Source organism: Massilia sp. SYSU DXS3249, assembly GCF_053668055.1.
Genome location: NZ_JBSIPX010000006.1, coordinates 171,698 through 229,368 on the forward strand (window position 1 = coordinate 171,698; position 57,671 = coordinate 229,368).

Genomic DNA, 57,671 nt, shown 5'->3' on the forward strand with positions numbered 1-57,671 from the left:
ACAATCAACAAGTTGCAAAGTATTACGCCCTGCTGGGCGAGGCCCTCGAGGACAAATACCTCGAGCCGGACATGGACGAAGACATCGACGACATGAGCATCCACCTGGGCAATTTGCTGTCCGGGCATACGGTGCTGGAACTGGGCTGCGGCACCGGGTTCTGGACCGAAGTGGCGGCGGAGTCGGCGGCGTCCGTCCTGGCGGTCGACATCAACGCCGGCCTGGTCGACATCGCGCGCGAGCGTGGCATGCCCGAGGGCAAGGTGAGCTTCCGCGTGGCGGATGCGCTCGATTTGCCGGAAGACATCGGCACGGGTTCAGGAAAGTTCACGGCCGTGCTGGTGAGCTTCCTGTGGTCGCACCTGAACAAGAAGGAACAGGAGCAACTGCTGGCCACGCTCAAGAAGCGCCTGGGCAAGGACGTGCTGTTGGTGATCCTCGACGATTCCTTCGTCGAAGGCTTCAGCGAAACCATCGCGCGCACGGACGCAGACGGCACCACGTACCAGATCCTGACCACGCCGGAAGGCGAGCGCTTCGAGCTGCCGAAGAGCTACCAGTCGGACAGCGCGCTGAGGAAGCGCGTGGGGAATGTGGGCAAGGAAGTAAAAATCGAGCGGGTGGAGTTTTTCTGGATTTTGACTTGCCGGTTGAAATAAGGCCCAATCCGGGGTAGGTAGGGTGGGCGCCCCGTGCCCACGCGGAACGCCGCATCACAGTGCCGCTTACATGATGCAAGCGTTCGCGTGGGCACAGGGCGCCCACCCTACGTCCCTTCGGCAGGCGCCGCTCTCATGCCGGCGCCTGCCATCCCATCATCAAAACGCGTGACGCACACCCACGGTGAACGCGCTCGGATCCGCGCCCAGCGCGGTCGCCGGCGGCGTTACGTTGGTCGACGACGAATTCAGGCCGAACACGGCGCGCTCGTTGTTGCGGACCGTGCCGTAGCTTGTGTAGAAGCTGGTGCGCTTCGACAGCGAGTACGAATAGGCCACCGCCCAGGCGTTGCCGCGCGCGCCGCTTTCGATTTCGTTGCGCTGCAGGTTCACGAAGAACTTGTTCACGCCGGCCGTGTAGGCGGCGCCCAGGTTGATCTGCTCGAATTCGTTGTTGGCGCCGGCCTGGTCGGCGGTCAGGTAATTGGCCTTGAGGTCGACGTTGCCCAGCTTGTAGCCGGCGCCGATCGCCATTTCCTTGTCGTCGTCCAGCGCCACGCGCTCGAGCTGGTGGTAGCCGGCGCCCGCGTAGAACGGGCCGTTCACGTATTCCAGCGCCACGCCCATCAGGTTGCCCGACGGGCCGTCGGTGGCGCGCTCGCCGGCTGAGTAGGCCGCCAGCACCGAGAAGCCGGCCATCGGGGCGCTCTTGAAGTTGACCGAGTTGGCCAGGCGGCGCGTCAGGCGGTTGCTGGTGAAGGCGGACAGGTTGCTGCCGTAGAAGCCCTGGCCGAACACGTCGGTGGCGGCGGCGACCGAGGCGATCGGGCTGTATTCGCGGCCCAGGGTCAGCTGGCCGAAGCCGCCTTGCAGGCCGACCACGGCGCGGCGGCCGAAGAGGGCGGAATCGGCGGCGCCGGTGTCGAGGGCGACGCCCGCTTCGATGTTGAAGATGGCTTTGAGGCCATTGCCCAGGTCTTCAGTGCCGCGGAAGCCCAGGCGGCTGCTCGACTGGTTGCCCGAGTTGATGACGGTACGGCGCTTTTCGCCCGGCGCATCCGTGTCCTCGACGGCGACGGCTGCATCCATGATGCCGTAGATGGTGACGTTGGTCTGCGCATGCGCGAACAGCGGCAGGGTCGTGATCAGCGCAGCGGCCAGGGCTTTGTAATGCATGAAGATCTCCAATAAGGTATGACGAAGGATTTGAGTTGGCAGGATGGCAAACTCAAGGTCCAGCGCATCTTATCGAAGCAATATGTCCACTTCATGACAGGTGGAAACCGCGACCCGTCGAAACACTCAAACCGTATGCTCCGTTACCGGCAGCACGATGTCGATGCGCGTGCCGGGCGCTTCGTCGGCGCTGACGGAGATGTCGCCCTTCAGCCCCCAGACGCGCTCGCGCATGCCGATCAGGCCGAGCGATTCGGCCTTGTCCATGTCTTCTTCGCGGATGCCGCGGCCGTCGTCGCGGATCGTGATCAGGAGCTGGTGGTCGATGCGGTACAGGGTGAGGGTAACGCTGGTCGCCTGCGCATGGCGGGCGACGTTGGTCAGCGCTTCCTGGATGATGCGGAAGATGGCGGTGCTGGCCGCGTCGTCGAGGCGCAGCTCGGTTTCGTCGGCCAGCAGGGTGCAGGCAATGCCGTGGCGCTCGACGAAATCGTCGCGCAGTCCCTGCAAGGCGAAAAACAGCCCGCCTTCGTCGAGGGCGCGCGGGCGCAGGTTGGTGGCGATGCGGCGCAGCGAGGTGATGGCGGTGAGCAGGTTGCCGTCCATGCCCTTGATGAGGTGCAGCGCTTCCGGGGTGTTGCCGCAGGCCTCGTGCAGCAGGGTCAGGTCCATGCGCAGCGAGGCGAGCAGCTGGCCGAGGTCGTCGTGCAGCTCGCGCGCGATGTGGGTGCGTTCCTCCTCGCGGATGGTCTGCAGCGCGGAGGACAGCTGGCGCAGCTGGTCGTGCGAGCGCGCCAGCTTGCGCTGTACGCGCTGGCGCTCGGAGACGTCGCGCAGGATGATCGTGTAGAGCGTGTGCCCGTCCTGCATGGTGTCGGCGATCGAGCCTTCGATGGCGAAGCGCTCGCCCTTCGGGCGCAGGCCGGTGCCGGCGTAATCGGTGCCGCGGCGCCCGGCGCGCCCGTCGAGGCGGAAGTAGTCGGGCGGCGTGCCGTTGTGCTCGTGCGGGGCCTCGATGAAGCGCGCCAGCGGGCTGCCCTGCATCTCCTGCACGCTGACGCCGAACATGCTGGCGGCCGCCGGGTTGGCCAGCACGATGCGGCTTGTTTCGTCGGCCGAGATGATGGCTTCGCCCGCGTTGTGGACGATGCGCCGGCTGTGCTGCATGCGCGCATCGCCGGCGTCGTTGCGCTTGAGGCGGACGACCAGGCGCGCGGCCAGGTAACCGAGCGCGAACATCGCCAGGCCGCCCTTGCCCGGACGCGGGTTGCGCTGTCGTTTCATGTGGATATGCCTGCGGTAACGTCCGCGTGCGCGGACCAAACGCTACAATACGGCGCGCGCAGGCGTGGCCGATTGCGCAGGCACAAACGGGGAAAGTGGGCGGGGCAAATGACCGACGGGTCGTGCGGAAAGCATACCGGTAGCCCATAGGGTGGGCACTTGTGCCCACGCGGTCGTGCGTTTGCAAATCCCAAAATGCACCGGAGTCAGTCCAGGCGCGTGTCGCGAACAGCCGCGCGAATGCGCAACGGTACATACCGCGTGGGCACAAGTGCCCACCCTACAAAACCCGTTTGTCGCTTCTTACATCTGCTTGAACAGATGCAGGAAACTGCGGCTCACTTCCAGCTTTTCAGGCCGGCCCTTGACCAGCACCAGGTGGCGGCCGCGGATGTCGCGGGTCACGCCTTCGATGGCGTTGACGTTCACCAGCGTGGCGCGGTGGATCTGCCAGAACAGGGCGGGGTCGAGTTCGTCGGCCAGGTCGCGCACGGGCTTGCGGATCAGGGCCTCGAAGGTCGAGGTCTGCACGCAGGTATATTTCTCGTCCGAGCGGAAGAACAGGATGTCCTCGACCGGGATCATGCGCAGGTCCTGGCCGATGCTGGCCTGGATCCATTGCAGGTGCTTGGGTTTCGGTGCCGCGATCTTTTCGGCCAGTTGCGACAGCATGGCGGTCACGCTGTCGTTGACTACCGCGCCGGGCTTGCCGAGGCGGGTTTTCAGGCGTTCCACCGTCACCTTCAGGCGCTCCGGCTCGGACGGCTTGAGCACGTAGTCGACCGCGCCGCGCTCGAAGGCTTCGACCGCGTACTGGTCATAGGCAGTGACGAACACGATCTGGCTGCGGTCGCCGATCTCGCGCGCCGCTTCCATGCCGGTCTTGCCGGGCATGCGGATGTCGAGGAAGGTCAGGTCGGGCTTGCACTGGCCGACCAGTTCCACGGCTTCCTCGCCGTTCTTGGCCTCGCCCACGATTTCCAGTTCGGGCCACACCTGTTCCAGGCGCATGCGCAGCTGGTCGCGCATCAATCTTTCGTCGTCGGCAATAATCGCGGTAGGCATGGTCGGGTCCGGTCGGGATGAGAGAGTGACAATTATTCAATGAAATCGTGCGGCAGGCAAGCTGCCGGAGGGCTGCCCTCGGCGCCGCTTCATGCCAGGTCGCGCCTGCCCGGCCCGCCGATGGCCGGGCCGCGCGAGACCTGGTAGGGCACCTCGACCATCGCGATCACCCCGGTCGGGCTGTTGGCGGCGATGTGCAGCTGGCCGCCGTCGCCGTGCAGCAGGCGCAGGCGCTCGCGGATGGTCGGCAGGCCGAGGCCGGTGCCCTTGCTCGGCACCACGCCGAAACCGACGCCGTCGTCGGTGACGGTGACGCGCAGCTTGCCGTCGGCCAGGTCGGCCACGATCTTCAGGGTGCCGCCCTCGGGCTTGCACTCGAGGCCGTGCTTGATGGCGTTCTCGACCATCGACTGCAGCATCATCGGCGGGAAGGCGGCGCTGCGCAGGCTGTCGGGGATGCGCATGTCCACCGTCAGGCGTTCTTCCATGCGCATCTTGAGCAGGTCCAGGTAGGACGTCACCATGTCCACTTCGCGCCCGAGGTCCGTGACCAGGGTGTTGTCGCGCATCTGCGGCAGCACCGCGCGCAGGTACTGGATCAGGCTGCGCTGCATGGCCGAGGCGCGCGGCGGATTGGTCTCGATCAGGTGCTCGACCGAGGCGAGGGTGTTGAACAGGAAGTGCGGCTCGACCTGCGCCTGCATCATCTGCATCTTCGCTTCCGACAGCTGGCGCTGCATCGATTCGCGCTCGGCGGCGGCGTTCGCGGACTGGGTTTGCAGTTCGGCGCGCTTCTTGCCGCCCATCAGGGCCTTGATGCCGAACAGGGTCAGCACCAGCAACAGCACGAAGCTGGTGAACCAGCGCGAGGCCTGCTTGTGGTAGCGCGATGCGCGCGCTTCCGCCGCATCGTCGACGGCGCCCTCGATGGCGACCGACAGGTCTTCGGCGATCTGCGGCGGCAGTTCGATGTGGACCGTGCCGTCGTCCGGATGCACGCCCCTGGACAGCGCCGGGCCTTGGGCGGGTGCCCCGGGCGCCGGCGGAGCATCCGGCGCACCGGGAGCATCGGGTGCGCCGGGCGCCGCCGGCGGGTTGGACGGCGCCTCGGGCGCCTGGACGTGCGGCTTGTTGCGCGGGTTGAAGCGGATGCCGCTGTCGTCGATCACGATGCTGGTCTGGTCGCGCCGCGCGGCGCGCTCGGCCGCGGCGATCTCGGCGTCGCCGCCGGAGAACAAAATGTCTTGCAGGATCGCGCCGGCAATGAGCAGCAGCGCCGCGAACAGGAAAAACATCCACCACGACAATTGGGTCACCCAGGTCGCGACCGCGTCGAAAGCGCGGTACAGCGACGAGAGGATGCCGGCAAAGTAATGGTTGGTGGAGCTACGGGCTTGCATGGTCAGGGTCTGGTCGTCGATTCGTGGGCGGGAGCGAGTGTACCGCGTCCCCGCAACCCGGTGCCGAAAAACTGATCCGCAGGGGAAAACGGTGCGTCAGCTATTGCAGCACTTATGCGAGAAAAATATGTTGTTGGAACGATGCAACTTTACCCCTCCCGGTCCCGACGGGGCGTCGCTTTGCGACAGCCTGCAGGATGCGGGGCGTGGAATGCATGGCGGCGTGTTGCCTGCACTTGTCGAATGCTAAAAGTCCCGCTGAAAAATGACAATCGGAAACTCGGCGCGGTATGATCGAACACTTCGCTGTGCCCAAACCGTTCAATGAAAGGGTGTGCCGATGTCTGCTTGTCCGAATCAATTCCGCCTCGTTACCCGCAGCGATTTCGATGGACTGGTGTGCGCGGTCCTGCTCAAGCACCTGAACCTGATCGACGAGATCCTGTTCGTCCATCCGAAGGATATGCAGGACGGCAAAATCGCGATCAGCGCGCGCGACATCACGACCAACCTGCCGTACGTGGCCGGCGCCCACCTGGCATTCGACCATCACCTGTCCGAGACCATCCGCAACACCGGCCTGCGCCCGAACCACGTGATCGATCCCCAGGCCCCGTCGGCCGCGCGCGTGGTGTGGAACCACTACGCCGGCGAGCGCGTCTTCCCGCTCGCCTGGAACGACATGATGGCGGCCGTCGACAAGGCCGACAGCGCCCGTTTCTCGCGCGAAGAGGTACTGGAGCCGGCCGGCTGGAACTTGCTGAACTTCCTGATGGACGCGCGCACCGGCCTCGGCCGTTTTCACGATTTCCGCATCTCGAACTACCAGCTGATGATGGCCCTGATCGAGGCTTGCCGCCAGCATTCGATCGACCAGATCATGGCCATGCCCGACGTGCGCGAACGCACGACCCTGTACTTCGAGCACGCCAACCGTTGCAAGGAGCAGATCCGCCGCTGCGCCCGCGTGCACCGCAACCTGGTCGTGCTCGACCTGCGCGAAGAGCAGACCATCTTCGCCGGCAACCGCTTCATCATCTACGCCCTGTTCCCCGAGACGAACATCTCGATCCACGTGCTGTGGGGGCTGAAGAACCAGAATACCGTGTTCGCGACCGGGAAATCGATCCTGAACCGCACGTCGAAGACGAATATCGGCTCGCTGATGCTGGAATACGGCGGGGGCGGGCATGAGAATGCGGGGACTTGCCAGGTGTCGAACGAGATGGCAGAGGATGTGCTGGGGGCCTTGATTCACCGGATTACGACCGAGGGGTGAGGCTGGTTGCGCGCCGGTCAATCGGGCACGGTTGGCTGGACGCGACGGTGGCGCTGTGCAAGGGTTTCGAAACGCGTGGGGTCAGGACCCCACCCTACGAACGCGGTAGGGTGGAGTCCTGACTCTCCACGCGTTCGTACGCCGGCGGAACCCGGGACAAGAAACACGACGCAATCCCAAAAAAAAACGCCGCTCCGCAGCGCCGCATTCACGCCGGCATCCGGTCCCGCACCATGTCCCGCGCCGCCTCGGCCGCCATCGGCTCACTGAACAGCATCCCCTGCAGCGCCTCGCAGCCGTGCGAAGCCAGGAACTCCATCTGGGCGCGCGTTTCCACCGCCTCGCCGATGACGGGCATGTTGAGGTTGTGGCCGATGTCGATCAGGGTGCGCGCCATGGTGCTGCCTTCGCCTTCCGGCTCGTCGTCGGCGATTGCGTGCACCGCTTCCTTGGCCAGCTTGAGCTGCCCCACGCACAGTTCGCGCAGGAAGCCGAGGTCGGACATGCCGTGGCCGAATTCGTCCACCGACAGCGTCAGCCCCAGCTGGCGCAGCTGGCTGGCCAGGTCGCGCACCTGGCCGGGATTGCGGATCAGGGTTTCCTCGCGCAGCTCGATCTGCAGGCTGTCGGGCGCCAGCCCGTAGTGCGACAGGCGCGAGGCGATGCCGGAGACGAAATCCTGCTGGCCATATTCGCGCGCCGAGACGTTCACCGCCACCGGCACGTCGGTCACGCCGAGTTCCTTCAGGTCGCGCAGGAAGACGCAGGCCTGGTCGAGCACCCAGGCGCCGAATTGGACGATGCGGCCGTTTTCCTCGGCTTCCTGCAGGAAGGAGGAGGGCAGCAGCACCCCGTGCTGGGGGTGGCGCCAGCGCAGCAGGGCCTCGAAGCACTTGACGCGCCCGGTGCGCGCGTCGATCGAGGGCTGGTACAGCATGAACAGTTCGCCCCGCTCGATGGCATGCGACATGCCGGAGTCGAGCGCGTGGCGCGCTTCCGTGGTCGACTTCATGTCGGTCGAGAAGAAATAGATTTCGTCGCGCCCGGTCGCCTTGGCGTGGTACATCGCCACGTCGGCCGCGCGGATCAGGTCGGCCGCCGTGCTGCCGTCGTGCGGATACACGGACACCCCCAGGCTGGCGCCGACGGCGATTTCCTTGTGCATGAAGGAGACCGGCTGGGTCAGCCCCTGGCGCAGGCGCTCGATCATGCGCAGCGTGTAGCGCAGCGAGGGCTGGTTGACCAGCACCAGCACGAATTCGTCGCCGGACAGCCGCGCCACCGTGTCGCTGTCGCGCACCGAGGCCTGCAGGCGGCGCGCCACCACCTTGAGCACGACGTCGCCCGCCTCGTGGCCGAAGCTGTCGTTGATGGTCTTGAAATTGTTGAGGTCGATGAGGACGACGGCGACGAGCGACTTCTGGCGTTGCGACAGGTGCAGCGCCTGCTCGAGCCGGTCCCAGAGCAGGTTGCGGTTGGCCAGGCCGGTGAGGGCGTCGTGGTTGACCTCGTGCTCGAGGTGGGCCGTGCGCTGCTTGGTCGCGGTGACGTCCATGATGATGCCGATGAAATGGGTGGCCTCGCCATGTTCGTCGAGCACCGGCGTGATGCTCAGGTCGTTCCAGAACAGCTCGCCGTCCTTGCGCAGGTTGCGGAACACCACATTGACCGGTTCGCGCGCGGCGATCGCGTCGCGCACGCGGGCGCGTTCGTTGCTGTCCATGCCGGGCGCGGCCATGAAGCGCGAGTCGCGGCCGATGACCTCGGCGGCCGGGTAGCCGCTGATGCGCTCGAAGGCCGGGTTGACGTATTCGATCGGGCAGTCGTGGCCGTCGATGCGGGTGATGACGATGCCGTTGTTGGCGGCGTGCAGGGCGCGTTCGCGCAGGCGCAGGGCGCGTTCCTGGCGGCGCCGCTCGGAGATGTCGAGCCCCATGCCGAACAGGTACTGGCCGCCGTTGCAATTGATGCGCGAACCGCACAGCAGCATCGGCGTTTCCTGGCCGGTGCGCGAGATGACGTCGGCCTCGAGCAGGACTTCCTCGTTGTCCTCGAATACCCGGCGTATGTTCTCGGCAATCAGGGGCCGGGTGGCGAGGTCGAACAGTTCGAGGGCGTAGGTGGCGCCGGTTTCCTCGGTGGTGAGGCCCGTGACGCGCTCGTGGTTGCGGTTCCACAGGACGAAGCGGCCGTCGCGGTTGATCGCATAGAAGGTGCCGGGCAGGACGTCGACCAGGCGCGCGAGCGGGGTGCGCCCGACGAGTACCGACTCGGGCGTGGAATCGTCGTGGACGTTGTCGATGGCGGCGACCCAGAAGTGGGTGCTGCCGTCGGGCCCGGCCTGGGGCAGGAGAGCGAGGTCGGCCTTGACCATGCCGCCGTCCGCATGGCGCATGACCACCGGATTGGTATGCCCGTGGTTCTCGGCCAGGCCATGCCAGCGCTGGTTGCTGTCGGCGGGATCGGTACCGATGAGCAAGGACCAGAGCGGCTGGCCGATTGCCGCCTCCGCCGTGAACCCGAGCAGCCGTTCGCACGCGTCGTTCCAGGCCGCGATGATGCCGAACTCGTCGACCAGGAACGCGACACGGGAACTCGGAACGGGCGAGGTCATGCTGGGCGCCTTTCGATAAGTGGGCATCCTCAGTTGGACTCGCTAAGCGTACACGCGTTCCCGAAGTTTTGTCGCGTCTGTGTAAAAACAAAAGCCACCGCGTGGGCGGTGGCTTTTTCATATGATAAAGGAGGGCAGGGATCAGGCCGCTGCCGTCTCCTGGCGCTCCGGCAGGGCGATCTCGTTGCCGGTGCTGAACTGGTAGTCCTTGAACACGTGCTCGGCGCTCAGGATCTGGTAGCTGCCGTCCGCCAGTTTATGGGTCGTGTCCTTCAGGCGGTAGGTGTAGTGGCCGCAGGTCCAGCAGTTGAAGTTGCGCATGTGCGTGCACAGGCAGGTCTTGTCCATCACCGGCGGATTCTTCAGGTCCGGATTGGCCGCCACTTCGCGGTTGTACGAGTTGATGTAGGCGCAGTTGCCGGTCGCGTCCAGCAGGTAGCCGTAGGACTCGCAGCCCGGGCGGATGCCGGAACCGATGGCCGGCGTGCTTTTCAGCATGCGCATCGGGTAGCCGGTCGGCGAAATGCCGTTGACGATGATGTCTTCCTCGCTGGCGCGGAAATACTCCTGCTTGACGTTGTCGGGCAGGCCGCACTCGCGGGTCACGGTGAAGCGGGTCGCCACCTGCACGCCGCCCACGCCTTTTTCGAGGAAGCTGACCGCGTCCGAGCCGGTGAACACGCCGCCGGCCGCGATCAGCGGGATGTCGATGTTTTCCGCGCGCATGTAGGCGAGGATCTCGTCGATGATCGTGTGCAGGTCGTATTTCGCCCAGTCGAAGCCGAAGCCCAGGTGGCCGCCGGCCAACGGACCTTCGACGATGATGAAGTCGGGCAGGCGGTTCAGTTTCGAGACCTTGCGCAGGAACAGCTGCAGCGCGCGTACCGAGGACACGATGATGCCGAGTTTCGCTTCGCGGAAGCGCGGATGGTCCTTGATCAGCTCGAACGAACCGAGGTGCAGGCCGGCCGACATGGTGATGCCGTCGATGCCGGCGTCCAGGGCCGAGGACAGGCGCGTGCGCAGCGTTTCCTTCGGCGCGTTCATGGTCAGCTTTTCCATGCAGTTCACGAAAATCAGGCCATCGCCCTTTTTCGCCGCCATCGTCGCGCCCACGTGCAGGCGGGTCGCCTCGGCCAGGCGCTCGAGGTCGAACTGCACCACGGCCTTGTCCATGTTGTTGATGTTGAACTTGTAGAGCTTGGTCTTGTCCTTGACGAAGGTGGTATCGAACTTGCGGTCCGACACGTCCTGCACCATCGCGTCCGAGATATGGCCGATGCCGCCCAGGCGGGCCGCTTCCAGCGCCAGCTCGGAGGTCGAAATGTCCACGCCCATTCCGCCGATCATGATGGGCACATATTCCTTGTTGCCCAGACGCAGGCGGAAATCATCAACACGTTTCATTGCTATCCTTAGACTACCAAAGTTGCGTTCGCTCAAAGCCGCGCGGTCTGCGCGCTCTTGCAAAAAAAGCGAGTTCGTGCAGCCTTCATTCTACCCCAAGCACCTTGGGGTGGAACGAGGCGTGCGGGCGCGGCCCGGGGCACCCACGGCGCGGCCCGGATATATTCGAAATTTCGATTAATCGACTGCCGGATTAATCACGGAAATTGTTGAATGCCAGCGGCAAGTCCTGGATGTCCTTGCGCAGCAGGGCCATCGCGGCCTGCAGGTCGTCGCGCTTGGCGCCCGTGACGCGCACGGTTTCGCCCTGGATGCTGGCCTGCACCTTCATCTTGCTTTCCTTGATCGCCTTGGTGATCTTCTTGGCGTCCTCGGTCTCGATGCCGTTGCGCACCTTGATGACCTGCTTGACCTTGTCGCCGCCGATCTTCTCGATCTTTTCCTCGTCGAGGAAGCGCACGTCGACCTTGCGCTTCGTCATTTTGTTGACGAGCACGTCGCGTACCTGGCTCAGCTGGAAGTCGGAATCGGCGAACAGGGTCAGTTCGCGCTCCTTCTGCTCGACCTTGGCCGAGCTGCCCTTGAAGTCGAAGCGGGTGGTGATTTCCTTGTTCGATTGCTCGACGGCGTTCTTCACTTCGACCATGTCTGCTTCGCAGACCACGTCAAACGATGGCATGGCGGTTTCCTTTTATTTGTTGCTGCTGATTTTGGGATTGGCGGTATTTTAACGGACAAGGCCGAATAGAACGACCGTTTAGTATGAGCCGACTCCCGGCAGCGCCGGGCTTGCCTCTATAATCGAAGCGTTTTCCGCCCTGCCTTCGAGTCCATGCACCCCGACCTGCCCATCGAACACGACGTCCCTCTGCAACGCTTCAATACCTTCGGCCTGCCGGCGCGCGCACGGCGCTACCTGCGCGTGACCGACCCGGCCCAGCTCCTGCAGTTGCATGGGGACCCTGCGCTGGCCAGCCTGCCGCGCTTCGTCCTCGGCGGCGGCAGCAACGTCCTGCTCACGCGCGACGTCGACGCCCTGGTGCTGCACATGGCCATTCCCGGCCGCGCCATCGTGGGCGAGGAGGGCGCACAGGGTGACCATGTGCTGGTGCGCGCCGGTGCCGGCGAGAACTGGCACGCCTTCGTCGACTACACCATTGACCAGGGGCTGGGCGGGCTGGAAAACCTGTCGCTCATTCCCGGCACCGTGGGCGCCGCGCCGATCCAGAACATCGGGGCCTACGGTCTCGAGATCAAGGACGTCTTCCATTCGCTGACGGTGTTCGACCCGGCCAGCGGCACGACGCGCACCATGAACGGGGACGAGTGCCGTTTCGGCTACCGCGACAGCGTCTTCAAGCAGCCCGAGGGCGCCGGCCTGGTCGTGCTCGACGTGACCTTCGCCCTGCCGCGCGCCTGGCGCCCGAACCTGCGCTACGCCGAACTGGCCCAGGAATTGGCCCGTGTGCTGGAGGCGGCCGGCATCGCCGAGCCGACCCCGCGCCAGGTGGGCGACACCGTCGTCGCGATCCGCCGCCGCAAGCTGCCCGACCCGGCCGAGATCGGCAACGCCGGCAGCTTCTTCAAGAACCCGGTCGTCAGCGCCGAACAATGCGCGACCCTGCTCGCGCGCCACCCGCAGCTGGTGCACCACAGCCAGCCGGACGGCAGCGAAAAGCTGGCCGCGGGCTGGCTCATCGACCAGTGCGGCTGGAAAGGGAAGGGACTGGGCGCGGCCGGGGTCTACCCGAAGCAGGCGCTGGTGCTGGTCAACAATGGCGGGGCGACGGGCGCCGAGGTCATGGCGCTGGCGCGCGCGATCCAGGACGACGTCCAGGAGCGCTTCGGGGTGGCGCTGGAGCCGGAACCCGTCTTCGTTTGAGCCGCGGCTGCGCGGCCAGGCGACAACGCGCGCATGTGTCGAAATGTTAATAATGCTTGAGTTGCAAGGAACTCTTCATTAATATCATTTCCACCATTGTCAATACGGGCGCCTGCGATGAAAACCTCTCTTGCAGCAAGTCTGTTGTGCGTACTCGGCCTGGCGGGATGCGGGAATTTTTCGAGCGTCCATCGCACCCTCGATACCACCCAGGGACAGGGCGTCCTGATCGACATAAAACAGCGCGCCATCCTGGCGTCGACGATGCCTGTTCTGAATGCCACCGGTACGCAGTCGCATCCCGTCGTCTGCGCCGAACCGAGCCCGGATGCGCTCTCCGCCTATGCCTTCGACCTGGCGGCCCAGGGGAGTTTTCCAGGCGGGAAAGCGCTGGGCGGGAGTTTCGGCAGTGCGGAGAGCGCCGCATATGTCGGCCTGCGCACCCAGAGCATCCAGCTCTTGCGCGACCAGTTCTTCCGGGCGTGCGAAGCCTACATGAACCGGGCGATCAGCGCCGCCGAATACAACCTGCTGATCCGACGCTACCAGAAGCAGACCGCGGCACTGCTGGCGATCGAACAGCTGACCGGCGCCATGAGCGCATCGGCTGCCATCGTCAGCGCGGCCGGCTCGGCCAAAGGTTCGACCTCCGCCTTTCTGCAAAGCGTCTACGGCGAGAACAAGAATACGATCGCCGCCCTGGAAAAAGAAAAGGCGACGCCCGAACTCGAGGACGAGAAAAAGAAGGCGGTCCAGGCGGAAATCGACCGCCTGAAAAAGCAGAACGATGAGATCCTGCAGTCGCTGAAAGGCGCGGAACCGGAAAAAGTCGCGGCCACGGCCTCCGGCGAAACAAGCGAAGCGAAGCCGGCCGGCACCCAGCCGGGCGTCTCTTCAGTCGCCAGCGTCGTCCAGCACATCGTCGACAACGTGACACTCACGGACGATTTTCTCCAGCTGTGCATCGTGAACTTCGCCGGCCCGCAGGAGGCCGCGCACGCGGCTGCCGCGCAGCCGGCCGGCGCCAACGCCGACCCGCGCAACATGCGCGAAGCCTGCATGCGCCGCATGGGGATCGCCAACGAGCGGCTGCAGCTCCAGAACACCGTCGCGAAAAATTACCTGGACAATATCATTGCCGATAAAAAGCTCACGCCTGCACAGAAACGCGAAGAGCTCGACAAGATAACGGGTATCGGCAGCCCCGAGCCCAGCGTCGTCGCGCGCACCCTCGATGTCAGCACCACCGACATGAAGGCACTGCAGCTGATCCTTTCCAACCAACAGAAGGCCTTGATGGACCTGAGCGACAAGGTTGATGAAACCCTTTGCGATCCGAAAAAGGATGCGAAATGCAAGACCCGGAAATAGGCGGTGCGGCAGGGCCGGCGCCCCGCGGGAATCAGACCCGGAAGGCCGCCACGCGGTTGCGCCCGCGCGCCTTGGCCGCGCCCACCGCCTCCTCGGCACGCGCGACCACGGCCTCGAACACGTCGTCGCCGGCCGGCACCGTCGTCGCCACGCCGATCGACATGGTCACGATGCGGCGCTCGGGCAGCGGGTGCGACATGGCCAGGCGCTCCAGCGCGCCGCGGCAGGCTTCGGCCACCTGCACCGCGCCATCGAGCTTGGTATCGGGCAGCAGGATCGCGAAGCGCTTGCCGTCGTAGCGCGCGGCCAGGTCGGACGGGCGCTTGAGCTGCCCGGTCAGCACGCCGGCCAGCTTGCGCAGGCACAGGTCGCCCGCGTCGCGCCCGAGGCGTTCGTTGAAATGGCGGAACTGATCGATGTCGCAGACCAGCAGCGAGAGCGGCTGGCCGTTGCGGCGCGCACGCGCCCATTCGCCCTGCGCCGTTTCCTCGAAGCGGTTGCGGCTGGGGATGCCGGTGAGCGGATCGACGCCGGCATGGCGGTCGAGCTGGGCCTGGATGCGGCCCAGGGTGTCCTGGCTGTCGCGCAGGCGGCGCAGCGTCTCGGCGTGCTCGTCCTCGGCGCGGCTGACGGCCGCGTGGTAGCGCAGGCGCGCCAGCAGCTCGGCGCTGCCCGGCAGCGTCGACAGGTAGTCGGTGGCGCCGGCGGCAAACGCGGCGTCGCGATGGCGGCCGTCGCAGCCGGGCGCGAGCACCAGCAGCGGCAGGGCGCGCAGCGCCTCGTCGCCGCGGCAGGCGCGCACGAAATCGCTGCAGTCCTCGGCCCCCGACAGGGCGCGCACGACGACCGCCGGGCGCACGCTGGCCGCCTGGCGGGCGGCGCCGGCGGCATCGGCCAGCACCAGTTCGATGTCGCCGGCATCGGCCAGCATTTCGCGCAGGGCCGCGGCGAAAGGCGGCGCACCCACCAGCAGCACGCGGCACGGGGTGTGGGACGACTGGAATGCGAGGACTGGTGACATCGGATCGGCTGAGGTGGACTGGGCGGCACATTCTACCCCGAGGCCATGACAAATTGTTGCATTTAGCCTATCGGTTGTGCCTGCTTACAACGGTCTGCGGCCTGGCCCGGGGATCGGCTATCCTGCCCCATTCGATCACGAGGAGAACAGCATGAAAGCCATCGTCACCGGCCACAGCAAGGGCCTGGGCGCCGCCATCGCCGCCGAGCTGCTCGCGCGCGGCATTCCGGTACTGGGTCTGGCCCGCCACCGCGCACCCGGCCTGGCCGGGCGCTTCCCGGACCTGCTGCGCGAGATCGAGGTCGACCTGTCCGACGGCGCCGTGCTGGCGCAGTGGCTGGCCGGCGGCGCGCTGGCGGGCTTCGTGGCGGGCGAGGGCGCCGTGCTGCTGGTGAACAACGCCGGCGTGGTGTGGCCGGTCGGGCCGCTGGCCGAGCAGGACCCGCTGGAGGCGGTCAAGGCGGTGACCCTGAACGTGGCTGCGCCGCTGGCGCTGGCTGCCGCCGCCGTGCGCGCCAGCCCCGGCGCCCACCGGCGCATTCTGCACGTGTCGAGCGGGGCGGGCCGCGGCGCCTATCCCGGCTGGAGCGTCTACTGCGCCACCAAGGCCGCGCTCGACCGCCATGCGGAGGCGGTGGCGCTCGACGCCGACCCGGCGGTACGCGCCTGCAGCCTGGCGCCGGGCGTGATCGACACCGGCATGCAGGCCGAGATCCGGGCCACGCCGGAGGCGCGCTTTCCCATGAAGGAGCGTTTCGTGCAGCTGAAGCAGGAAGGGGCGCTGAGCTCGCCCGAGGCCTGCGCCGCGGCCCTGGTCGACTACCTGCTGGCGCCCGGATTCGGCAGCAAACCGGTCGACGACCTCCGTAACGCCTGACGGAGCGCTCTACAGCGAAGCGCCAAGCACCGGGTCGACCGCCGCGCGCGGCGTCCAGCGCCGCGGCACCAGCGAGCGCTGGCGGGCGGTGCGCTCGAACACGCGCTGCGCCAGCGTCTCGGGCACACCGGTCTCGCGCAGGAAGGCTTCGGCAACCCGCCACCCGAGGTTGTCGCGATAGGCGATGGCCACGTCGACGAGGGCGCCGAGCACCGGGTCGGCGCGCCTGTCCTGGCCGCGCTCGACGAACACGTGCTCCACCGCTGTCTCCTCGGGGCATGGCGTCGCCTGACCGCCTGGCGCCAGGCCAGGCGGTGTCGGCATGCTGCTCATACGGCTTACCTCATTGCACGTTGATCAGCTCGACCTCGAAGATCAGGGGTGCATCGGGCGGGATGGAGGTGCCGCTGCCGGCGCGCCCATAGGCCATCGACGCGGGAATAATGAGGGTGCGCTTGCCGCCGACGCGCATGCCGATCAGTCCCTGCTCCCAGCCCTGGATGACCTGGCTGGAGCCGAGCCGGAAGGTGAAGGGCGTGCGGCCGGCCGAGGTGTCGAACTGGGTGCCCTTGAAGTCGGCCTTGCTCGCGTCGTACAGCCAGCCGGTGTAATTCACGGTCAGGGTACGCCCGGAAGTCGCCAGCGCGCCCGTGCCCGTTACGGTATCGATGCGCTGGAAGGCCGGGCCCTGGCCCAGCGGCGTGCTGGCGCGGTCCTTCGTGTAGCGGGTGTCGGCCAGGTAGCCGCCGCCCACCGGCGACAGGATCACCAGCTCGCCCTTGTCGAGGTAGAGCGCACCCGGCGCGCTTGCCGCCGGCAGCTGGCCCGCGTTGGTCGTGCATACCGGCCCGTCGGAATAGGCGATGCACCAGCCGGCCACGCCGTTTTCCAACGTCGCCGTCACGGCCGGGCCGCTGCGGGTGCGGGTGTAGGCGGGTATCGCGATCGTCACCAGGTCGAGCGGGACCTGCACCTGCGCCGTGCTCGGCGCCAGCACTGCCGTCGCGGTCTTGGTGCTGGTGTAGGTCAGCGAGAAATCCGCGCTCAGGGTTTCCGAAGCGATCGGCGTGCCGCTGCATCCGATCGCGTCATGGAAATTGCGGACCAGCTTGAATTGCAGGGCGTCGCCGCCGCCGCTCGCCGTAGACAGCGTTGCCGTATCCTGCACGCGGCCCTGGCAGGGACCGTACCAGGTGCCGGCATAGTTGACGAGCACCGAGGCGGTGGCGGGAGGCGTCGCCGGTGGCGTGACAGGCGGCGTGACCGGTGGCGCGACCGGTGGCGTCGCCGCCGCCGGCGGCGGCGTCACGGCCACCGCCTGGGTGGCGTTGTCGCTCCCTCCGCCACCCCCGCCGCCGCATGCGCTCAGACTTAGGCAGGCGGCAAAGGCAACGGCCTTGCACAGCGGCGCGCCCCCATGCCCCAGCTCTCCCTCGGCTGTTTTACTTTGTTTATAGAAAAGAACAGCCCGATTATTAGCCGATGGTGCGCGCATATGCTTATCTCCCAGTTCATCCCGAATTTCTTGTAATCAACTCATTCATGCGCCGGGCGGCTTTATTTTTTGTAATTGACGGTTATTGAAACCGAGAAATACCGCTCCGGCGAACCGTCCAGAAAATTGACGGAATCGTGAATGCGAAAATATTGTGCACACCAATTCGATTGATGCGCAATGCATGGAATTGAACCGGCGGGTCAATAAGATACGGATTGACGCAACCGGGCGCGCCTACAAACTTTCCGCATGTAATTAATCAACATACGGGGCGTAGAGCGCCTCCTATGAGACGGTCACATCCGCCATCATCTGACAGCGTTGTAGGCATGGTCTTACCCCCTATGCATGAAAGCCAAGTGATAGAAATAATTCATGGAACCGCAAAATAGCTGATGTGTTGTTTTTTCCACATCAAAAAAATTATGCATTTTGCGTAAAATTTTTATGCTAGCTTAGTAAATACGCACCCATCACTACTGGTTATTCTGCCTGTCCATGACGTATTACAAATGGATAGCCGGACGTGACGGGCATTCCTTTGCCTGTCGATTTGTGAGACCTGCAGTGGCGGTTCTGAGCGGCATCTCGACACCGCGGGCCGGAGTCGAATACATGAGACGTGGACGTCCAAACTATCCTAGGGGAAAGAAACATGGCTCACAACCCGCAGTACAACTTCAACGTCAATCTCGACGACCTCCTGTTTATCCTCAACCAGATCAAGATTGCAGAAAACAGCACCAATCCCGACGGCAGCATCGACGGCGACAAGTTGCGCGACGACGTCGGCAGTCCGTTGCTGCCTTACGGCCTGCGCACGGTCGACGGCACCTGGAACAGCCTGCTGCCGGGCATGGAACGCATGGGAGCGGCCGATAACGCCATGCCGCGCCTGGTGGCCGGGCAGTGGCACGATGCGGAAGGCGTCGCCGCGAATGTCCTGGGCGGCAATCCGGCCATTGCCGGCTCCAGCTACAAGTCCATCACCCCGGGCAACATGGTCTTCGATTCGCAGCCGCGCGTCATTTCGAACCTGATCGTCGACCAGACCAACCACAACCCGGCGGCGGTCATCGCCGCCCAGGACCGCGCCGACATCGCGACCTACCCGGGCATGGACGAAGTGCAGACCGCGCCCAACGGCACCCTCCTGATCCCGAACCAGTCGCCCGACATCGGCCTGTCGCCGCCGTTCAACGGCATGATGGCGCTGTTCGGCCAGTTCTTCGACCACGGCCTCGACCTGATCGCCAAGGGCGGCGGCACCGTCTTCGTGCCGCTCAAGCCGGACGATCCGCTCTACGTCGAGGGCAGCCCGACCAACTTCATGGTGATGACGCGCGCCCAGAACGGCGTCGGCCCCGGAGCCGACGGCAAGCTCGGTACCGCCGACGACGACCTGCGCGCCCAGATCAACACCACGACCCCCTTCATCGACCAGAACCAGACCTATACCTCGCACCCTTCGCACCAGGTCTTCCTGCGCGAGTACGCGATGGTGAATGGCAAGCCGCTGGCCACCGGGCGCCTGCTCGACGGCACCCATGGCGCCGGCAACTGGGCCGAAGTGAAGGAGCAGGCCGCCAAGCTGCTGGGCATCCAGCTGAGCGACACCGACATCTTCAACGTGCCGCTGCTGGCGACCGACCGCTACGGCGAATTCATCCGCGGCGCGAACGGCTTCGTCCAGATCGTCACCGCCACCGGGCTGGTCGAAGGCAATCCGGGCGCCAACGGCGGCCTGGGCGTGGCGCTGCCGGCCAACACCATGCGCACCAACCACGCCTTCCTCGACGACATCGCGCATACCGCCGCGCCCGGCACCTACGACCACGACCACAACCCGATGACGCCGCGGGTGCAGCTGGTGGCCGACGACGACAGCGTCGCCAATGGCGGGCCGCAGCCGGTCGGCACCTATGACGACGAGCTGCTCGACCGCCACTTCATCAACGGCGACGGCCGCGGCAACGAGAACATCGGCCTGACCGCCATCCATGCCATCTTCCACGACGAGCACAACCGCCTGGTCGAGCAGTACAAGGACACCATCCTCGCCAGCGGCGACCTGGCCTTCATCAACGAATGGCTGCTGGTCGACATCGAGGCGGTGCCGTCCGACCTGTCGACCCTCGTGTGGGACGGCGAGCGCCTGTTCCAGGCCGGCCGCTTCGTCAACGAGATGCAGTACCAGCACATGGTGTTCGAGGAATTCGCGCGCGCCGTGCAGCCGAGCATCGATCCCTTCGTGTTCTCGAATTCGGCCGACATCGACCCGGCCATCATGGCGGAATTCGCCAACGTCGTGTACCGCTTCGGCCACTCGATGCTCAACGAGACCGTGGCGCGCATCGACGGCAACATGAACGAGAAGGACATCGGCCTGATCGAGGCCTTCCTCAACCCGATCGCCTTCGACCAGAACGGCACGGTCGACCCGCATGTCGCAGTGGGCGAGATCGTGCGCGGCATGACGCGCCAGGTCGGCAACGAGATCGACGAATTCGTCACCGACGCGCTGCGCAACAACCTGGTCGGCCTGCCGCTCGACCTGGCCGCGCTCAACATCGCCCGCGGCCGCGACACCGGCTCGCCCAGCTTCAACGAGGCGCGCGCCGCCTTCTACAAGATGACGGGCGACGCCCAGCTCAAGCCCTATACGAGCTGGGCCGACTTCGCGCCGCACATGAAGAACCCGGCCTCGATCATCAACTTCATCGCCGCCTACGGCCTGCACCCGACCATCACGTCGGCGACCACGCTGGAAGCCAAGCGCGCCGCCGCCACGCTGCTGGTGATGGGCGACATGGACCTGAACGACAACGGCAAGATCGACTTCCCCGAGCCGAACGAAGACGGTACGCCTGGGACGCCCACCGGCCCGAACGAAGTCGCCCCGGCCGACCGCCTGGCATTCCTGAACAGCACCGGCGGCACCTGGACCGCCGCCACCAGCGGCCTGAACAAGGTCGACTTCTGGATCGGCGGCCTGGCCGAAGCGAAGCTCGAGTTCGGCGGCATGCTGGCCCCGACCTTCAACTTCGTGTTCGAACAGCAGATGGAAATGCTGCAGAACGGCGACCGCTTCTACTACCTGAGCCGTACCCAGGGCCTGAACCTGCTCAACGAGCTGGAAGGCAACCTGTTCTCGGCCATGGCCATGCGCAACACCGACCTCGGCGACGCCATGAACACCAGCCACCTGCCGGCGCTGATGTTCACCACGCCGAGCTATATCCTGGAAATGGACAAGGCAGACCAGCGCACCGGCATCGGTACTGGCCTCATCAAGAACGGCGACCCGACCCGCGCCAACCCGATCCTGAACGCCTTCACCTCGCTCGTCACGCGCAAGGCGCCGGGTGCGGACGTCAACGGCGACGGCCATCCCGACGGCGGCGAACTGATCTACGCCTACGACGGCCCCGACCACGTGGTGCTGGGCGGCACGCCCGGCAACGACACCCTCAAGGGCGGGCGCGGCATGGATACCCTGTGGGGCGACGGCGGCGACGACCGCCTCGACGGCGGCGACGAGGCCGACCAGGTGCACGGCGGCGACGGCGACGACATCATCACCGACCACGGCACCCCGGCCGGCGCCGCCGACTTCCTGCGCGGCGACAACGGCAACGACGTCATCAGCAACGGCACCGGCAACGACCTCGTGTTCGGCGGCGCCGGCCAGGACTTCGTCATCGTCGGGCCCGACTTCACCGAGGTGTTCGCCGGCGAAGGCAACGACTTCCTCCTGGGCGGCAACGGTTCCGATGTCCTGATGGGCAACGAGGGCGACGACTGGATCGAGGGCGGCGAAGGTTTCGACTCCGTGACCGGCGAGAACTCGCAGCTGTTCTTCAACAGCACCATCATCGGCCACGACGTCCTCAACGGCCAGGGCAACGACACCGACTACGACGGCGAATCGGGCGACGACATCATGGTCCAGGGCGCCGGCATCCAGCGCAACAACGGCATGCTGGGCTTCGACTGGGCGATCCACAAGGGCGACCCGACCGCCGCCAATTCCGACCTCGGCATCCCGCTCTTCGGCCAGCAGGAGCCCTTCATCCTGCGCGACCGCTTCGATTCGGTCGAGGCCCTGTCCGGCTGGAAGTTCGACGACGTCCTGATCGGCACGGTTCGTCCGACCGGGGCGCCCGGCGGCGAGGGCGGCATCCTGCTGCCACCCGACGGCAGCAGCCTGCTGCAGAAGAACGTCGCCCTGATCCGGGGCTTGCAGGAGCTGCTCGGCAAGCCCGCGTTCGACAACCCGGAAGCCATCGTGTTCGATCCGCGGACAGGCGCCGACATCCTGATCGGCGGCGCCGGCAGCGACAAGATCACCGGCAAGAACGGCAACGACCTGATCGACGGCGACGCCTGGCTCAACGTGCGCGTCGAGGTCATGTCGAAAACGCAGCCGAACGTGGTGCTCAAATCGGTCGACAGCATCGCCGAACTGCGCGACGACATGCTCTCGGGCGCCATCAATCCGGGCCAGCTGCGCATCGTGCGCGAGATCCTGCAGTCGACCACCAAGGCGGCCGAAATCGACCAGGCGATCTATTCCGACCTGCGCGCCAACTACGACATCACGCGCAACGCCGACAACACCTGGACCGTGGCCCATGCCCGCGGCACCGGCACCGACGGCATCGACACCATCCGCAACATCGAGGAACTGGTGTTCGTCGACGACGTGGTCAACCTGACGGGCGAGCCGCACATCGACGACATGACGCCGACCGAGAAGCACATGCTGACCGCCACGCCGGGCACCGTGGCCGCCTTCGCCGGCGTGCCGGAGTCCGCCATCAACTACCAGTGGCAGGCCCTGGTCAACGGCGTGTTCGTCAACATCGCCGGCGCCACCGGCGCGACCTTCATCCCGCAGCAGGCGCAAGTCGGCCAGCAGCTGCGCGTGATGGCCAGCTTCAGCGACGCCGGCGGCGTCAGCCGCGCCATTCCCTCGGCGGCCACCAGCCCGGTGGGCGACCAGATCGTCGGCACTACGCTCGACAACGTCCTGACCGGCACCGCCTGGGACGACGACCTGATCGGACTGGCCGGCAACGACACGCTCAACGGCGGCCTCGGAGCAGACCGGCTCGAAGGCGGCACCGGCAACGACATTTATGTCGTCGACGATATCGGCGACACCGTCGTCGAAGCGGCGGGCGCCGGCACCGACACCGTGCAGACTACGCTGACGGCGCGCACCCTCGCCAACAACCTGGAAAACCTGACGTATATCGGGTCGGGCAACTTTTCCGGCACCGGCAATGCGCTTGCCAACAGCATCACCGGCGGCAACGGCAACGATACCCTCGACGGCGGCGCAGGCAGCGATATCCTCACCGGTGGCTTCGGCGACGACACGTATATCGTCAGCGAAACCGGCGACCGGGTGGTGGAAACGGCCAGCGCGGGCATCGACCTGGTGCGCACCGCACTCGGCTCGCATACGCTGGCCGCGCATGTCGACATGCTGGAATACACCGGCACCGGCAACTTCAACGGCACCGGCAACGCCCTCGACAACAGCATCATCGGCGGCGCAGGCAACGACGTGCTCGACGGCGGCACCCTCGGCGGCAACGACCAGCTCATCGGTAACGACGGCAACGACATCCTGCGCGGCCAGAACGGCAACGATGCCCTCGAAGGCGGCCTGGGAGACGACTACCTGGACGGCGGTACCGGCCTCGACGACATGCGCGGCGGCAGCGGCGACGACACCTATGTCGTCAGTGCCGTCGGCGACATCGTCACCGAGCTAGGCAACGAAGGCGTCGATACCGTGCGCACGAGCATCAATTACACGCTCGGCGACGAGGTCGAGAACCTGGTCTATACGGGCACCTCGACCTTCATCGGCACCGGCAACGCGCTCGCCAACCGGCTGCAGGGCGGCTCCGGCACCGACACCCTCGACGGCGGCGCGGGCGTCGACTGGATGGCGGGCGGCCGCGGCAACGACACCTACGTCGTCGACGAAGCGCTCGACACGGTGGTGGAGCTGGCGGGCGAGGGCACCGACACTATCCGCACCACGCTGGCCAGCTTCGAGCTGGGGGCCAACCTCGAAAACCTCACTTTCACCGGCACGGGCGCGTTCGTCGGCACCGGTAACGCCCTGGTGAATGCGCTCACGGGCGGCGCCGGCGACGACACCCTCGACGGCGGCGCGGGCGCGGACCGCATGACCGGCGGGGCCGGGAACGATGTGTACGTGGTCGATCACATCGGCGACGTGATCATCGAAGGTACGGGCACCGCGGGCGGCAGCGCGGACCTGGCACGGGTCTCGGTAAACAGCTATACGCTGGGTAACAACGTCGAGGAACTCGTGTTTACCGGCACCGGCAACTTCACCGGCACCGGCAACAGTTCGAACAACACGATGACGGGCGGCGACGGCAACGACAGCTTGAATGGCGGAATCGGCAACGACCGGCTGATCGGGGGCAAGGGCGACGATACCTACTTCGTCAACTCCTCCGCTGACGTCATCGTCGAACTCGACGGCGAAGGAATCGACACCGTCATGTCCAATTCCGGCAGCTACATCCTCGGGGCAGGGGTCGAGAACGCGATCCAGACCGGCGGCGTCGCCAACTTCACCGGCAACGGGCTCGACAACTACCTGCGCGGCTTCACCGGCGCCGACACCCTGCGCGGCGGCGACGGCAACGACCGGCTGGAGGGCGGGGCCGGCAACGACCGGCTCGAGGGCGGAGCGGGCAACGACATCTTCGTGTTCTCGGCGGCGGGCTTCGGCGCCGACACCATCGCCGGCGGCTTCGACTTCAACGCCGTGGACGGCCAGGACCTGCTCGACATCTCGGGCCTGGGCATCAGCGCCAGCAACTTCGCCACCAGCGTCAGCTTCACCGACCTGGGCGCCGACCTGCGGGTGACGATCGGCATCATGGGTTCCTTCGTGCTGCAGGGCGTGGGGAACCCGGCGGATATCACGATCGACGACTTCATCGTGCAGGGGCAGACGGCCGCCCTGGCGACGGCGGCGCCGGCAGCGATCGCGCCGCTGGGGGAGATGCTGACCGTTTGAACGCCGTAGCAGTCACGCTGTAGTAGTTGCACCGTAGTGCAGGGACCGGCGGCCGCCTGGCGGCCCCGGTCCACGTAACAAAGACAAGAACGATTACAAGCTTCAAAGCCTGGGAGATAACGAAAATGAAGTTCATGAAGAAGCACGCCGCCGGCGCGCAGCAGCTGCATGCCGCACTCGCCGAAACCGATCCGACCAGCGTCGACCTGATCCTCCTCGACCGGGCAGGCTTCCGGCCCGCCTTCCGGCTTCCTCCCATGCCGCACATGCCCGGCTTCGCCCGCCGCCCGGTTGCCACGCCCGCCGCACGCGATGCCCGCGGCCGCACCCCGGCCGCGCGCGCCCACAAGAAAACCACCGCACGCCCGGTGTAATCCACGTCCGTCCCGGAGACCACCATGAATACGATCTGGCGAGAGCTGCGGCCCCTGCTTGGCTATATGGGCCTGTTTTCCTTTTGCGTCAACCTGCTGTACCTGGTGCCGGCATTGTTCATGCTGCAGGTATTCGACCGGGTGCTGACGACCAACAGCCACGAAACCCTGCTGGTGCTGCTGGTCGGCACCGGCGTGGCGCTGCTGGTCATGCTGCTGCTCGATTACGTGCGCCAGAGCCTGCAGGGCGTGCTGGCGGCGATGGTCGACGAGCGCCTCGCGCGCCCGGTCGTCGAGACCCTCGTCGAGCGCGCCGCGCGCATGCCGAATGCCGGCGTGGGCGAGGGCATGCGCGACCTGGCCACGCTCAAGAACGTGCTGTCCTCGAATGCGCTCGCCGCGCTGTTCGACGCGCCCTGGGCGCCGATCTTCCTGGCGCTGATCTGGGGCTTCCACCCGGCGCTCGGCCTGGGAGCGCTGGTCGCCGTGGCGGTCATGCTGGCGGTCGCCTGGCTGAACCACCGCATCAGCCAGGGCGCGATCGCCGGCCTGCAGCAGGACGGCCGGCGCGCCTCGAAATACGTCGAGAGCTCGCTGAGGAACGCCGAGATCCTGCAGGCGCTCGGCATGACCGGCAAGCTGCTCGCGCGCTGGCGCACCCTGCAGGGCGAGGTCGCCAGCCTGCAGGCCAGCGCCGGCCGCTCCAGCGTCGTCTTCACGGCGCTCACCCGCTGCCTGCGCCAGGCGATCCAGATCCTGCTGCTGGCGCTGGGCGCCTGGCTGGTGATCAGCCAGGAGGCCTCCGCCGGCATCATGATCGCCACCACCGTGCTGCTGGGCCGCGCCCTGCAGCCGGTCGAGCAGCTGGTCGGCAGCTGGCGCGCGCTGGCCGACGGCCGCGCCGCCTACGCCCGGCTGCAGGAGCTGTCGCAGGACTTCCCGGACGCCGCGAACCAGGTCGAACTGCCTTGCCCGACGGGCCGGCTGTCGGTGGAAAGCCTGTCCTTCCGCGCCCCCGGCACTGGCAAGCCCGTGCTCTACAACCTGGCCCTGAACCTGGAGGCGGGCGAGTCGCTGGCCATCATCGGCGCCAGCGCCGCCGGCAAGTCGACCCTGGCGCGGCTGCTGATCGGCCTGTGGGCGCCGAGCACGGGCACGGTGCGCCTGGACGGCGTCGACGTCGCCTACTGGAACCGCGCCCAGCTCGGCCAGTGGATCGGCTACGTGCCGCAGGACGTCGAGCTGTTCGACGGCAGCGTGGCCGACAACATCGCGCGTCTGGACGCGGTCGATTCCGAGCGCGTGATCCGGGCCGCGCAGCGTGCCAACGCCCACGACATGATCAACGAGTTCCCGCAGGGGTACGACACGCCGGTGGGCGAGGGCGGTTTGCGCCTGTCGCCGGGCCAGCGCCAGCGCATCGCCCTGGCGCGCGCGCTGTACGGCAACCCGCGCCTGGTGGTGCTGGACGAGCCGAACTCGAACCTCGACGGCGCTGGCGAGATCGCGCTGGCCCAGGCCGTGAGCGGGCTGCGCGCCGAGGGGGTGACGACGATCATCATCACGCACCGGCCGTCGCTGATCGCGCACGTGACGAAGATCCTGGTGCTGGAAGCGGGCCGCGCGAAACGCTACGGCGCCGCCGGCGAAGTCATGAAAGAGATGCAGCGCCAGGCGCAGGCCGTGGTCGATACCGCCAGCGCCGCGGTGGCACGTTGAAGAGGGGATGGACATGCAAAACGCAATGACGGCAAATGCAGTGGTGGGTGAACTGGTGGACGGCGGCCTGCCGACTCCGCGCGAGCAGGGCCGGCGCCTGGCGCGCTTCGGCATGCGGGTGTTCTACGTGGCGATGGTGCCGCTGGCGGTATGGACCTGCGTGGCCCCGCTGTCGATGGCGGTGGTGGCGCCGGCCTATGTGAAGGTCGACCTGAACCGGCGCCCGATCCAGCACCTGGAAGGGGGCATCGTGCGCGAGGTGCTGGTGCGCGACGGCCAGCGCGTGCGCGCCGGGCAGCCGGTGTTGAAACTGGGCGACGTCGGGGTCGACGCCGACCGCAACCGCCTGGCCTACCGCGCCATCGTCGAACGCGCTACCCTGGCGCGCCTCGAGAGCGAGCAGCTGCGCACCGGCAGCCTGCGCCTGCCCGAGGACCTGCTGGCGGCGGCCGCGCGCGACGAGCGCGTGCGCCAGGCGGTGGACAAGGAAACGAATTTGTTCGCCAGCCGCCGCTCCTCGCTCGAGAGCGAAGTGGCGCTGATGCGCGCCCAGCGCGCCCAGGTGGCCAACGAGGTCGATTCGCTGCGCGCGCAGATCGGCAACATCGAGCGCTCGCTGTCCCTGCAGCGCCAGGACCTGGAACTCAATCGCGGCCTGCACAAGGACAAGTTCATCTCGAGCGCCAAGCTGTCCCAGATCGAGGCGACGGTGGCCGACTACGCCGCCAAGGTCGACGAGCGGCGCTCGGAACTGGCGCGTGCCGGCCAGCGCATCGCCGACATCGACCTGCGCATCCGCTCGCTGCAGAACGCCTACATGCAAAGCGCCAGCGACGAGGTCAAGGCGAGCGTCGCGCGCCTGACCGACATCGACCAGGAAATGCGCAAGACCGACGACGCCGCCAGCCGCCAGGTGGTGGCGGCGCCCGCCAGCGGCGAAATCATCGACCTGAAGTTCAGCTCCCCGGGCGCGGTCGTGCGTCCGGGCGACACGATCGCCGAGATCGTACCGTCGGACGCGCGCCTGATGCTCGAGGCGCACATTCGTCCGGAAGAAATCAACCACGTCCACCTGCGCCAGAAGGCGCGCATCAAGTTCACCGCCCTGAAATACCGCAGCGCCCCGATGGTCGAGGGCGAGGTGACCTATATCTCGGCCGACCGGCTGGTCGACAAGGGCACAGGCCAGGCCTACTTCAGCGTGCTGGTCGCGGCCAGCGAGCAGTCGCTCAAGACGGCGCGCGACATCAAGCTGCAGGCCGGCATGTCGGCCGAGGTGTACATCGACGGCGCCACCCAGACGCCGCTGCAATACCTGGTCGAGCCGGTCATGTCGACGATCCGCCGGGCGGGGCGGCAGATGTAGGCGCCAGGGCGGACGACGGGAGCGGAGCTGCATGGACGAGCAGGAACGGCGGTCGGACCTGCGGCGGCGCGCCATCGCCTCGGTGGCGATGGTCGCCGCCGGGACGGCCATCCTGGCGGCGCAGGGCGACCCAGCACCTGCACTCGCACCTGCGCCGCCGTTCCGTCCTGGCCTGCCTGTGATCGAGGCGAAGCTGCCGCCACCCGCACCCGGGGGCCAGGTCAAGAACGCGGCCGGGGAACCCGCCCCGCCCGCCGAGCGACGTAACCCAACACGTGTTTTACTGATCCGGAGCACACCATGAAACCCGATAGCGAAGTGGAAGAGAGGGGGAGCGAGCACGAACCGCAAGTTCGCGACCGCGACAAGATGAAACGGCGCCTGGCGGGCGCGTCGCTGGTGGCCGCGGGCGCCGCCGTGCTGGCGGCCGAGGCCAGGCTGGGCCTGGGCACGGCGCCGGCCCCGGCGCCGGCCGCGCCCGGCGCGTCACCCGGGACGGGAACGCAGCAGGCCGGGACGAGGGCAAGCGGCAGCACGGCGGGCGGCACCGGCCTGGCCGGTGGGACCACCAGCCTGCGCGGCGACTTCAAGATCGAGGAGGTCGGCAGGGCGCCCTACACCACGCCCTTCATCGTGCCGCTGCCGATGCCGAAGATCGCCGAACCGGTGAGCGGGCTGAGCCCGGAGCCGGAAAAGTACCCGGTCGAGGGCGAGGCGGGGCGGCTGCCGCACCAGGCCTGGGACCGCTTCCCGCCTCAAAAGTTCTATCATGTCAAGGTCGAGGAAAAGGACCACGAATTCCACCCCGAACTGCCGAAGCAGAAAATCTGGGGCTACGGCGGCATCACGCCGGGGCTGACCTTCGTCGTCAAGTACGGCGAACCGATCCTGGTGCGCTTCGAGAACGAGCTGCCGCTCGATCATGTGGGCTACGGCACCCCCGAGATCTCGACCCACCTGCACAACGGCCATACCCCGTCCGAGAGCGACGGCTTCCCCGGCGACTACTACAGCGAGAGAAAATGCGGTTCGACCCTGAGCCGGCCGGGCAAGTTCAAGGACCATCACTACCCGAACATCTGTTCCAACGTGGACGCCTTTCCGGACACCGGCGGTAACCACGCCCTGGCGCTCGGCACCCTGTGGTACCACGACCACCGCATGGAATTCACCGCGCCCAACGTCTACCGGGGGCTGGCCGGCTTCTACCTCATCTTCGACGAACTCGATTCCGACGACGAATACGACGAGCACGAGGGCGCGCTCGGCCTGCCTTCCGGCGTCGGCAAGTACGATATTCCGCTGGTGTTCCAGGACCGCCGCTTCGATTCGGGCGGCTACCTGTATTTCGACCAGTTCGACCCGGAAGGGATCGTGGGCGACAAGTTCCTTGTCAACGGCAAGGTGCAGCCCTTCTTCTCGGTCGAGCGGCGCAAGTACCGCTTCCGGATGCTCAACGGCTCGTCGCTGCGCTTCTACGAGTTCTACCTGGTTTACCAGGGCATCGACCAGAAATTCCACCAGATCGGCAACGACGGCAACCTGCTGCCGGCGCCGGTACTGACCAGCAAGCTGCGCCTCGGGGTGGCCGAGCGGGGCGACCTGATCGTCGACTTCGCGCAGTACCCGCTCGGCGCCAGGCTCTACATCGTCAACAAGCTCGAGCACCTTGACGGACGTGGGCCGACCGGGCGCATCCTCAATCCGGGCACCCAGATCATGCGCATCGACGTCGACCGCGAGCCCGCCACGCCCGACCACAGCCGCCTGCCGGCGACACTCCGGCCGCTGCCGAAGATCGACACCAGCAAGGTCAGGACAGTGCGCCGCTGGGACTTCGGCCGCCTGAACAACATGTGGACCGTGAACGACCTGCTGTTCGACGAAACCAAGCCGGCCGCCCTCATCAAGCGCGGTGTCGAGGAGATCTGGGAACTGCGCGGCAAGGGCAGCTGGAGCCACCCGGTGCACATCCACTTCGAGGAGATGCGCATCATTTCGCGCAACGGCCTGCCGCCCCCGCCGCACGAGGCGGGACGCAAGGACGTGTTCGTGCTGTCGCCCGGGGAGACGGTGCGGATCCTGGTCTGCTTCCGCGACTTCGTCGGCAAGTATGTCATGCACTGCCATAACACGATCCACGAGGACCACCACATGATGGTGCGCTTCGACGTCGTGCCGTGAAACCGGAACGTCAACCAGACAAGGGGAAGCATCATGAGATCGCGCAGGGCCTTCCTTGCCACCGCGGCCGCAACGCCGCTGCTCTACCCGGTCGCCAGGCACGCGCAGACGCGCGCGCCGACACCGCTGCCGGCCGATAACGGCCGCCGCCTTCCGAACGTCGCGCTGGAAACCCACGAGGGCAGGCCGGTGCGCTTCTACGACGACCTGGTCAGGGACAGGCTGGTCGTGGTCAACATGATGTACGCGAACTGCACCAACCTGTGCCCGACCAACACGGCCAACCTGCTGCGCGTGCAGGAGACCCTGCGCGAGCACGTGGGCAGGGACGTGTTCATGTATTCGCTGACCCTGCAGCCCGCCATCGACAAGCCTGCCGACCTGCGCCGCTACATGGACAGGTACGGCGTCGGCGAGGGCTGGACCTTCCTCACCGGCGAACCGGCCCACGTCGAACTGCTGCGCCGCAGGCTTGGGTTCTACAACTTCGACGCCGCCGCCGACGCCGACCTGAAACAGCACACGGGCATGCTGCGCATCGGCCACGACGGGCGCGACCGCTGGTCGATGATCCCGGCGCTGGCCAGCCCGCGCCAGATTGTCAACGCCATCTCGAACTACCTGTCCTGACGCAGCGCCGCAGGCGCGGCGCACGGTGTCCACCTTGTTGAACGAGTCCTGGAGGAAGCGATGAAACCAACGAACGATCCGAACGACGAATACGGCGGGCCGGGCAATCCTAAACGGCGCCTGCTGGGAGCATCCATGGCCGCCGCCGGCGCCGCCGCGCTGGCGGCCCAGGCCAGCCTGGAACTGGACGCCCTGGCGTCGGGCGCCGCGGGACCGGCACCGGCACCGTCGCCGGCGTCGGCTGGTACGGCGCCGAAAGCAGTGGCGTCAGGCAGCACGACGACGGCGGTCAAGGCCGCTTTGCCGGTGGCCGACGTGCGCCTCGATTTCATGAAGAGCGTGGCGGTCAAGGCGCCGGCGACGACGCCCTTCGTCGTGCCGCTGCCTATCCCGCCGGTCAAGCAGGCGGAAAGTTGGCTCAGCCCGCGTCCGACGAAGGACGCGGTGCCGGGTTCGGGCGAGGCGGGCCGGCTGCCGCACCAGGCCTGGGACCGCTACCAGCCGCGCCGCTTCTACCGGCTGCGCGTGCGCGAAGAAGACCACGTATTCCACCCCGAGCTGCCGAAGCAGAAGATTTGGGGCTACGACGGCATGACCCCCGGGCCGACCTTCGTCGTCAAGTACGGCGAGCCGATCCTGGTGCGCATCGAGAACGACCTGCCGACGGACCATCGCGGCTTCGGCTCGCCCGAGATCTCGACCCACCTGCACAATGGCCACACGCCGTCGGAGAGCGACGGCTTCCCGGGCGACTACTACAGCCGCGACAAGTACGGCCCCACGCTGACCCGTGCCGGCCGCTGGAAGGACCACCACTACCCGAACAACCTGTCGAACGCCGCGGAATTTCCCGGCACCGACGGCGACCCGTCGGCGGCGCTGGGCACGCTGTGGTACCACGACCACCGCATGGAGTTCACCTCGCCCAACGTGTACCGGGGCCTGGCCGGCTTCTACCTGATCTTCGACGGCGTCGATACCGGCAACGAGCGCGACCCGGATCCGAAAGCCCTGCGCCTGCCCAGCGGCGTCGGCCAGTACGACATCCCGCTCGTGTTCCAGGACCGGAACTTCGATTCGGGCGGCTACCTCTACTTCAACCAGTTCGACCCGGAAGGCGTCGTCGGCGAGAAATTCCTCGTCAACGGCAAGATCCAGCCCTACTTCTCGGTCACGCGCCGCCGGTACCGCTTCCGCTGCCTGAACGGTTCTTCGGTGCGCTTCTACCAGTTCTACCTGGTGCACGAGGGCCAGGAGCAGACGTTCATCCAGATCGCCAACGACGGCAACCTGCTGCCGGCGCCGGTGGAAACGGACAAGCTGCGCCTGGCGACGGCCGAACGCGGCGACATCGTGATCGACTTCGCCAAGTTCCCGCTCGGGAGCAAGGTCTACCTGGTCAACCGGCTGGAGCACCTCGACGGCCGCGGCCCGACCGGCAATCTCCTGTCGCCGGGCACTCAGATCCTGCGCTTCGACGTCGACCGCGACCTGCCGCCGGGCGAAGTCGATCCGAGCCAGGTGCCGGCCATTTTGCGCCCGCTGGCCGCGCCCGTGATCCCGAAGAACGTCAGGACGCGCAAGTGGGTGTTCGACCGCGAGAACGACCAGTGGACCGTCAACAACAAGCTGTTCGACATCAACACGCCGGCCGCCATCGTCAAGCGCGGGGTGGACGAGATCTGGGAGCTGAAGACCAGCAGCGGCTGGAGCCACCCGGTGCACATCCACTTCGAGGAAGCGCGCATCCTGACGCGCAATGGCCTGCCGCCGCCGGTCCACGAACGCGGGCGCAAGGACGTCTTCGAGCTGCATCCGGGCGAAACCGTGCGCATCCTGATCTGCTTCGACGACTTCATCGGCAAGTACATCATGCACTGCCATAACACCGTGCACGAAGACCACCACATGATGGTGCGCTTCGACGTCATCGCCTGAGCGGAATAACAAAACGATTCGAAACGAGGGGAAACACCATGCATACACGCAGATCTTTCCTGGCGATGGCGGCAGTCGCTCCGCTCGCCAGCCCGATGATGGCGCAGGCAGCGCGCAGCGCACGGGGCCGCCGGCCCGCGCAGTCGCACTTCCCGGACGTGCGCCTGCAAACCCATGAAGGGCGCGACGTCCACTTCTACACCGACCTGGTGAAGGACCGGCTGGTCGTGCTCAACATGATGTACGCGAACTGCGCGAACATCTGCCCGCCGAACACGGCCAACCTGCTGCGCGTGCAGCAGGCGCTGGGCGAGCGGGTCGGGCGCGACGTCTACATGTACTCGCTGACCCTGCAGCCGGCCATCGACAAGCCGGCCGACCTGCGACGCTACATGGACAAGTACGGCGTCGGCGACGGCTGGACTTTCCTCACCGGCGAGCCGCGCGACGTCGAACTGCTGCGCTTCAAGCTGGGGTTTTATAACGCCAACCCGGTGACCGACGCCGACCTCAAGCAGCACACGGGGATGGTGCGCATCGGCCACGATGGGCGCGACCGCTGGTCGATGATCCCGGCGCAGGCGAGGGCGGAGCAGATCATTACGTCGATTACAGGGTATTTGTAGGGTGGACTCGTCATGAAGCCCCCGGCTTCATGACTCCACGCGTTTCGGTGCTTGCGGGCCTGCGGCTGTGCGTTCCGTGGTGCGCACAAGCCGGACCGCGTGGACGGAGTCCACCCTACGTTCTCCCTGCGCGAGCATAAAAAAAGCCGCCCAAGGGCGGCTTTGTCACGTTCTCGCGTATGCGATTACTGCCCGCGTTTTGCGCGTGCCTTGGCCGCAATGCGCATGCGCAGCGCGTTCAGCTTGATGAAGCCGCCGGCGTCGGCCTGGTTGTAGGCGCCGCCGTCTTCGTCGAAGGTCGCGATGTTCATGTCGAACAGCGAATCGGTCTTCGAGTCGCGCGAGACGACGATCACGTTGCCCTTGTAGAGCTTCACGCGCACCCAGCCGTTCACGGTGGCCTGGGTGTGGTCGATCAGTGTCTGCAGCGCGACGCGTTCCGGCGCCCACCAGTAGCCGTTGTAAATCAGGCTGGCGTAGCGCGGCATCAGGTCGTCCTTCAGGTGCGCCACTTCGCGGTCCAGCGTGATCGATTCGATCGCGCGGTGGGCGCGCAGCATGATGGTGCCGCCCGGGGTTTCGTAGCAGCCGCGCGACTTCATGCCGACGTAGCGGTTCTCGACCAGGTCGAGGCGGCCGATGCCGTGCTTGCCGCCCAGGCGGTTCAGTTCGGTCAGCACCTGGGCCGGCGTCATGCGCTGGCCGTTCAGGGCCACGATGTCGCCCTTTTCGTATTCGATGTCGAGGTACTCGGCTTCGTTCGGCGCCTGCTCGGGCGACACCGTCCAGCGCCACATCGATTCCTCGGCTTCCGCGCTCGGGTTTTCCAGGTGGCGGCCTTCGAAGGAGATGTGCAGCAGGTTGGCGTCCATCGAGTAGGGCGCGCCGCCGTTCTTGTGCTTCATGTCGATGTCGATGCCGGCGTCTTCCGCGTACTTCAGCAGCTTCTCGCGCGACAGCAGGTCCCACTCGCGCCATGGAGCGATGATCTTGACGTCCGGCTTCAGCGCATAGGCGCCCAGCTCGAAGCGCACCTGGTCGTTGCCCTTGCCGGTCGCGCCGTGGGAGACGGCGTCGGCGCCGGTCTCGTTGGCGATCTCGATCAGGCGCTTCGCAATCAGCGGTCGCGCGATCGAGGTGCCCAGCAGGTATTCGCCTTCATAGACGGTGTTGGCGCGGAACATCGGGAACACGAAGTCGCGCACGAATTCTTCGCGCACGTCGTCGATGTAGATGTTTTCCGGCTTGATGCCGAACTTGATGGCCTTGGCGCGTGCCGGCTCGAGTTCTTCGCCCTGGCCGAGGTCGGCCGTGAAGGTGACGATCTCGCAGTTGTAATGGTCTTGCAGCCATTTCAGGATGACGGAGGTGTCGAGGCCGCCGGAGTAGGCGAGAACTACTTTTTTGATGTCGCTCATGGAGGTTCCAGTGTGGAGAGGAGGAGGGATTGAGATGGTCAGCCGGCTCTTGCGAGCCGACGATCAAACAAAGGGTGGTGCTAAAAAATTCAGTTGTCTTCGATCCTGCCCAGCAGCAGGTATTCGATCAGTGCCTTCTGCACGTGCAGGCGGTTTTCCGCTTCGTCCCAGACGACCGACTGCGGGCCGTCGATGACTTCGGCCGCGACTTCCTCGCCGCGGTGCGCGGGCAGGCAGTGCATGAAGATCGCATCGGGATTGGCGCGCGCCATCTTGGCGCCGTCGACGATGAAGCCGTCGAAGGCCTTCAGGCGCTCGGCATTTTCCTTCTCGTAGCCCATGCTGGTCCATACGTCCGTGCTGACCAGGTGCGCGCCTTCGCAGGCGTCCGACGGGTTCTCGAACAGGGTGTAGCGTTTGGTCGAGACCAGCGCCGGGTCGAGGTCGTAGCCCTTGGGCGTCGAGATGTTCAGGTGGAAGCCGAAGACTTCGGCCGCCTGCAGCCAGGAGTACAGCATGTTGTTGGCGTCGCCGATCCAGGCCACCGTCTTGCCGGCGATGGGGCCGCGGTGCTCGTAGAAGGTGAAGATGTCGGCCAGCACCTGGCAGGGGTGGTGCTCGTTGGTCAGGCCGTTGATCACCGGGACGCGCGAGTGGGCCGCGAAGCGTTCGATGATGTCCTGGCCGAAGGTGCGCACCATGATGATGTCGCACATGCGGGACATGACCTGGCCGGCGTCCTCGACCGGTTCGCCGCGCCCGAGCTGGCTGTCGCGCGTGTTCAGGTAGATCGCGGCGCCGCCCAGCTGGTGCATGCCGGCTTCGAAGGACAGCCGGGTCCGCGTCGAACTCTTCTCGAACACCATCACCAGCGTGCGGTCGACCAGCGGGTGGTAGACCTCGTAGGCCTTGAACTTGCGCTTGATGACCTTCGCACGCTCGATGACGTATTCGAATTCGTCGGCGGAGAAATCGGAAAACTGCAGGAAGTGCTTGATCGGTCGGGAGCCTGGCATATCGTATTCGGAATCCATGTTATCCCTCTGATTATAAAGGTTTTGCTTGACGCTAGGGAAAGCGGGACGAATTTCGGACAGCACAAACGTAAATACCGCAAAAATTTGACGAAATCGAGTACGATTGTAGTCCTGCAAGAATATTTATCGAACCCGACACATGCTTCAAGACACTTCCGGCGCTGTGACGCCAGCCTTCCTGCGCGGCGGCGGTCAGATGGGCGAACGCATGCGCGCGTTCGACTGGAACGCTTCCTCGCTCGGCCCGCCGGAAACCTGGCCGCAGTCGCTGCGCTCGGCTGTCTACGCCTGCCTGAATTCGCCGGTGCTCGGCGCCGTGCTGTGGGGACCGGAATTGTGCATGCTCTACAACGATGCATACATCGAATCCATGGCCGATCGCCACCTGTGGGCGCTGGCGCGCCCGGTGGCCGAGGTGTGGGACAGCGCATGGGATCACGTGTGCCAGCCGTTCTACCGCACGCTGGAGACGGGCGAAGGTTTTCTTCAGGAAAATGTCGAGTTACCGATGCTGCGCAACGGAAAACACGAGATTACCTGGTGGAGTTTCACGGCGACCCCGATCATCGGCGACGACGGCAGGATCGCGGGACTGTTCAACCAGGGATTCGAGATCACCAGCCAGGTGCAGGCCGAGCGCGCGCGCCAGCTCGAGTCGTCCCGTCACCGTTATGCCTTGCAGCAAATGCCGGGCTTCGTGGCCATCCTGTCCGGACCCGAGCACGTCTACGAGTATGTGAACGACGCTTACCTCGCCATTGCCGGTAAACGTGATTTTGTCGGCAATCCGGTGCGCACCGTGTTCCCGGAACTGGCGACACAAGGGTTTTACGCCTTGCTCGACCAGGTGTACCGAAGCGGCGAACCATATTCGGCATTGGCCACGCCGATCCGCTTGCGCGGCGAGTCAGAAGAGCGCTACATCGACCTGCTGTACCACCCCTTGCGTGACGAGCGTGGCGTCATTTCCGGCATTTTTGTCGGTGGTTATGACGTCACCGAGCGCATCCGCCTGACGCGCGAGGTCCGCGCCAGCAAGGAGCACCTGCGGATTGCCCTCGATGCCGCAGCCATGGGCACCTGGACGATCGACCTCGAGTCGGGCACGTCGCGACGCTCGGAGCGCCACGACTTGCTGTTCGGTTACGACACACCTCAGGCGGACTGGGGAAGCGATGCGGCCGAGCGCCATGTGGCCTCCGGGGACCTCCCCCTGATGCGGGCCGCCCATGCACGCGCGCTGCGCGAAGGCGACGGCGAACTGCGCTATGAAGTGCGGATCGATTCCGGCGCCGCCGAACGCTGGATCGCGGTGAAGGGCAGGGTCTATCGCGACAAAGGCGGCAAGGCGGTCCGGATGGCGGGCGTCGTCACCGACGTGACGGAACGCCGTGGAGTCGAACTGGCGCTGCAGGCGATTACCGCCAACCTCGAGGAGCGCGTTGCACGGCGCACCGAGGACTTGCTGAAGATCGAGCAGGAACTGCGCCAGAGCCAGAAAATGGAAGCGGTCGGCCAGCTGACCGGCGGGGTGGCGCATGACTTCAACAACGTCCTGCAGATCATATCGGGCAACCTGCAGTTGTTGCGCCTGGCTTTGCCCGGCAACGAGCCGGCACGTGACCGGATCGATGCCGCCGCTGCCGCAGTCGACCGCGGCGGCCGGTTGTCGGCCCAGCTGCTCGCCTTTGCGCGGCGCCAGCCGCTGCAGCCGCGCGTGATCGACCTGGCCAAACTGCTTGCAGGGATGGCAGACCTGCTGCGGCACGCCACCGGCGAGGCGATCGACACCTGCATCTCGGCCGATCCCGGGCTGTGGCGCACGCTGGTCGATCCTTATCCGCTCGAGAACGTGCTGATCAATCTTGCCATCAATGCGCGCGACGCCATGAGCGGGCGCGGCACCCTGGCGATCACGGCCGCCAACTGCGTCCTGGGCGACTCGGGAGCGCCGGGCGTGCAGGACCTGGAGGACGGCGAATATGTCGTCATCACGGTGGCCGACAGCGGTCCGGGTGTGCCTCCTGGAATCGCGGAAAAGATCTTCGATCCTTTTTTTACCACCAAGCGCGAAGGCGAGGGCACTGGCCTCGGCCTGAGCATGGCCTACGGCTTCCTGCGCCAGAGCGGCGGCAACATCGTGCTTGGCAGCCATACGGGAGAGGGCGCCGCTTTCCATTTGTACCTGCCGCGCACCCTGGAGGCGCTCGACGAGCTGCAGCAGGCGACGGCTGGCGCGGCCGTTGGCGGCGTCGAGACGATCCTGGTAGTCGAAGACAACCCGGCGGTGCGGGACACGGTGGGCGACATGTTGCGCGGCCTGGGCTATACGGTGCTGCTGGCCGGCGACGCGACGCAGGCGCTGGCGCTGATCGGTGGAGGTATGCCGATCGACCTGCTGTTCTCCGATGTCGTGATGCCCGGCGCGATGCACGGCCCGGAGCTGGCCGTAACGGCGCGCGCCCTGGTGCCCGGCCTTCCCGTACTGTTCACCTCAGGATACACACAAGGCGCCTTCGAGCGTCACCGGCTGGGGCTGGAGGTCGAATTGATTGGCAAACCCTACCGTCGTGAGGAGCTGGCATTGCGGCTGCGCCAGCTGCTCGACGGACGTGAGCGCGCTGCGCCGGCGGACACGCAGGATCCTGTGGCCGCGGTCCCGCTTTCGTTCGATGCGCCGCCGCTGCCCGCCGCGACCGCGCATGGCGCAGGCCGGCGCGTGCTGCTTGTCGAGGACAACGAGGATGCGCGCGAGCTGACAACCGAGCTGCTGGCGCTGCTCGGCCACGAAGCGAGGTCGGCCGCCAGCGCCGAAGTGGCGTTGCAGATGCTGGCGCACGAGCCGGCTGACGTCCTGATGACCGACATTACCCTCCCGGGCATGTCCGGCATCGAGCTGGCGAATGAAGTGCGGATGCTGTATCCGGCAATCGAGACGATCTTCTCGAGCGGCCACGCGCAGCCCGAGAACACCCGCGCCACCGACAAGTACCTGCTCAAGCCCTTCAGCATCGACCAGCTCAGCGACATATTGCGCGGAACCGGCAGCGCCTGACCGAATCAGCCCATCAATACAGCGTCTGCGCCGACTCGTGCAGCAGTTGGCCGTACAGTTCGTGGCGGTGTTTCGCGATCTTGCCCTCGGCCACCGCGGTGAGCACCGCGCACTGCGGCTCGGCCAGGTGGCGGCAGTTGTAGTACTTGCAGCCGCCCAGGTACGGCTTGAACTCGACGAAAGCGCGCTCGAGCATGCCTTCGCTCAGGTGATAGAGGCCGAATTCCTGGAAGCCGGGCGAATCGATGATCGCCGAACCGTCGGGCAGCCAGTACAGCCGGGTAAAAGTCGTGGTGTGCTTGCCGGTGTCGAGGGCTGCCGAGATTTCGCGCACGGCGATGTCGGCGTCCGGCACCAGCAGGTTGATCAGCGAGGACTTGCCCATGCCCGACTGGCCGATGAAGATCGAGCGCTGGCCGGCCAGCAGCGGCTGGAGCACGGACAGGGCGTGTTCAGGATGGGCCCGTGCCGACACTTCGTGCACCGGGTAACCGAGCGCCGCGTAGACGCCGGCGCGTTCGCGGGCGCGCGGCAGCAGGTCTTCGACGTCGGTCTTGTTGAGGATGAGGTGGGCCTCGATGCCGGCCGCCTCGGCGGCGACCAGCGAGCGCGAGACCAGGTCGTCGGCGAAGCCCGGTTCGGTGGCGATCACGATGAACAGGCGCGTGATGTTCGCCGCCAGCAGCTTCGATTTGTATTGGTCCGAGCGGTAGAGCAGGGTGCTGCGCTCGGCGATGTCCTCGATCACGGCCTGGTCGTTCGAGGTCTGTTTTAAATGCACCACGTCGCCCACGGCCACGTTGGTCTTCTTGCCGCGGGTGACGCACTGGAATTTTTCGCCGGCGACGTCCGCCAGGTAGTGGCGGCCGTGGGCGGCGATGATGGTGCCGCTGATGGTCTCGCTGCCGTTTTTCTTTGTCTTGTTGCTCATGCCTGCGTCCGTTCTTCGTAGATTGCGTCGGCTTTCGCAGCGCAGATGACATCGTTCAGCGAGACCGCGTGGCCCGCCGAATGGGTGGTGTAGGCGACCAGGCAGTGGCGGTAGCGCACCGTCAGGTCGGGGTGATGGTCCTGGCCGTGGACCATCCAGGCCAGCGCGTTCACGAAGGCGATCGTCTCGTGGTAATCCCGGAAAGCGTAGTCGCGCTCGATGCGCTTGCCGTTCAGGCTCCACTGCGGCAGGTGCGCCAGCAGCAAATTCAGCTCGGCCTCGGGCAAGGCCGGCGCGCCGTGGACGCAGCGTTGCTCGACGAGCTTCACGCCGCCCCCTTCAATTGTGCATTCAGGTGCGCAATGCGCACCGAGGCCGGCGGATGCGAGTCGTAAAACGCCGAGTGCACCGGGTCCGGGGTCAGGGTCGAGGCATTGTCCTCGTACATCTTGACCAGCGCCGACACCAGGTCCTTCGCATCGCTGTGCTGCGCCGCGAAGGCGTCTGCCTCGAATTCGTGCTTGCGCGAGGTGATCGAATTGAGCGGACCGAGCACGAAGGTGAAGATCGGCAGCACCAGCATGAACAGCAGCAGCGCCATGGCGTCGTTCGGGGCGATGAGCGTCGGCGTCACGCCCAGGCCGGTATAGAACCAGCTCTGCTCCTTCAGGTAGCCGAGCAGGGCGAGGAAGGCGAGCGACAGCGCGAACATCACGACGATGCGCTTGACGATGTGGCGCAGCTTGAAGTGGCCCAGTTCGTGGGCCAGCACCGCCTCGATCTCCTGCGGCGCCAGGCGCTCGATGAGGGTGTCGAAGAAGACGATGCGTTTGGCGGCGCCGAAGCCGGAGAAATAAGCGTTGCCGTGCGCGCTGCGGCGGCTGCCGTCCATCACAAACAGCCCTTTTGAAGCAAAACCGACACGGGACATGAGGCCTTCGATGCGCGATTTCAGGCTTTCGTCGGACAGCGGCGTGAACTTGTTGAACAGCGGTGCGATCACGGTCGGGTAGAGCACCATCATCAAGAGCTGGAAGCCGCTCCACACGCACCAGACCCAGAGCCACCAGAGCGGGCCGGCCGTTTCCATCAGCTTGAGCACGACCCAGAGGAAGGGCAGGCCGATCACGGCGCCGATGAGCGCGCCCTTGACCATGTCCATCACCCACAGCTTGCGGGTCATCTTGTTGAAGCCGAAGCGTTCTTCGAGGACGAACTGGCGGTAGTAGTCGAAGGGCAGGTCCAGCACACCGGAGATGGCGGCAAACGCGGCCACCAGCAGGATCTGATGTAGCATGCCAGGGCCGGCCAGCTGCAGCAGGCTTGAGGACAGCGCCTGCAGCCCGCCCAGCAGCGTGAAGCCGATCAGCGTGAGGCCGCCCCAGAGCAGCCCGGCGATGCCGAAGCGGGTCCTGGCGACCGTATAGTCGGCCGCTTTCCGGTGGGTCTCGAGCGACACTTTGGATGCGAACTCGGCCGGCACCTGGCCGCGGTGGCGCAGCACGTGGCGGATCTGGCGGTTGGCCAGCCAGAAGCGCAGCACCAGCGTGAGCACGAAGAAAACGACGAACAAAACCGAAAACGCGAGTGAAGACATTCCGTGCCTGTGAGAAAATGCAGGATTGATTTGGCAAAGAGAGAATTATGTCACAAGCCCCTGAATCCACCGCATCCGCAACCCCTGCGGCAGCTGCCCACCGTCCCAACGAGATGAACCTGGTCTGGGTCGACATGGAAATGACCGGGCTTGACCCGGACAGCGACCGCATCATCGAAGTGGCCGTCGTCGTCACCGACATGCACCTGAACGTGCTGGCCGAAGGCCCGGTCTTCGCGATCCACCAGTCGGACGAAACGCTCGACAAGATGGACAACTGGAACAAGGGCACCCACGGCCGCTCGGGCCTGATCGACCGCGTGAAAGCCTCTACCGTCACCGAAGCGGACGCCGAAGTCGCGCTGATCGCCTTCCTCAAGAATTTCGTCCCGGCCGGCAAGTCGCCGATGTGCGGCAACACCATCTGCCAGGACCGCCGCTTCATGGCGCGCGGCATGCCGAAGCTGGAAGCCTTCTTCCACTACCGGAACCTGGACGTGTCGACGCTGAAGGAACTGTGCCGGAGGTGGAAGCCGGACCTGGCGTCCGGCTTCAAGAAGCACCAGAAGCACACGGCGCTGGCCGACATCATCGAGTCGGTCGAAGAGCTGAAGTACTACCGCGAGCACTTTATTAAACTGTAATGCGCAAGCTGTAAATATGGCAAGGGCGGCTGCAAGGCCGCCGCTGTCATATTTTTGTGCACGGGTAAACCCCATTCCTGTGCGAAAATCGCGGGATGTCCGCCATCCTCACCAGCTCCACCAAGCCCCTCGCCGGCGTGCGCGCGCTGCTCAGCCGCCACGACTGGCATGGCAATCCCCTCGGGCATCCCGACAGCTGGCCGCCCGAACTGGCGACTGCATTCCGGATGGCCCTGAACTCGTCCTTCCCGATGTTCGTCGCCTGGGGCGCGGACTTGCGCTTCCTGTACAACGACGCCTACGCCGTCATCATGGGCGCCAAGCACCCGGCCGGCTTCGGCCAGCCCTTCCAGCAGGTGTGGGCCGAGATCTGGGACGACCTGGTGCCCATCATCGACCGCGCGCTGTCGGACAAATCGGCCTTCTTCGAAGACCTGCCGCTGGTTGTCCAGCGCCAGGGCTATCCCGAGCAGGGTAATTTCACGTTTTCGTATTCGCCCCTGCACGACGGCAGCGGCAGCGTCGCCGGCATGTATTGCACCGTCATGGAGACGACCGCCCGGGTGCAGGCCGAGCGCCGCACCGCGCTGGAACTGAAGCTGTCCGACGCGCTGCACCCGCTCGGTTCCCCCGACGAGGTACTGGCCACCGCCAGCGCCCTGCTGGGCGAGGAGCTGGCCCTCTCCCGCGCCACGTATGCCGAGGTGGACGACGCCGGCCGCGCGTTCACCGTGCGCCACCAGTGGAACGCCGACGGCAGCACCGGACTCTCCCGCCCGACCTATCCCCTCGACGCGTTCGGCCCGACGATCGCCGCGCTCACGCGTGCCGGCGAGACTTTCGTCGTCGGCGATGTCGAGACCGATCCGCGCTGCGCCGAGTCGCGGGCGATTTTCCGCACGGAGGGCGCCGCCGCCGTGCTGACCGTCCCGCTGATGCGCGGCGGCCGGCTGGTCGGCTTCCTCAGCCTGAACCGGTCCGAGCCTTGTCATTGGACCGAGGCCGACGTGCGCTTCACCCGCGAGACCGCCGAACGCACCTGGGGAGCGCTGGAAACGGCGCGCGCCCAGGCCGAGCTGCGCGCCGAACGCGACCGCAGCCGCTACATCTTCGACACCATGATCGAGGGCTTCGGGCTGGTCGCGCCCGACTGGACCATCATCCGGATGAATGCCGAGGGCCTGCGCATCTGCCGCAAGCGCGCCGACGAAGTCATCGGGCATAACCACTGGGAGCTGTTCCCGGAGGTGATCGGCAGCGAGGCGGGCGACATGCTGTTCAGGGCCATGGACGCGCGCCAGGCCGGCGCCGTCGAATACCGGCTGCCGCAGATCGACGGGCGCGGCGGCTGGAACGAGATCCGCGCCTTTCCGGTCCAGGACGGCGGGATCGCGATCTTCTTCCGCGAAATCACCGACCGCAAGCTGGCCGAGGAAAAGCTGAAGGAAGCCGACCAGCGCAAGGACGAATTCCTGGCCATGCTGGCCCACGAGCTGCGCAACCCGCTGGCGCCGATCAGCGCGGCCGCCCAGCTGCTCGACATCGGCACCCTGAACGAGGCGCGGGTGCGCCAGAGCAGCGCCATCATCGGGCGCCAGGTGCGGCACATGACGCGCCTGGTGGACGACCTGCTGGACGTGTCGCGCGTCACCCGCGGCCTGATCGAACTGGACAAGACGATGCTCGAGGTGCGCGCCATCGTCGACGAAGCCGTCGAGCAGGTGCGCCCGCAATTGCTGGCGCGCCGCCAGCGCCTGACCCTGCACCTGCCGGCCGTGCCGCTGATGCTCGAAGGCGACCGCGCGCGCCTGGTGCAGGTGCTCGCCAACCTGCTCGGCAACGCCGTCAAGTATTCGCCCGAGGACCGGGCGATCGACGTCCATGCGTCAGCTGAAGGCGGCATGCTGGTGCTGAGCGTGGTCGACGAAGGCATCGGCATGGAGCGCGAACTGACCGAGCGCGCCTTTGACCTGTTCACCCAGGCCAAGCGTTCCTCGGACCGTTCGCAGGGCGGGCTCGGGCTGGGCCTGGCGCTGGTGCGCAACCTGGTCGAGCTGCATGGCGGCACGGTCACCTGCGCCAGCCCGGGGCCGGGGCAGGGCAGCAGCTTCACCGTGCGCCTGCCGCTGGCCGTGCCCGCCGCCGATGCGCAGCCGGCGCCGTCCATGGAGCGCCGCGCGGCGCGCGCCTTGCGCATCATGGTGGTCGACGACAACGTGGACGCGGCCGGCATGCTGGCGATGCTGCTGGAAGTATCCGGCCACCAGGTAGCGGTCGAACACGAGCCGCTGCGCGCCCTGGCCCGCGGCCGCGTGGAGCAGCCGGACGTGTTCCTGCTCGATATCGGCCTGCCCGACGTCGACGGCATCGAGCTGGCGCGGCGCCTGCGCGCCCAGCCGGAGACGGCGCACAGCGTGCTGATCGCCGTGTCGGGCTATGGACAGGAACAGGACCGGCGCGCGGCCCTGGCCGCCGGCTTCAGCGAGCACCTGGTCAAGCCGGTCGATTTCGAGCGGTTGACGAAGCTGCTGGCAGGGGTGCGCGGCCAGTCCCCGGCACCTGGCGGGGACGCCTCTACCCTGGTTGCTTAGCGCATCTGGGTGTAGTTCACCGGCACGAAACGATAACCCTTGCCCTCGGTGCGCAGGTGGCCCAGGCCGGGGAATTGCAGGTGGGCGCCGCCGATCAGCGCGCCATCCTTGGCAGCCGCGTCGAACAACTTCTTGCGTGCGGCGGCCGCCGCTTTCTGGTCGCCGTCGAAGCCGATCGTCACCGCCGGGTTCTCGAACTGCACCGCCGCCACGTGGATCAGGTCGCCGATGACGACCATCTTCTGGCCGCGGCTCTCCACAACGAAGGTGGTGTGGCCGGGCGTATGGCCGTGCCCGCCTTGGGCGCGGATGCCCGGCGTGACTTCCATATCGCCCTCGAAGGTCTTGAACTTGCCGGCCTTGACGTAAGGGTCGAGCGCGGCCATCGCGTTCTTGAAGCTGTCCTTGCCATCGGCCGGCGCCTTGTCCATGTTGGCCTGGCTCAGCCAGTGGTCGGCCTCGCGCTTGGCGGCGCGCACGGTCGCGTTCGGGAAGGCCATCTTCGACTGAACGAGCAGGCCGCCCAGGTGGTCGCTGTGCATGTGGGTCAGGTAGACCTCGTCGACCTGCTCGGGCGTGTAGCCGGCCGCCTTCATGTTCGCCAGCAGCTTGCCCAGGGTCGGCCCGAACAGCACGCCGGCGCCCGTGTCGATCAGGACCAGCTTGCTGCCGGTGTTGACCAGGAAGGCGTTGTCCGAGGTTTCCAGCGGGGCCTTGAGGAAGGACTTTGACAGGGCCGCCGTGGTCTTGTCGGCCTTTTGCACCAGCAGCTTGTCGACCGGCAGGTCGACGGTGCCGTCCGAGACCGGGGTGATTTCGAAGTCGCCCAGCATCATGCGGAAATAGCCGGGCGCCGGGGTTTTCGCCATCGGGGCGGCGGCGAAGGAAGGGGTGGCGATGCAGGCGGCGAGGGCGAGCAGGGCGGTGCTGGTCAGGCGTGCGGTCATGGGGTCTCCAGTGTGGGATACAGAACAATGTTGAGTATCGTACATCAATGAACGCGTGGACGGGAGACCCGTCCACCCTACGTATTTGTAGGGTGCACGGCTCGTGATCCAGGCCCCCAGCCTGAATCACTCCACGCGTTCAACCATCGTCTGCTGACCTGCGCCCGCGTGTCGGATCACTTCGCCGCGAACGCCTTCTTGAGCGCATCCGCCGCAAACTGCTCTGCCTCCTTCGCCTTCGGCACCACCGCCCCCATGCCGAAGAACTCGTGCGTCACGCCGCTGTATTCCTTGTAGCTGACCGGCACGCCTTCCTTCTGCAGCCGCTCGGCATAGGCCTGGCCCTCGGACAGCAGCGGGTCGATCTCGGCCGTGATCACGGTCGCCGGCGGCAGACCCTTCAGCGAGGCGGCCTTCATCGGCAAGGCATACGGGCTCTTCGGGTCGCCCTGGTAGTGCTTGAAGAACCAGGCCATCATCGCCTTGTTGAGGGGCTTGGCGTTCGCATTGCGCTGGTACGAAGGGCGGTTCATGTCGTTGTCGACGACCGGGTAGACCAGCAGCTGGTGCACCGGCATGGCGACCTTCTTGTCGCGCGCCATCATCGAGACCACGGTCGCCAGGTTGCCGCCCGCGCTCTCGCCGCCGACCGCGACCCGGGTCGGGTCGCCATTGAATTCGCGCGCATGGTCGATGGTCCACTGGTAGGCCGTGAAGGCGTCGTTCGGGGCGGCCGGGAAGGGGTGCTCGGGCGCCTGGCGGTAGTCGACCGCGACCATGATCGCATTGGCCATCTTCGCCAGCGCGCGCGGGCTGGCGTCGTACACCTTGGTGTCGGCGATCACGAAGCCGCCGCCGTGGTAGTACACCATGACCGGAAACGGTCCCTTGCCTTCGGGCGTGTAAATGTGGACCGGGAAGCTGGCGTCGCCGCTGCCCACCGTCATGGTCTTGACGCTGACGCCGGCCTCGGGCGCGGTCGGCTTGCCGCTGTCGGCCAGGACTTTTTTCACGGCGTCGGCCGGCGTCGGCTGCTTGCGCGCTTCCTGCGGGCTGAGCTTTTCGATGGGTTTCGGCTTCAGGGCCGCCATGGCGTCGAGTACCTTTTGCATGTCCGGCTCGGCTTTCGGCGGCTGGGCGGACTGGGCGCGGGCGCCGGAGACGAGCAGCGTGGCGGCAGCGGCCAGCAGCGTCAGCGTGAGTGCTTTTTTCATTGTCGGGGTCCTTTTCGTCAAATCGACATCACGCAGCGCGGCGCGCTGGCCGTGGGAGTCGGGCTGACAGGCTCTTCCTTAGGACACGGACCGTCCGTGCGCGAACGCGCATTGACGGATTTGACGACCACAATGGGACGCTCGCGTACCTATTTGGGACGTTCCGCAAACTGGCGCTGCACTGGCGTGGGTTTGCCGCTTTATGGTGTAATTGCACTCTTTGCCTGAATTAAGCGACGCTTCCCCCCAATGCGAGCAACACTGACTCAATGGCTGCACGGCTTCCTGCCGCAGCCGCTGGCCACCGGCCGGCTCGACCGCTTTCGCTCGGCCTTCGGCGCCTGCATCGGCCTGTTCGCCACCGCGCTCTGCACCCACTTGCTGGCCCCGGAGCAGGCTGCCTGGCTGATCGCGCCGATCGGCGCCTCCAGCGTGTTGCTGTTCTGCGTGCCGGCCAGCCCGCTGGCCCAGCCGTGGTCTGTGGTGGGAGGCAATACCGTGTCGGCGCTGGTGGGTGTGGCCTGCGCCCAGCTGGTGCCCGATTTCCTGCTGGCCGCTGCCCTGGCCGGCTGCCTGGCGATCGCCGTGATGTTCGCGCTGCGCTGCCTGCATCCGCCCGGCGGGGCCGTCGCGCTGACCGCCGTGCTCGGCGGGCATGCCGTCCACGAGGCCGGCTTCCTGTTTGCCCTGAACCCGGTGGCGCTCAATTCGGCCCTGGTCGTGCTGGCCGCGCTGCTCTACAACAACCTGACCGGGCATCGCTATCCGCACGGCCAGCACGCCGCCGACAAGAACCTGCACGCCACCGGCGACCCCGCCCCGGAGGATCGCCTGGGCATCACCGAAGACGACCTGGAGGCGGCGCTCGAACGCTACGGCGAGGTGCTCGACGTCAGCCGCGACGACCTGCTGGCCATCGTCGAGGACGCCCGCCAGCTGGCGCTGGCGCGCCACTTCCGCGAGCGCACCTGCGCCGAGCTGATGTCGACCCACATCGTCTCGCTGGATCCGCGCGATACGGTCGAGCATGCCCGGGCGCTGCTGCTGCGCCACCGCCTGCAGTCGCTGCCGGTACTCGACGGGGAAGGCCACATTCTTGGTGTGCTGGCCCAGGAAGACCTGCTGCGCCAGGCCGGCTGGGGAACCCGGCTGCGGGCGCTGGTGCCGGGCGCCGGCCAGCGCGTCGCCGCCGTGATGCAGCCGCGCATCGCCGCGCTGCCGTTCGATGCGCCGCTGGCGGAGCTGGTGCCGCTGCTGCGCGACGGGCGCTATCACCAGGTGGTGATCACGGGGGAGCAGGGGCGGGTGGTGGGCGTCGTCAGCCGCTCCGACCTGCTGGCGGCGCTGGTGGAGCAGCGGCTGGAGACCGCCTGAGCCGACCCGCCATGAACGGGGCGGTCAGCGCGGCCGGGGCCGGAAGGTCCGCGTGAGCAGGCTGTTCAGCGCGCCGAGGTCCACCGGTTTCGCGAACAGCTCGTCGAAGCCGGCTGCCCGCGCCTGCTGCCGGTCCTGTTCCTGCGCGTAGCCGGTCACCGCAACGAGCAGCGCCGCGCGCATGGCAGGCTCCGCGCGCAGGGCGCGCGCGAGCTCGAAGCCATTCATTCCCGGCAAGCCGATGTCGAGCAGGCAGGCGTCCGGCGCGCATGCCGGCAGCGCATCGAGCGCGCCGCGCGCGGTGTGGTAGACCGACACCTGGTGCCCGCAGGCCTCGAGGAACATCGCCAGTGTCGCCCCGGCGTCTTCGTTGTCGTCGACGATGGCGATGCGCAGCAGCGGCGGCTCCTCCATGCCATGCCGGCCGGTGTCCGCGCCGGTGCGCGGCTGTTGCCGGCTCGACCGCGGCAGCCGGAGCTGGAAGCTTGTACCCGTATCGGGCCCCTCGCTATGCACCGTGATCGTGCCGCCGTGCAGCAGCAACAGGCTTTTCACGAGGGCCAGGCCAATGCCCAGGCCGCCCTGGCTGCGGTCCAGGCCGCGCTTGCCTTGCGAGAACAGCTCGAAAGCATCGGCCATCAGCTCGGGCGTCATGCCGATGCCGTCGTCGCGCACCGTGATGGCGAGATCGTCCTCGCCCGCTTCCAGCAGCACGGCGATATTACCGCCGTTCGGCGTGTATTTCGCGGCGTTCGACAGCAGGTTGGTCATCACCTGCACCAGGCGCTTGCGGTCCCCCAGCACGATGGCGGGCGCCGGCGACAGCTCGAGCGTGAGCCGGTGGCCATGCTTTTCGACCAGCGGGCGCACCTGCTCGATGGCGTCGGCGATCACGTCCTTCGCGTCGAGCTCGGCGGTGTCGAGCTCGACCCTGCCGCGCGTGACCCGCGACACGTCGAGCAGGTCGTCGATCAGGCCCGTCATGTGCTTCGCCTGGCGCGCGATGATGGCGCTGGTGCGGTGCACGGTGGCCGCGTCGACGGCGCGGCTCGACAGGATCGCCGCCGCCGAGGCGATCGGCGCGAGCGGGTTGCGCAGCTCGTGCGCGAGCATGGCGAGGAATTCGTCCTTCTTCTGGTCGGCCTGGCGCAGGGCTTCCTCGGCCCTGATGCGGTCGGTGATGTCCATCTGGCCGACCACCGCGCCGACGATCGCGCCCTGTTCGTCGCGGATCGGCGCGCCCGAATTGAGGACGATGCGCCGCCTTGGCGGCTCGTCGAAGGACTCGACCTCGATGACCTGGCGCGGCGACGCTTCGCCCGCCAGCGCGCGCGCCATCGCCCATTCGTCCATGCGCAGGCGGCGCCCGTGCCGCTCCGAGCCATCGGCCCACCAGCCTTTCCAGTCCACGTAATCGCCGACGTTGGCCGACATCGGGTGCTGGCCCCAGATCTTGCGGTTCTCGGCATTCACATGGAGGACCGCGCCGCCGGCGTCGGCGACGATGATCCCGACCGGCACCGCTTCGAGCAGGGCATCGAGGCGGCGCCGCTCGGCCTCGGCCTGGCGCGCCACGGCCAGGGCGTGCGCCTGGCTGTCGTGCAGGGCCCGCTCGGCGTTCTTGCGTTCGGTGATGTCGCGATAAAACACGGCGAGGCCGCCGTTGGCGGGATAGGCCCGCATGTCGAGCCAGAAGCCCCGGCCGTCGGGAAACACGTATTCCTGCTCGAAGTTGACCGGCTCCTGGCTGGCCAGCGCGTGGCGGTAATGGGCGGCCACCGCCAGGTCTGCCGAGCCGGGCCAGATGTCCCAGTGGATCCGTCCCAGCATCTCATCCGGCTTGCGCAGTTCGAAGCGCATGGCGCCGGTATTGATTTGCTGGAGCCGGAACTCGGCATCGAGGAAAATGAAGCCTTCGTCCATGCCTTCGAGCAGGCGCCGGCTCTGGTCGCGCTCGAGGCGCAGTTCCTCCTCGACCGATTTTTGCTGCGCCAGCAGCGCTTCCTGCTCCTTCAAGGCCTTGCGCAGCTCGATCAGGCTCATGACCTGGCGGCCCAGGGTTTCAAGGATGAACTGCTGTTGTGGCGACAGGCCCGCCGGCCGTGGTTCCAGGTCGAGCACGCACAGGGTGCCGAGGGGAACGCCATCCCGGGTCTTGAGCAGTTCGCCCGCATAGAAGCGCAGGCCGGGCGCGCCCGTCACCAGCGGATTGCGGGTGAAACGCGGGTCGAGCCGGGTATCGGGCACGACCATCTGCCCTTCCTGCAGCAGGGCGAACTTGCAGATCGAATCGTCCAGCGGCATTTCGCGCGTGCCCAGCCCGATTTCCGACTTGAACCACTGGCGGCCTTCGGCCAGCAGGTTGACGGCGGCGATCGGCGCACCGAGCAATTGGCTGGCGAGCCGGGTCAGGTCGTCGAAGGCGCGTTCCGGCGGCGTGTCGAGGATGCCGTAGGAGTCGAGCACGGCCAGGCGCTCCTGTTCGCTGCTGGGGATGGGCGGGACGGTCGTCAAGATGGCTGCTCGATGTGTAGGAGGTAAAGCGCGGCGCGCCAGTGGCGGCGCGCCCGTCGGACGACTGGAAGGGATGGGACAGTCACGTCCCCTGGCGTGCTCAGGCCGCGTCGGCCCCGCAGCACTTCTTGAACTTCTTGCCGCTGCCGCAAGGGCAATCGTCGTTGCGACCGACCTTCGGCGTCTCGTGGCGCACGGTTTCCACCGCCGCCTTGCGCAGCGGCAGCCAGTACTTGTAGATCGCCGGCAGGTTGGCCTCGACCTCGAGCGCCAACTGGTGCGCCTTGACCGGGTCTTCGACCAGCGGCAGTTCGGCTTCCTCGATCTCGTCGGCGCCCAGCAGGTAGAGCGGGCGCATCAGCTCGGCCACGTCGGATTCCCAGATCGGGTCCCAGGAGCCCGGGCGCAGTTCCATGCCTTCCCAGAAGCCCCAGCACCAGGCTTCGGCGTCGATCAGGGTCTGGCCCTTGTGCTCGTGCTCGCAGTACAGGGGCTCGAACTCTTTCGGCGAGACTTCGAAGGTGATCAGCACTTCGTTCATGAAGCGCATGATCAGGTTGATGATGCGTTCTTCTTCCTTCGGAGTCTTCCATTTCGGGGCGGCGCCTTCGCCTTCGCCCCAGACGCGCGGCAGCCATTCGGCCGGCATGATGGTTTCCGGACCGATGGCGATCGCCGTCAGGTAGCCGTGCAGGGTGTCCATCGTCATCGCGTCTTCCGGGCTGCGCTCGGAGAGGAGGAACTGGTCGAGGTCGTCGAATTCTTTTTCGCTGAGGGGTTGTTCGAGTTGCATGTGGCACTTTCTTTCAATGAAGGTGGCAGTGTAACGCCGCGCAGGGCAGGACGCACGAAATAGTGGTCGCCGCCGTACAATGGGAACCATGCATACCGAGTCTACTTCTTCCGCGCCGCAGGCGGCGCATCCGTTCTCCAGCCTCGGCCCCGAGCGCGTGCTGGACGCCATCGAAAGCGTCGGCCTGCGCGGCGACGGGCGCCTGCTCGCGCTCAACAGCTACGAAAACCGGGTCTACCAGGTCGGGCGCGAGGAGGGGCCGCCGGTGGTGGTCAAGTTCTACCGCCCGGCGCGCTGGTCCGACGACGCCATCCTGGAAGAACACGCCTTCGTGGCCGAGCTGGCCGCGCGCGAAGTGCCGGTGGTGCCGGCCGAGACGCTGGACGGCCGCACGCTGCATACCTTCGAGGGTTTCCGCTTCGCCGTGTTCCCGCGCCGCGGCGGACGCGCCCCGGAACTCGACGACCCCAAGGTGCTCGAATGGACCGGGCGCTTCATCGGCCGCATCCACGCCGTCGGCGCCATCGCGCCCTACGCGCTGCGCCCGGCGCTCGACGCCCAGACCTTCGGGCGCGAGCCTTTCGACTATGTGATGCGCCACGATTTCATCCCCCTCGAACTGCGCGCCACCTACGCCAGCGTGGTCGAGCAGGCCTTGGCCGGGGTGGCGCGCTGCTACGAGCGTGCCGGCGAGGTGCCGCTGCTGCGCCTGCACGGCGACTGCCATGGCGGCAACGTGCTCTGGACCGGAGACGGTCCCCATTTCGTCGACTTCGACGACAGCCGCATGGGCCCGGCCGTGCAGGACCTGTGGATGCTCCTGTCGGGCGAGCGCCAGGACATGGTGCGCCAGATGGCCGACGTGCTGGCCGGCTACGAAGACTTCTGCGACTTCGACCCGCGCCAGCTCTACCTGGTCGAAGCCCTGCGCACCCTGCGCCTGATCCATTACGCGGGCTGGCTGGCGATGCGCTGGGACGACCCGGCGTTTCCGGCGGCGTTCCCCTGGTTCAATACCCAGCGGTACTGGCAAGACCGCATCCTCGAATTGCGCGAGCAGGTGGCCTTGATGGACGAGCCGCCGCTATGGCCAGTCTGACAAGTTTTCGAACGCAGGAATAGCGCCGTTTTTACCGCGCAGCTTCGCGTGACGTGATTGTTGCGTTTCATTGATAATGGCTTGCGCGCGCGCACCTGCCGCTGCGCCAGCCTGAAAGAGAAACGCCATGGAACCCGTACCCGCTCCGCACGACGATACCGACTTCACGATCGACCTGCCGCCGGCCCCCGGCCGGCCGTTGCCTGCCGCCCTGTCCGGCACGCCGGCCGATCGCGGCCCGGTGGAAAAAGGTGCGATCAAGGAAGCGATCGCGCGCGTCGAGGCGGAAGCCAAGGCGAACGTGGCGGCCGAAACCCGCGCCCATGCCGAGGCGCGCGCCCGCTCGCTGGCCGAGGAGCGCGCGGCGATGGATGCCGCCGCCGCCGCGGCCGCGCTGGCCAACGCCCAAGCCTCCGAAGAAGCCATCGAAGCCAACCGCGACCGCCTGGAAACCCTGCGCGCCGCAGCCCAGGCGGCGGGCGAGCGCCTGGAAGCGATGCGCCAGGAAACGGCCGAGCTGCGCGCCCGGGTCCAGGCCGACACCGAAAGCCGGCTGGCGACCGAGGCCCGTTCGCGCGCGGCCGAAGACGCCCGCCGCCGCGCCGCCGAGCAGATCGACGCGGAGGCCGCGATGGCGGCCGAAGCGGCCCGCGCCGCCGAGGAATTGCTGGTGCAGGCGGAAGACGCGCGGCGCCAGGCCGAGGAACGCATCGCGGCGGTGCAAGCCGCGCGCGAAGCCGTGCTGCACAGCGCCAGCGCCGACGCCCGCGTCGCCGTGCTGGCGCGCGAACGCGAGCGCGCCGAGAAGGCGGCCCGCGAGACCGCCGAAAAACTGGCCGAGACCGAAGCCGAAGCGCTCGAACTGGCGCTGGCGCGCGAACGCGCCGACCAGGTCGCGCTGGCCTCGGCCTTCGCCCGCGCCGCCGCCGAAGCGCGCGCCCTCGAGGAAGCGCGCGCGCTGGCCCACGTCGAACACGAGCGCACCTCGATCGCCCAGGCCCAGGCCGACTCGCAGCGGGTCGCCGCCGACACCTTGCGCAGCCGCCTGCAGCTGGAAAAACAGGTGCGCGACGCCGCCGTGCACCGCGAGCGCACCGAACAGATGGCCGCCGCCAGCCTCGAGGCGCGGGTGGAAGCCGAGGCGCGCATCGTCGCCGCCACCGAAGCGCGCATCGAAGCCGACCGCAAGCTGCGCGAAGCGGCCGAAGCGCGCATCACCGCCGAACACGAAGCGGGCCTGCAGGTGGAGGCCCGCCTGCAGGCGGAAACCGTCGCCGCCGCCCATGCCCAGCAGCGTGCCGAAGCCGACCGCGCCGCCGCGGAAGCTGCCGCGCTTGAGGCACAGCAGCAGGAACGCGAACGCGAACTGGCCGAGCAGCGCGCCGCCCAGGCCCAGGCCGCGGCCGACGCGCGCGCCGCGGCCAACGAGGCCCAGGCGGCCGCCATCGAACTCGAAGCCCAGGAAGCCGCGCTGGCACGCGAGGCCGCCGAGCTGGCGGAGCGCCGCCAGCAGCAGGCCGCGCAACTGGCGGAAACGGAGCGCGCACGGCTGGCCAGCGAGCAGGCGGCGCTGGTGCAGATCGAGGAAAAGCTGGCGCAGGAGCGCGAGCTGGCCGAGGCTGCCGAAGCGCGCGCCAAGGCGGAATTGCACGCAGCCTCGCTGCTGCGCGAGCAGGCCGAGGCCGAGCGCCGCGCCGCCGACGCCCGCCAGGCGCTGCTGGCCGCCCAGCGCGAGGAAGCGGCCAGCGTGTTCCAGCAGGCCGCCAGCGAGGAAGCGGCCGCAGCGGCGGCGCAGGAACGCGCCCGTGCCGCGGCCGAGTTGGCGCAATTGCAGGCCGAACGTGCGGCGGCCGAAGACGCGCAGCTGCGCGCCACCGCCGCCCTGGCCGAGGCCGAGCAGCAGGCGGTCGCGGCGGCGCGCGAGGCCGTGGCGCAAGCGGGAAACGAACTGGCGGCCCAGCGCGAGCGGCTGGACGCGGAAACGCGCACCGGCGAAGCGACCGCAGCGCGCCTGGCCTCCGAACAGGAAACCCTGCTGGCCGCCCGGGTACGCGCCGAAGCCGAGGAAGAAGCCGCCCGCCTGGCGCGCGAACGCGAACTGCTCGAAGCCGCCGCCGCCCAGGCCGCGCTGGAAAAGCGCGACGCCCAGCGCGCGCTGCTCGACCACGCCCAGGCCCACGCAGAAATGCAGCGCAAGACGGCCACCACCACCCAGCAGATGGCCGATGCCCGCCGCGAATTGCTGGAGCTGGAAACGAAACGGCTGGAAGAGCAGGCCGCCGAACTGTCGGCGACCGAGGACGCGATCAACGACCGCAAGGCCGAAGCCCGCCAGCGCGCCGCCTCGGAAAACATCACCCGCGACGTGCTCGAGCGCCTGAAGAAGCTGCCCTCGGCCCAGCAAGCGGCCGCCCGCCTGGCGGAGGTGATCATGAACCAGCGGCGCTCGGGGAACGAATAAGCAGGTACGCTGATCGAAGGGACGTAGGGGTGATTGAGGCCAATGGCCTCAATCACGGGTTTACCGGACGGCTTGGCCGTCCACGCGTTCAACCAGCGCCGATGCGCGGGGCCGCGAACGTGTTTCGTGGGGCGATGAAGATATTTCGATGACGCTTACGCGTGTTGAACGCGTGGACGGCAGAGCCGTCCACCCTACATTGATACTTACGCAATATCACCGGCTACCGGTGATACGTTCAAGCTATCACTGCGCCACCACCGGCGCATCGCTCGGCGCCACCGGATTCTTCGGCCCGATATTCACACCCGTCACGAAATACTCGGTCTCGCCGAAGCAGGTGGTCGGCACGCCGCGGTGCTGTTCATAGCTGATCTCGACGCGCTGGCCCATGGTCGACTCCAGCTTGTTTACCAGGCTGTCGTCGCGTACCGTGAAGGCGAAGCGCTCGGGGATCGCGCCCGGCATGCTCGAGAGCAGGATTTCGCCTTCCCAGGTCTTGCACAGCCAGCCCTTCTTCGAGAACTTCTGCAGGTAGCCGGCGCGGGTGCCTTCGGAATACGACCAGGTCAGCGTGAACCAGGTGTACAGCGCGAAGATGACGACGAGGGCGACGATCAGGGACAGCAGGATGGCGATGGAGCGTTGCGGCAGGGCTTTCGGCATGGTTGTTCTGGTCAGGTAAGTAGAAGGGAAGGGCTAGTCAAAATGTGCCGCCATTCTGCCACGCGCGCCCCGATTGTCAAAATGGCAGGGCGCACATGGCTGTCCTCAAACAGCTTCCACCTTGTCCTGCGCCTCCTCCAGCTCGTTGCGCTTGCGGTGCCGGATCGAGGACCACAGCGAGACGACGATGAAGGCCAGCCCCGACAGCCCCGTGAACCATTCGGGAATGTGGTAGTGGACATTGGCGAACATGATCAGCGCCAGGATGCCGATGGCGTAGTGCGCGCCGTGTTCGAGGTAGACGAATTCCTGCAGCGTGCCCTTGTAGACCAGGAACACCGTCATCGAGCGCACGAACATCGCGCCGATCGCCAGGCCCAGCATGATGATGACGACGTCGTTGGTGATGGCAAAGGCGCCGATCACGCCGTCGAAGCTGAAGGAGGCGTCCAGCACTTCCAGGTACAGGAAGCCGCCGATGCTGCCCTGGGAGATCATCTTGCCGATGGTCGGGTCTTCCTCTTCTTCCTCGAGCAGGCCGCTGATCCAGTTGACGCCGATATAGATCAGCACGCCGACCACGCCGGCGATCAGCACCGGCAGCTTGCGCTCTTCGGGCATCAGGCTCATCGCGAAGAACACGGCCAGCAGGGTCAGCAGGGTCGCCAGGCCTTCGGAGCCGTACTTGCCGACCTTTTCCTCGATCCAGCCCAGCCAGTGCAGCTCCTTCTGGTCGTCGAACAGGAAGTTCAGGAAGACCAGCATCAGGAAGGCGCCGCCGAAGGCCGAGACTTCGGCGTGGTGCTCGGTCAGGTGGCGCGAGTATTCGTCGGGGGTCTCGATCGCCATGTTCCAGACGTCGACCAGGCCCAGGCCGGTCGCGACCGAGACGATCACCAGCGGGAACAGCAGGCGCATGCCGAACACCGCCACCAGGATGCCGACGGTGAGGAAGAGCTTGCGCCAGAACTCGTTCCAGTGGCGCAGCACCGAGGCGTTGACGACCGCATTGTCAAAGGAGAGCGAGACTTCGAGCACACCCAATACCGCCGTGATCCACAGCGCACTGACAAGACCCGCCATGCCGCCGCGCTCGTAGCCCCACCAGCCGGCCAGGATCATCAGTACGACCGTCACAGCGATGGATATCCTGAAGTGCCGCATGTTGCTCCCTTTCATATTGGTTGAAATGCCACAGTTTCAGAGCATCTTACGCGCCGCCGGGGCAAGGCGGCGCAGCGCAGGTCGCCCGCGCCGGTTGCTTCTGCGATAATTCCGCCCGGCACATAAAACGGCGGCGGCGCATCGGGCACGCAGCCGCGCACACTTACTGGGAACATCATGGACTTCGCTTACCTCATCACGCCGTTTCTGACCTGGATGGTCGTCGGCCCGATCAAATTCCTGATCACCAGCGTGCGCCAGCGCCGCTGGGCCTTCAACCTCGTCGGCAACGGCGGCTTCCCGAGCAACCATAGTTCGGTGGTCACCAGCATGGCGACCCTGATCGCGCTGCGCGAAGGCATCGACCACCCGGCCTTCGGCGTGGCCGTCACCCTCGCTTTCATCGTGATGATCGACGCCAACAGCCTGCGCCAGCACGTGGGACGCCAGGCCGCTGCCATCAACCGCCTCGCCATCGAAGTCACCGGCCACATCACCCTGCGCGAGCGCATGGGCCACACCCTGGTCGAGATCGGCGGCGGCATCGTCACCGGCATCGGCATGGGCTTCCTGATCAATTACCTTTTCAGCGCCTGACACCCATCTTCCACGCCGCGCCAAGCGTGCGGCGTATGCATTTCATCTTCCTTCCGCGCAGTCCATCGCGCCAAAATGCAGTTCATCCATACAAAACCACAGCGGGCGGGATCGTCAATTG

Annotated in this window: 41 protein-coding genes (1 of these 41 cut by a window edge); 20 read left to right on the forward strand and 21 right to left on the reverse strand. The window is 66.6% G+C overall.

All coding sequences use genetic code 11. The annotated features are described in order from the left end of the window. Positions 1–659: the 3' portion of a class I SAM-dependent methyltransferase gene (locus ACWCIA_RS09665; protein WP_454162744.1), read on the forward strand. It extends 4 nt beyond the left edge of the window; 659 of the gene's 663 nt are visible here — the last part of the coding sequence; its start codon lies beyond the left edge, outside the window; it ends in the stop codon at positions 657–659. 159 nt (positions 660–818) lie between these two features. Here the strand turns inward: ACWCIA_RS09665 and ACWCIA_RS09670 are convergent, their stop codons facing one another. The 4 genes from ACWCIA_RS09670 to ACWCIA_RS09685 all read right to left on the reverse strand — a co-directional run bounded on the left by ACWCIA_RS09670 (position 819) and on the right by ACWCIA_RS09685 (position 5,584). Beyond that, on the reverse strand, positions 819–1,835 hold the full coding sequence (locus ACWCIA_RS09670) for a porin (RefSeq protein WP_454162746.1): 1,017 nt from the start codon (positions 1,833–1,835) through the stop codon (positions 819–821). A gap of 126 nt (positions 1,836–1,961) precedes the next feature. Further along, complete coding sequence (locus ACWCIA_RS09675) at positions 1,962–3,119, reverse strand: PAS domain-containing sensor histidine kinase (RefSeq protein WP_454162748.1); 1,158 nt, start codon at positions 3,117–3,119, stop codon at positions 1,962–1,964. A 303-nt stretch (positions 3,120–3,422) separates the two neighbouring features. Beyond that, positions 3,423–4,184 carry a LytR/AlgR family response regulator transcription factor gene (locus ACWCIA_RS09680; RefSeq protein ID WP_454162750.1) on the reverse strand — a complete coding sequence of 254 codons (762 nt, stop codon included), beginning with the start codon at positions 4,182–4,184 and terminating at the stop codon, positions 3,423–3,425. Between the two features lie 89 nt (positions 4,185–4,273). Continuing rightward, complete coding sequence (locus ACWCIA_RS09685) at positions 4,274–5,584, reverse strand: sensor histidine kinase (RefSeq protein ID WP_454162752.1); 1,311 nt, start codon at positions 5,582–5,584, stop codon at positions 4,274–4,276. 340 nt (positions 5,585–5,924) lie between these two features. Here ACWCIA_RS09685 and ACWCIA_RS09690 point away from each other — a divergent pair, with 340 nt between their 5' ends. After that, entirely contained in the window at positions 5,925–6,863 is a 939-nt protein-coding gene (locus ACWCIA_RS09690) for an exopolyphosphatase (RefSeq protein WP_454162754.1), read from the forward strand. A gap of 208 nt (positions 6,864–7,071) precedes the next feature. Here ACWCIA_RS09690 and ACWCIA_RS09695 read toward each other — a convergent pair whose 3' ends face one another. The 3 genes from ACWCIA_RS09695 to ACWCIA_RS09705 all read right to left on the reverse strand — a co-directional run bounded on the left by ACWCIA_RS09695 (position 7,072) and on the right by ACWCIA_RS09705 (position 11,563). After that, a complete protein-coding gene (locus ACWCIA_RS09695) occupies positions 7,072–9,477 on the reverse strand; it encodes an EAL domain-containing protein (protein ID WP_454162756.1) in 2,406 nt (801 codons plus the stop codon). A 141-nt stretch (positions 9,478–9,618) separates the two neighbouring features. Further along, positions 9,619–10,884: a nitronate monooxygenase gene (locus ACWCIA_RS09700; protein ID WP_454162758.1), complete on the reverse strand. Its 1,266-nt coding sequence runs from the start codon at positions 10,882–10,884 to the stop codon at positions 9,619–9,621. Between the two features lie 193 nt (positions 10,885–11,077). Continuing rightward, positions 11,078–11,563: a YajQ family cyclic di-GMP-binding protein gene (locus tag ACWCIA_RS09705; RefSeq protein WP_379749437.1), complete on the reverse strand. Its 486-nt coding sequence runs from the start codon at positions 11,561–11,563 to the stop codon at positions 11,078–11,080. A gap of 153 nt (positions 11,564–11,716) precedes the next feature. On the opposite strand from ACWCIA_RS09705, the gene murB reads away from it, so the two are divergent. Further along, positions 11,717–12,766, forward strand: coding sequence for a UDP-N-acetylmuramate dehydrogenase (gene murB, locus ACWCIA_RS09710; RefSeq protein WP_454162760.1), 1,050 nt, complete (start codon positions 11,717–11,719; stop codon positions 12,764–12,766). Between the two features lie 117 nt (positions 12,767–12,883). Continuing rightward, a complete protein-coding gene (locus ACWCIA_RS09715) occupies positions 12,884–14,137 on the forward strand; it encodes a hypothetical protein (protein ID WP_454162762.1) in 1,254 nt (417 codons plus the stop codon). A gap of 31 nt (positions 14,138–14,168) precedes the next feature. Here ACWCIA_RS09715 and ACWCIA_RS09720 read toward each other — a convergent pair whose 3' ends face one another. Then, entirely contained in the window at positions 14,169–15,158 is a 990-nt protein-coding gene (locus ACWCIA_RS09720) for a GGDEF domain-containing protein (protein ID WP_454162764.1), read from the reverse strand. 151 nt (positions 15,159–15,309) lie between these two features. On the opposite strand from ACWCIA_RS09720, the gene ACWCIA_RS09725 reads away from it, so the two are divergent. Beyond that, a complete protein-coding gene (locus tag ACWCIA_RS09725) occupies positions 15,310–16,035 on the forward strand; it encodes an SDR family oxidoreductase (RefSeq protein ID WP_454162766.1) in 726 nt (241 codons plus the stop codon). Positions 16,036–16,044: 9 nt separating this feature from the next. On the opposite strand, the gene ACWCIA_RS09730 is transcribed toward ACWCIA_RS09725, so the two are convergent. Both ACWCIA_RS09730 and ACWCIA_RS09735 read right to left on the reverse strand, forming a co-directional pair. Continuing rightward, the gene (locus ACWCIA_RS09730; RefSeq protein ID WP_454162768.1) at positions 16,045–16,359 is read right to left on the reverse strand and encodes a hypothetical protein; all 315 of its coding nucleotides are present in this window, start codon (positions 16,357–16,359) and stop codon (positions 16,045–16,047) included. 19 nt (positions 16,360–16,378) lie between these two features. Further along, positions 16,379–17,344: an FKBP-type peptidyl-prolyl cis-trans isomerase gene (locus ACWCIA_RS09735; protein WP_454162770.1), complete on the reverse strand. Its 966-nt coding sequence runs from the start codon at positions 17,342–17,344 to the stop codon at positions 16,379–16,381. 844 nt (positions 17,345–18,188) lie between these two features. Here ACWCIA_RS09735 and ACWCIA_RS09740 point away from each other — a divergent pair. The 8 genes from ACWCIA_RS09740 (at position 18,189) to ACWCIA_RS09775 (ending at position 33,448) form a co-directional block, all read left to right on the forward strand. Continuing rightward, a complete protein-coding gene (locus tag ACWCIA_RS09740) occupies positions 18,189–24,611 on the forward strand; it encodes a peroxidase family protein (protein ID WP_454162772.1) in 6,423 nt (2,140 codons plus the stop codon). Between the two features lie 125 nt (positions 24,612–24,736). Continuing rightward, positions 24,737–24,985 (forward strand): hypothetical protein, encoded by a 249-nt coding sequence (locus ACWCIA_RS09745; protein ID WP_454162774.1) that lies wholly within the window; start codon positions 24,737–24,739, stop codon positions 24,983–24,985. Between the two features lie 24 nt (positions 24,986–25,009). Beyond that, positions 25,010–26,704: a type I secretion system permease/ATPase gene (locus ACWCIA_RS09750; RefSeq protein WP_454162776.1), complete on the forward strand. Its 1,695-nt coding sequence runs from the start codon at positions 25,010–25,012 to the stop codon at positions 26,702–26,704. Positions 26,705–26,729: 25 nt separating this feature from the next. Next, the gene (locus tag ACWCIA_RS09755; RefSeq protein WP_454162778.1) at positions 26,730–28,070 is read left to right on the forward strand and encodes an HlyD family type I secretion periplasmic adaptor subunit; all 1,341 of its coding nucleotides are present in this window, start codon (positions 26,730–26,732) and stop codon (positions 28,068–28,070) included. Positions 28,071–28,370: 300 nt separating this feature from the next. After that, on the forward strand, positions 28,371–30,254 hold the full coding sequence (locus ACWCIA_RS09760; RefSeq protein WP_454162780.1) for a multicopper oxidase family protein: 1,884 nt from the start codon (positions 28,371–28,373) through the stop codon (positions 30,252–30,254). Between the two features lie 33 nt (positions 30,255–30,287). Then, positions 30,288–30,884 carry an SCO family protein gene (locus ACWCIA_RS09765; protein ID WP_454162782.1) on the forward strand — a complete coding sequence of 199 codons (597 nt, stop codon included), beginning with the start codon at positions 30,288–30,290 and terminating at the stop codon, positions 30,882–30,884. Between the two features lie 60 nt (positions 30,885–30,944). Further along, on the forward strand, positions 30,945–32,822 hold the full coding sequence (locus ACWCIA_RS09770; RefSeq protein WP_454162784.1) for a multicopper oxidase family protein: 1,878 nt from the start codon (positions 30,945–30,947) through the stop codon (positions 32,820–32,822). 38 nt (positions 32,823–32,860) lie between these two features. Then, positions 32,861–33,448, forward strand: a complete 588-nt coding sequence (locus ACWCIA_RS09775; RefSeq protein ID WP_454162786.1) for an SCO family protein — start codon at positions 32,861–32,863, stop codon at positions 33,446–33,448. Positions 33,449–33,633: 185 nt separating this feature from the next. Here ACWCIA_RS09775 and ACWCIA_RS09780 read toward each other — a convergent pair whose 3' ends face one another. Then, on the reverse strand, positions 33,634–34,866 hold the full coding sequence (locus ACWCIA_RS09780) for an argininosuccinate synthase (protein ID WP_454162787.1): 1,233 nt from the start codon (positions 34,864–34,866) through the stop codon (positions 33,634–33,636). An 89-nt stretch (positions 34,867–34,955) separates the two neighbouring features. After that, positions 34,956–35,882, reverse strand: a complete 927-nt coding sequence (gene argF / locus ACWCIA_RS09785) for an ornithine carbamoyltransferase (RefSeq protein ID WP_454162789.1) — start codon at positions 35,880–35,882, stop codon at positions 34,956–34,958. 160 nt (positions 35,883–36,042) lie between these two features. On the opposite strand from argF, the gene ACWCIA_RS09790 reads away from it, so the two are divergent. Further along, a complete protein-coding gene (locus ACWCIA_RS09790; RefSeq protein ID WP_454162791.1) occupies positions 36,043–38,958 on the forward strand; it encodes a response regulator in 2,916 nt (971 codons plus the stop codon). Between the two features lie 13 nt (positions 38,959–38,971). Here the strand turns inward: ACWCIA_RS09790 and rsgA are convergent, their stop codons facing one another. Genes rsgA through ACWCIA_RS09805 form a run of 3 tightly spaced genes read right to left on the reverse strand, consistent with a single transcriptional unit; the run spans position 38,972 to position 41,486 of the window. After that, the gene (rsgA, locus tag ACWCIA_RS09795) at positions 38,972–39,889 is read right to left on the reverse strand and encodes a ribosome small subunit-dependent GTPase A (protein ID WP_454162793.1); all 918 of its coding nucleotides are present in this window, start codon (positions 39,887–39,889) and stop codon (positions 38,972–38,974) included. Next, entirely contained in the window at positions 39,886–40,218 is a 333-nt protein-coding gene (locus tag ACWCIA_RS09800) for a 4a-hydroxytetrahydrobiopterin dehydratase (protein ID WP_454162795.1), read from the reverse strand. Before ACWCIA_RS09800 ends, rsgA begins: the two co-directional genes overlap by 4 nt. Next, positions 40,215–41,486, reverse strand: coding sequence for a M48 family metallopeptidase (locus ACWCIA_RS09805; protein ID WP_454162797.1), 1,272 nt, complete (start codon positions 41,484–41,486; stop codon positions 40,215–40,217). The genes ACWCIA_RS09800 and ACWCIA_RS09805 overlap by 4 nt, the downstream gene beginning before the upstream one ends. Positions 41,487–41,533: 47 nt before the next feature. Here ACWCIA_RS09805 and orn point away from each other — a divergent pair, with 47 nt between their 5' ends. Further along, positions 41,534–42,130 (forward strand): oligoribonuclease, encoded by a 597-nt coding sequence (orn, locus tag ACWCIA_RS09810; protein ID WP_454162799.1) that lies wholly within the window; start codon positions 41,534–41,536, stop codon positions 42,128–42,130. Between the two features lie 95 nt (positions 42,131–42,225). Continuing rightward, the gene (locus tag ACWCIA_RS09815) at positions 42,226–44,721 is read left to right on the forward strand and encodes an ATP-binding protein (protein WP_454162802.1); all 2,496 of its coding nucleotides are present in this window, start codon (positions 42,226–42,228) and stop codon (positions 44,719–44,721) included. Here the strand turns inward: ACWCIA_RS09815 and ACWCIA_RS09820 are convergent. Together ACWCIA_RS09820 and ACWCIA_RS09825 are read right to left on the reverse strand one after the other, a co-directional pair. Next, positions 44,718–45,668 carry an MBL fold metallo-hydrolase gene (locus ACWCIA_RS09820; protein ID WP_454162804.1) on the reverse strand — a complete coding sequence of 317 codons (951 nt, stop codon included), beginning with the start codon at positions 45,666–45,668 and terminating at the stop codon, positions 44,718–44,720. The genes ACWCIA_RS09815 and ACWCIA_RS09820 overlap by 4 nt on opposite strands. Before the next feature lie 176 nt (positions 45,669–45,844). Beyond that, positions 45,845–46,882, reverse strand: a complete 1,038-nt coding sequence (locus tag ACWCIA_RS09825) for an alpha/beta hydrolase (protein WP_454162806.1) — start codon at positions 46,880–46,882, stop codon at positions 45,845–45,847. A 249-nt stretch (positions 46,883–47,131) separates the two neighbouring features. Between ACWCIA_RS09825 and ACWCIA_RS09830 the strand changes: the two genes are divergently transcribed. Beyond that, positions 47,132–48,256 (forward strand): HPP family protein, encoded by a 1,125-nt coding sequence (locus ACWCIA_RS09830; RefSeq protein WP_454162808.1) that lies wholly within the window; start codon positions 47,132–47,134, stop codon positions 48,254–48,256. A 24-nt stretch (positions 48,257–48,280) separates the two neighbouring features. Here ACWCIA_RS09830 and ACWCIA_RS09835 read toward each other — a convergent pair whose 3' ends face one another. After that, positions 48,281–50,770, reverse strand: a complete 2,490-nt coding sequence (locus tag ACWCIA_RS09835; RefSeq protein ID WP_454162810.1) for an ATP-binding protein — start codon at positions 50,768–50,770, stop codon at positions 48,281–48,283. Positions 50,771–50,870: 100 nt separating this feature from the next. Then, entirely contained in the window at positions 50,871–51,563 is a 693-nt protein-coding gene (locus tag ACWCIA_RS09840; protein ID WP_454162812.1) for a UPF0149 family protein, read from the reverse strand. A gap of 88 nt (positions 51,564–51,651) precedes the next feature. Here ACWCIA_RS09840 and ACWCIA_RS09845 point away from each other — a divergent pair, with 88 nt between their 5' ends. Together ACWCIA_RS09845 and ACWCIA_RS09850 are read left to right on the forward strand one after the other, a co-directional pair. Next, positions 51,652–52,662 carry a serine/threonine protein kinase gene (locus ACWCIA_RS09845; RefSeq protein WP_454162814.1) on the forward strand — a complete coding sequence of 337 codons (1,011 nt, stop codon included), beginning with the start codon at positions 51,652–51,654 and terminating at the stop codon, positions 52,660–52,662. A 127-nt stretch (positions 52,663–52,789) separates the two neighbouring features. After that, positions 52,790–55,123 carry a hypothetical protein gene (locus tag ACWCIA_RS09850; protein WP_454162816.1) on the forward strand — a complete coding sequence of 778 codons (2,334 nt, stop codon included), beginning with the start codon at positions 52,790–52,792 and terminating at the stop codon, positions 55,121–55,123. 246 nt (positions 55,124–55,369) lie between these two features. Here the strand turns inward: ACWCIA_RS09850 and ACWCIA_RS09855 are convergent, their stop codons facing one another. Further along, positions 55,370–55,789: a hypothetical protein gene (locus ACWCIA_RS09855; protein WP_454162817.1), complete on the reverse strand. Its 420-nt coding sequence runs from the start codon at positions 55,787–55,789 to the stop codon at positions 55,370–55,372. Between the two features lie 105 nt (positions 55,790–55,894). Continuing rightward, on the reverse strand, positions 55,895–56,953 hold the full coding sequence (locus ACWCIA_RS09860) for a DUF475 domain-containing protein (protein WP_454162818.1): 1,059 nt from the start codon (positions 56,951–56,953) through the stop codon (positions 55,895–55,897). 177 nt (positions 56,954–57,130) lie between these two features. Between ACWCIA_RS09860 and ACWCIA_RS09865 the strand changes: the two genes are divergently transcribed. Further along, positions 57,131–57,550, forward strand: a complete 420-nt coding sequence (locus ACWCIA_RS09865) for a divergent PAP2 family protein (RefSeq protein WP_454162820.1) — start codon at positions 57,131–57,133, stop codon at positions 57,548–57,550. Positions 57,551–57,671: the final 121 nt, after the last annotated feature.

Coding starts and splice junctions, on each gene's coding strand:
- ACWCIA_RS09865 (WP_454162820.1), top strand. CDS start 57,131: ATGGACTTCGCTTACCTCATCACGCCGTTTCTGACCTGGATGGTCGTC.
- ACWCIA_RS09675 (WP_454162748.1), bottom strand. CDS start 3,119: ATGAAACGACAGCGCAACCCGCGTCCGGGCAAGGGCGGCCTGGCGATG.
- ACWCIA_RS09715 (WP_454162762.1), top strand. CDS start 12,884: ATGAAAACCTCTCTTGCAGCAAGTCTGTTGTGCGTACTCGGCCTGGCG.
- argF (WP_454162789.1), bottom strand. CDS start 35,882: ATGCCAGGCTCCCGACCGATCAAGCACTTCCTGCAGTTTTCCGATTTC.
- ACWCIA_RS09825 (WP_454162806.1), bottom strand. CDS start 46,882: ATGAAAAAAGCACTCACGCTGACGCTGCTGGCCGCTGCCGCCACGCTG.
- ACWCIA_RS09820 (WP_454162804.1), bottom strand. CDS start 45,668: ATGACCGCACGCCTGACCAGCACCGCCCTGCTCGCCCTCGCCGCCTGC.
- ACWCIA_RS09720 (WP_454162764.1), bottom strand. CDS start 15,158: ATGTCACCAGTCCTCGCATTCCAGTCGTCCCACACCCCGTGCCGCGTG.
- ACWCIA_RS09725 (WP_454162766.1), top strand. CDS start 15,310: ATGAAAGCCATCGTCACCGGCCACAGCAAGGGCCTGGGCGCCGCCATC.
- ACWCIA_RS09705 (WP_379749437.1), bottom strand. CDS start 11,563: ATGCCATCGTTTGACGTGGTCTGCGAAGCAGACATGGTCGAAGTGAAG.
- ACWCIA_RS09840 (WP_454162812.1), bottom strand. CDS start 51,563: ATGCAACTCGAACAACCCCTCAGCGAAAAAGAATTCGACGACCTCGAC.
- ACWCIA_RS09790 (WP_454162791.1), top strand. CDS start 36,043: ATGCTTCAAGACACTTCCGGCGCTGTGACGCCAGCCTTCCTGCGCGGC.
- ACWCIA_RS09770 (WP_454162784.1), top strand. CDS start 30,945: ATGAAACCAACGAACGATCCGAACGACGAATACGGCGGGCCGGGCAAT.
- orn (WP_454162799.1), top strand. CDS start 41,534: ATGTCACAAGCCCCTGAATCCACCGCATCCGCAACCCCTGCGGCAGCT.
- ACWCIA_RS09700 (WP_454162758.1), bottom strand. CDS start 10,884: ATGAAACGTGTTGATGATTTCCGCCTGCGTCTGGGCAACAAGGAATAT.
- ACWCIA_RS09830 (WP_454162808.1), top strand. CDS start 47,132: ATGCGAGCAACACTGACTCAATGGCTGCACGGCTTCCTGCCGCAGCCG.
- ACWCIA_RS09745 (WP_454162774.1), top strand. CDS start 24,737: ATGAAGTTCATGAAGAAGCACGCCGCCGGCGCGCAGCAGCTGCATGCC.
- ACWCIA_RS09760 (WP_454162780.1), top strand. CDS start 28,371: ATGAAACCCGATAGCGAAGTGGAAGAGAGGGGGAGCGAGCACGAACCG.
- ACWCIA_RS09755 (WP_454162778.1), top strand. CDS start 26,730: ATGACGGCAAATGCAGTGGTGGGTGAACTGGTGGACGGCGGCCTGCCG.
- ACWCIA_RS09860 (WP_454162818.1), bottom strand. CDS start 56,953: ATGCGGCACTTCAGGATATCCATCGCTGTGACGGTCGTACTGATGATC.
- murB (WP_454162760.1), top strand. CDS start 11,717: ATGCACCCCGACCTGCCCATCGAACACGACGTCCCTCTGCAACGCTTC.
- ACWCIA_RS09765 (WP_454162782.1), top strand. CDS start 30,288: ATGAGATCGCGCAGGGCCTTCCTTGCCACCGCGGCCGCAACGCCGCTG.
- ACWCIA_RS09695 (WP_454162756.1), bottom strand. CDS start 9,477: ATGACCTCGCCCGTTCCGAGTTCCCGTGTCGCGTTCCTGGTCGACGAG.
- rsgA (WP_454162793.1), bottom strand. CDS start 39,889: ATGAGCAACAAGACAAAGAAAAACGGCAGCGAGACCATCAGCGGCACC.
- ACWCIA_RS09805 (WP_454162797.1), bottom strand. CDS start 41,486: ATGTCTTCACTCGCGTTTTCGGTTTTGTTCGTCGTTTTCTTCGTGCTC.
- ACWCIA_RS09855 (WP_454162817.1), bottom strand. CDS start 55,789: ATGCCGAAAGCCCTGCCGCAACGCTCCATCGCCATCCTGCTGTCCCTG.
- ACWCIA_RS09680 (WP_454162750.1), bottom strand. CDS start 4,184: ATGCCTACCGCGATTATTGCCGACGACGAAAGATTGATGCGCGACCAG.
- ACWCIA_RS09780 (WP_454162787.1), bottom strand. CDS start 34,866: ATGAGCGACATCAAAAAAGTAGTTCTCGCCTACTCCGGCGGCCTCGAC.
- ACWCIA_RS09815 (WP_454162802.1), top strand. CDS start 42,226: ATGTCCGCCATCCTCACCAGCTCCACCAAGCCCCTCGCCGGCGTGCGC.
- ACWCIA_RS09670 (WP_454162746.1), bottom strand. CDS start 1,835: ATGCATTACAAAGCCCTGGCCGCTGCGCTGATCACGACCCTGCCGCTG.
- ACWCIA_RS09740 (WP_454162772.1), top strand. CDS start 18,189: ATGGCTCACAACCCGCAGTACAACTTCAACGTCAATCTCGACGACCTC.
- ACWCIA_RS09685 (WP_454162752.1), bottom strand. CDS start 5,584: ATGCAAGCCCGTAGCTCCACCAACCATTACTTTGCCGGCATCCTCTCG.
- ACWCIA_RS09730 (WP_454162768.1), bottom strand. CDS start 16,359: ATGCCGACACCGCCTGGCCTGGCGCCAGGCGGTCAGGCGACGCCATGC.
- ACWCIA_RS09775 (WP_454162786.1), top strand. CDS start 32,861: ATGCATACACGCAGATCTTTCCTGGCGATGGCGGCAGTCGCTCCGCTC.
- ACWCIA_RS09845 (WP_454162814.1), top strand. CDS start 51,652: ATGCATACCGAGTCTACTTCTTCCGCGCCGCAGGCGGCGCATCCGTTC.
- ACWCIA_RS09850 (WP_454162816.1), top strand. CDS start 52,790: ATGGAACCCGTACCCGCTCCGCACGACGATACCGACTTCACGATCGAC.
- ACWCIA_RS09690 (WP_454162754.1), top strand. CDS start 5,925: ATGTCTGCTTGTCCGAATCAATTCCGCCTCGTTACCCGCAGCGATTTC.
- ACWCIA_RS09750 (WP_454162776.1), top strand. CDS start 25,010: ATGAATACGATCTGGCGAGAGCTGCGGCCCCTGCTTGGCTATATGGGC.